The following is a 57,671-nucleotide window of genomic DNA, read 5'->3' on the forward strand; positions in this document are numbered from 1 at the left end:
TATCTTTGTAGATAATTAAAGGTATATTGGAGTATGAAATAGGTTTGAAGTATTTTTTCTGATACAATAATGCAACATCGATTCCGCGTTTATCCGGCGAATCAAAATGAATGATTCCGTAATCGAAATTGAGTAATTTGGGTTGTTTGATTAAATCTTCGATTACACCGCGATTTTCTATTTCGGAACCGCCAATTAATGTTGGTGCATTTGGATTTTCGGGTGTTCCGATTTCGGATAAAACTTTTGAAAGGTTTTTTAATTTCTGTTGATATTTTTCTTCTGTCCAATGTTGAGCTCCTGTTGGTGTCCATTCATCATCATTGGTATTAATGTCGTTATTGAAATCAAAAAAGTTTTCGAAATTATAAAATGCGACAGTGTGAATACTGTATTTTTTAGACTGTGCTTGTAAACCTGCAATAGAAAAAAGAAGAAGTAAATAGAAACGGATTTTAAAGCTGTGCATAAATTTCAATAATTAAAAGGCTAAAATTAAACAAATTATTATTTTGTAAGAAATTTCTAATTATTTAGTTTTTTAAAATCTCTATATTTGTTTTTCTATTCTATTTACAAGTACAAGAAATTATGAACCACCTCCTATCTCAAAATATAAAGAAACACTTTACCCGCTATAAATTCGTATTTCTTATTTTTGCCTTACAATCATTCACCTGTCAATCTCAACAAAACATGATAACACCACCTTATTTAAAAAAAGGCGATACTGTAGCACTTTTGGCAACTGCCAGAAAAAATATCGATGACAATCTAAAACCTACTATTGATTTATTGCACAGCTGGGGTTTAGAAGCTGTTATTGGAACCACAATCGGATTGGATGTTAACCAATTAGCCGGAACTGATGAACAACGTGCAGCCGATTTTCAACACCAATTAGATAACCCAAATATTAAAGCAATCTGGTGTGTTCGTGGTGGTTATGGTACGGTAAGAATGGTCGATTTACTTGATTTCACCAAATTCAAAAAACACCCAAAATGGGTCATTGGTTTTAGTGATGTGACCGTGTTGCACAATCATTTAAATACAATGGGATACAAATCAATTCACGGTACAATGCCAGTCAGTGTAGCCCGAAATACTCCGGAAGCGATCAATTCGCTGAAAGCAAGTTTATTTGGAGAGCCTTTGTCCTATACTGTTGCGCCTGATCCGATGAACCGTTTCGGGAAAGCAACTGGCGAATTAGTGGGCGGAAATTTATCTATTTTGTATAGTTTATTAGGGTCACCATCGGCTATTGATTGCAAGGATAAAATTTTATTCATCGAAGATTTAGACGAATATCTTTATCATATTGATCGTATGATGATGAATCTGCGACGCAATGGCTGTATTGAAAACCTAAAGGGAATTGTTATTGGTGCCATGACCAGCATGAAAGATAACGAAGTGCCTTGGGGAAAAAATGCCCTGGAAATTATTGACGATGTTACCAAAAAATACAATATTCCGGTGATTTTTAATTTCCCAGCCGGTCATATCAGAGACAATAGAGCGCTTATTATGGGAAATACAGTTACTATTGATGTAAATGCAACTGGAAGCACAGTTGTTTTTCAAAAATAATATACTGCCTATTATTTTCTGAGTTAAGAAAAAATACCACGATATATCAAACAAAGACGCAAAGTCGCAAAGTCTAGAAACCTATACTTTGCGACTTTGCGTCTTTGCGTGCAATTTTAAATTTAAAAATCTAAATTCTATACCTCAATAAGCTGTAAATCAAACTTATAACTCTAATTTATAACTTAAAAAAATGGCTGAACACAACGAACTCGGAAAAAAAGGCGAAGAACTTGCCGTAGAATTTCTCCAGCAAAATGGTTATGAAATTCTGGATCGAAATTGGGTTTTTCAGAAGGCTGAAATTGATATTATTGCACAAAAAGATAATTTTCTGGCGATAATTGAAGTGAAAACTCGGTCTAGTTTAGATTTTGGTTCGCCACAGGATTTTGTAAAGCCTAAAAAAATTCAATTATTGACAAAAGCAGTAAATGCCTACATAAACTATAGGGAAAAGGATTTTGAACATGATTTTGATGTTCGGTTTGACATTATTGCCATCTTAAAAACAGGCGAAACATTTGCAATTGAACATCTTACTGATGCTTTTTATCACTTTTAACATAATTTTCTTTTGTTATAATTGTAACAAATTGTTTTTTTATTTATCTTTGTCAAGATTTTTAACATCACTATTAACTAAACCAACACAGATTAAGTTACAAAAAAAAAAGAAAAATTATGAAAACTGTTTCTTCAATTGTAGAAAATTACATCAAAACAAAACCTTTTTTATTAAATGCGTTATCGCTTGGAATCATCAATCTAACTTCTCTTTCACGGAACATTATGACCGAATTGGAAAGTGAATTTGGAAAAGAAGTAAAACAAGGCGCTGTTGTAATGTCGCTTAAACGACTCACTGAAGAATTAGATTTTAAACTGAATCATAAAATCAATAAAGTCATCAAGAACATTGGTGAAATTACGGTTCGATCTGAGTTGACGGATTACACTTTTGCAGCTTCAGAAACCGTTTTAAACAAACAAGCCGATTTAATTTCAGATATTAATGCTTTATCAGATATTTTTTATACCTCATCTCGTGGCGTAAACGAAACTAACATTGTGGTGAGCAGTAGTGTTAATCATTTGGTTGAGAAACACTTTATGAGAGAAAAATTAATTCAGAAATTAGATAATCTTGCTTCAATCACAGTAAAATTACCAAAAGAAAACATCGTAGTTCCGGGGATTTATTACTTCATTTTTCAACGTTTGGCCTGGGAAGGAATTATTATCAATGAGGTAATTTCAACTTCAAATGAATTTACTATTTTGGTAGGAGAAGATCAGGTTGATGTTGCTTTTAAAGTGATTAAAGATCTGAAAAACTAAATTTCGAATCAACAGAATTTTTATCATACAATCCTTTTGTCTTTTCAAAACAAGACAAAAGGGTTTTTTATTTTATTAAATTTCTAAACCATACCCAATAATGACATGAAAAAGCCATAATCGACGCGATATTTTACTGGGTTTACAATGTCAATATTGATGGTTTTAGATGTAATGCTGCGGATTTAGTTCCGATGAATTTCTGGTCGCAGGCCATTACCGAAATCCGAAAAATCAAAAACCAAAAAATGATTTTAATAACCAAGGGGACAAGAGCCAATCATTATGATGCTGGTTTCGATTATACCTTTGGCTTTGCCTATCTTGATGCCTTAAAAAAGTTTTTTCAGAAGTGCTGCCTGCTTCTAATTTATAGCAAACATCAAAAATAAAGCTGTTAAATATACCGCGTCTACCGCATTGGCAAATACAACCTGGACAAATGCATTAACAGGAAATCCGGTTACAATTGGTACCGAAATAAGTCTAAATGCGTACCAATATTTAATCCTGAAAAAGTAATTAATGCCTTTAATAAATTAGATTTGCAAAAAACTAAATAACATGAATTTTCAATCCAAAAAAATGCATTCTCAAATTCGTTTGGGCAAAAAAATCGCGCTCTTACTTTTTGTGTGCGCAAACTCTGTCTGGATTCAGGCGCAGGAAATAAATTCTCCTGACAAAAATCTCTCTTTAAAATTTGAATTGAAAGAAGGCGGAATTCCATCTTATCAATTATCATATAAACAAAAAGCAGTTATTAAGCCGAGTTCTTTAGGTTTAGAACTTCAAAATTTGCCTTCATTCATGGATGGTTTTACGATAACAAATACCGCACAATCTTCGGTTGATGAAAATTGGAATCCGGTTTTAGGCGAAGAAAAAACAATCCGCAATCATTACAACGAATTGGTTGTCACTTTAGCGCAGGCGAAAAACAACAACCGTTACATTCGAATCCGTTTCCGTTTATTCAATGACGGATTAGGTTTTAGATATGAATTTCCAAAGCAAAATGATTTAAGTTATTTTGTAATTAAGGAAGAGCGTTCCGAATTTAATTTGGCTGGAAATCATAAAATTTTCTGGATTCCGGGAGATTATGATACCAACGAATATGCTTACACCACTTCGAAAATTTCTGAGATTCCTTCGTTGATGAAAAAAGCGACTATCGAAATCAATTCACAATGGCCAATAAAAGAACTTTCTGTTCAAACGCCATCAATGATGAAATCTGATGATGGTTTATACATCAATATACACGAAGCGGGTTTAATCAATTATCCGGCAATGTATCTTGAAGTTGATGCCGTAAACAATAAAATGCGCAGTCATTTGGCACCAGATGCCGTTGGCGCAAAAGGTTATATTCAGACCGACGCACAATCACCTTGGAGAACAATTGTGGTTAGCGATAAAGCAACTGAAATCCTGGCTTCAAAATTAATTCTGAACCTTAACGAACCTACAAGTTACAAAGATGTTTCATGGATTAAACCAGTAAAATATATCGGAATTTGGTGGGAATATTTTGTTGCTGGAAAAAGTACGTGGGCTTTCGGAAAAGAAAACAATGTAAAGTTGACTGATGATTTCACTAAGCTTACGCCGAATGGAAAACACGGAGCGACAACAGAACGCGCCAAAGAATATATTGATTTTGCATCTAAAAATGGTTTCGACGCCATTCTGATCGAAGGATGGAACATTGGCTGGGAAGACTGGATCAACAACTGGAAAGAAGAAGTTTTTGATTATGTTACCGCTTACCCAGATTTTGATGTAAAAGCAGTTCATGAATATGCAGCTTCAAAAGGAGTAAAAATTATCATGCACCACGAAACTTCGGGATCTGCAACTAATTATGAGCGTCGTTTAGATCGTGCATTTCAATTTATGAATGACAACGGTTACGATGCTGTAAAAACTGGTTATGTTGGGAAAATTATTCCGCGTGGCGAACATCATGACGGACAATGGATGGTGAATCATTATATTAACGTAGCCAAACGTGCAGCCGATTATAAAATTATGATTGACAGTCACGAAGCGGTTCGTCCAACGGGTTTAAACAGAACTTTCCCAAACTGGATTGCACAGGAATCTGCTCGCGGAACTGAGTTTGAATCAATGGGAGGATTAGCGCCGGATCATACGACGATTTTGCCTTTTACAAGATTAATGGGAGGCCCAATGGATTATACGCCGGGGATTTTCCAAACTGATCTTTCGTATTACGGAACTGGAAGTACGCAACGTGTAAATACTACTTTGGTAAAACAATTGGCGTATTATGTAACCATGTACAGTCCGTTGCAAATGGCAGCTGATATTCCGGGGAATTACGAACGTTTTCCAGATGCTTTCCAATTTATTAAAGATGTTGCTGTCGATTGGGATAACAGTTATATTCTTGAAGCTGAACCTGGAGATTACATCACAATTGCACGTAAAGCAAAAGGAAAAGACGCTTGGTTCGTTGGTGGAATTACCGATGAAAATGCAAGAACGGCAAACATCACTTTTGATTATCTGCCTGCAGGCAAAAAATTCATCGCTACTATTTATGCTGATGCAAAAGAAGCCAACTGGAATGTAAATCCGCAAAAATATACGGTGACTAAAGTTGTTATAACTTCAAAAACAGTTTTAAAACAATACTTGGCTCCGGGTGGTGGAGTTGCAATTAGTATCAAAGAAGGAAATGCAACAGAATTAAAGGGATTGAAAAAGATATAATTTTTTCGCCACGAATTGCACGAATTAGCACGAATTAATTTTTAAAAGTAAATGCCGGATGAAAAATTTCATCCGGCATTTTTATTATTTTTTGGCACAAATCTACACGAATTAAATTCGGTTTGCTTCATGAAAAAATTTGTGAAAATTCGTGACTCGAGTGATAGCGAACAGGCGAAGCAAATTCGTGGCAACTTTTTCTTTTACTCACCCAACATCTCCATTAATTCCAAAGCTCGTTTAGTAGACTTTACATTCTCAAAAGTCAATAAAAGACGTAAACCATTTGGTGTTTGCTTTTCTTTCATTTGGCAAAGTGCGCTATATTTTTGAACAAATTGTAACACCTTTCTAAACTTAGAAGATTGGTAATAATCAGATTGCTGATCCGAAACAAAATAACCAATCATTTTGCCTTTCTTCATCACAAGTTTTTCGATTCCAATGTTGGTTGCGATCCATTTGATGCGAATGCTGTTCATCAAAGCATTGGCGCGCGGAGGCATTGGCCCAAAACGGTCTATTAATTTGTTTTGAAAGATAACAAGCTCTTCTTCATTTTTTACAGAACCCAACTCGTTGTATAAACTCAAACGTTCGGTAACATTATTGATATATTCATCAGAAAACAACAACTCAAAATCGGTATCGATTTGCAAATCTTTTACGTATTCTTTCGTTTCAATATCGTTCTCTTCCGGATATAAATCTTTGAACTCGTTTTCCTTCAGTTCTTCGATCGCTTCATTCATGATTTTTTGGTACGTATCAAAACCAATTTCGTTAATGAAACCACTTTGTTCTCCACCTAATAAATCTCCGGCGCCACGGATTTCGAGATCTTTCATGGCAATGTTGAAACCGCTTCCGAGTTCGCTGAATTGCTCCAAAGCCTGAATACGTTTTCTGGCATCTTCGGTCATAGAAGAATATGGCGGACAGATGAAATAACAGAACGCTTTTTTGTTGCTTCGCCCTACTCGACCACGCATTTGATGCAGATCTGACAATCCGAAATTATTGGCGTTGTTGATGAAAATCGTGTTAGCATTTGGCACATCCAAACCACTTTCGATAATTGTAGTTGCCACCAAAACATCAAAATCCCCGTTCATGAAACCTAACATCAACTCTTCAAGTTTAGCGCCTTCCATTTGTCCGTGACCAATTCCGACTCTGGCATTTGGTACCAAACGCTGAATCATTCCGGCCACCTCTTTAATATTTTCAATTCGGTTATTGATGAAGAAAACCTGTCCGTTTCGCTGAATTTCATACGAAATCGCATCACGGATAATCTCTTCATTAAAACCAACCACATTTGTTTCAATCGGATAACGATTTGGCGGAGGCGTTGTAATTACGGATAAATCGCGTGCCGCCATCAATGAAAACTGAAGTGTTCTCGGAATTGGGGTTGCGGTTAATGTCAGGGTATCAACATTCGCGGCAATTGTTTTTAATTTATCTTTTACGTTTACACCAAACTTTTGTTCTTCGTCGACAATCAATAAACCAAGGTCTTTAAAAACCACATTTTTATTTACTAATTGATGTGTTCCGATGACGATATCCAGTTTTCCTTCGGCTAAATCTTTTAAGGTTTGTGCTTTTTGTTTGGCTGTTCTGAATCGGTTTAAATAACCAATTGAAACCGGCATATCTTTTAATCTTTCGGTAAAAGTTCTATAATGCTGGTACGCTAAAATCGTTGTCGGCACTAAAATTGCTACTTGTTTACTATTATCAACCGCTTTAAAAGCAGCACGAATCGCAACTTCCGTTTTTCCGAAACCTACGTCACCGCAAACCAAACGATCCATAGGGCGATCGCTTTCCATGTCGGCTTTTACTTCCTGCGTCGATTTAGTCTGATCCGGTGTATCTTCATAAATAAACGAACTTTCTAATTCATTTTGCAAATAACTGTCCGGCGCAAACTGAAACCCTTTTTCTAACCTTCGCTTTGCGTACAACTGAATCAAATTGAAGGCAATATGTTTAACACGCGCTTTGGTTTTTTGTTTTAAAACTTTCCAGGCGTTTGATCCTAATTTATAAATTTTGGGAGGAGTACCGTCTTTTCCATTGTATTTGGAGATTTTATGAAGTGAGTGAATGCTCACATAAACGATATCATTATCGGCATAAACCAATTTTATGGCTTCCTGCGTTTTTCCTTCGACCTGAATTTTCTGCAATCCGCCAAACTTCCCAATTCCGTGATCGATATGCGTTACATAATCGCCCACCGAAAGTGCGGTCAATTCTTTCAGCGTAATATTCTGCTTTTTCGAATAGCCGTTTTTGATGTTGAATTTATGATAACGTTCAAAAATCTGGTGATCAGTATAGGCTGTAATTTGATTTTCTTCGTCAATAAAACCTTGGTACAATGGCAAAACAACGGTATGATATTGTTTTCGGATATTCTCTGAATTGGCTTCGTCCAAAGTTTCAAAAATATCATGAAAACGTTTTGCCTGCGTTTCATTTGAACAAAACAGATAATTTTTATAACCGTTAAAATGATTGTCGCTTAAATTGTTCAAAAGCAAATCAAATTGTTTATTGAAAGAAGGCTGCGGCTGAAAATGAAATTCGAAATTTTTCGTCGTTTTAAAAATTGGTTTTGAAGCCAATTCTACAATTGAAAAATCCAACGCACGTTTAATAAACGAACTCTGATTTAAGAATAATTGTTCTGGCGTGGCGTGTTTTATTTCTCCCGAAAGTTTCTCAAAAGCTTCTTCGGCCCTTGCGAATTGTTTGTCTAACTGACTAAAAAGTCCGTCGGTATTTTGAATGAAAATGACTGTTTTCTCTGCAATATAATCTAAGAAACTTTCACGGTTCTCCTGAAATATCTTGTTTTCGACATTCGGAATGATCGTGATTTTTTTATGGGTTTCTACAGATAATTGTGTTTCAACATCAAAGCTTCGGATGCTGTCCACTTCGTTTCCAAAAAACTCAATTCTGTACGGATGATCGTTTGAAAATGAAAACACATCGACGATTCCCCCACGAACTGAAAACTCTCCGGGTTCTGTAATAAAATCAACTCTTTTAAATTCGTATTCAAACAAAACTTCGTTGATAAAATCAATTGAAATTTTATCGTTCAAAGCGACTTTCAAAGTGTTTTTATCGAGTTGTTTTCTAGTTACAACTTTTTCAAAAAGCGCTTCCGGATAGGTAACAATTACAGCTGGTTTTTTTCGGGAATTGATTCGGTTTAAAACCTCAGCACGAAGCAAAACGTTGGCATTATCTGTTTCATCAATTTGATACGGACGGCGAAATGACGCCGGATAAAACAATACATCCTGCTCGCCAATCATTTGCTCCAGATCGTTCAAATAATAAGCAGCTTCTTCTTTATTGTCTAAAACAACTAAAAATGGCAATTCGGTCTTTTTGAAAACAGCCCGAATAATAAATGAAACTGCTGATCCCAACAAACCGCTAAGATGCATTTTTACCTGATTTTGCTCTAGTAATTGTGTGGCAATCTGCTCTGTTTTAGGCAGATTGTCATATGTTGTATATAAGGCGTTTTTACTCAACTTTTGGTAAATTTGGGTCGATTGGCGGCACTGGTCCTGAATTTGGAATCGCGCGCGCTGTATCTAACATTCTTAAAAAATCTTCTTCACCTTCTTCTTTTGGAATCTTGCTTTTCTCTACAATTTTATCCATTTGTCTTTCTAATGAAACTAATTCCTTGTTGATTTCTCCAATCAAAAAAGTCACTTTTTCATCTGGAATTGTACTCAAATGAATAAACAAATCCATCATTTTGATCTTAGTGATCAAAATTGAAATTCGACTTCTTATTTGAGGCTGATTAAATTCTACAGGAATATTGTTGTTCAGTGCAATGGCTTTTTTTGAAATTGCGGTTGATTTTTTTTGAAATGCTCCGATTGTCTTTCTTGGTTTTTCTCCAAGTTCTTTCAAAAAATCACGCCACTCATTCCATGAATTCACATTTTTTTCTGAAACTTCATTGATTGGTTCGTCTATAAAAACCCAGCCTTTATTGATATTATTGAAGATTTTTTCGTTCTTTTTAGCTTCTTTTTCTCGTTCGGCAAGACGTTTTTCATTTTCATTTTGACACGAATTCAGCACAAAAATCAAAAGTAAAAAAAGAGATATTTTATATTTCATTTGGAAAAACATTAAGCTACAAAGTTACAAAGTAAATTTACAAATACGAATTCTGATTTTCTGCTAAAGATTCTATAAATCAAGGTTATTTTTTAGCCACAGATTATAAGATTAACACAGATTCTTTTTAAAACAAGACAGTAATAAATCCTTATATAATCTTTTAATCAGTGGCAAACACTTTTAAAACACAAGGCTTCTCAAAGAGAATAATCCAAAAAACGAACTTCATTATTGTAAATTTTACAATTTGATCTACGAAAAAGCAAAATTATTTGCGAAAACGTTATATTTGCATAGCTAAAAAAACTACAAATGAATCCAAAAATCTTGATCATCGGTGCTTGCGGTCAAATTGGGACAGAATTAACCCAGAAATTACGTCAGCTATATGGAACAGAAAATGTTATTGCTTCTGATATTCGAAAATTAAATACTGATGTTGTTAATTCGGGACCATTTGAAGTAGTAAATGCTTTAGATTTTAACCAAATCGAGCATCTCGTCGAAATACATCAAATTACCGATATTTATCTGATGGCAGCACTTTTATCTGCTACAGCCGAAAAAAATCCCGCATTTGCCTGGGATCTGAATATGAATTCATTATTTCACGTATTGAATCTGGCGAAAGCCAAAAAAATAAAAAAGGTTTTCTGGCCTTCAAGTATTGCCGTTTTTGGACCAACAACTCCCAAAGAAAACACACCGCAATATACCATCATGGAACCTTCGACAGTTTATGGAATTAGTAAACAAGCTGGTGAAAGATGGTGTGAATATTACCATAATATTTACGGTGTTGATGTTCGAAGCATCCGTTATCCTGGTTTAATTAGCTGGTCGACTCCTCCGGGCGGCGGAACTACTGATTATGCAGTTGATATTTTCTATAAGGCTATAGCTGATAAAAAATACGAGTGTTTTTTATCATCGGAAACTAAAATGCCGATGATGTATATGGATGATGCGATAAATGCAACCATTAATATCATGAAGGCACCTGCTGAAAAAATCAAGATACATTCTTCATACAATTTGGCCGCAATGAGTTTTACACCAACTGAAATTGCTGCCGAAATTAAAAAACATATTCCGGAATTCGAGATTACTTACAATCCTGATTTCCGTCAGAAAATTGCAGACAGCTGGCCTGCCAGTATTGACGATTCATCTGCAAGACAAGATTGGGACTGGAAACATACTTTTGACCTTGAAAGTATGACTAAAGATATGTTGGAGCATTTGGGATAAAAGACTACAATTCTAAGTTTTTGGTTTGAAAATTCGTTACTTTTGGTGTTATCATTAATTGAATATCAGTAAGTTAATGTTATAATTTTCAAACCAAAAACCATATGAAAAAACTCATTATCCTTTATTTTACATTCCTTCTGGCACTTTCTAGCTGCAACAAAAAAGACAGTACCGATGCTTCTTCCGGATCCGGAGATGAAGCTTTTCTAAAATTATCTGAAAAATATATTACCGAAAGCCTTGAATTTAGTCCTCAATTTGGAGTTTATTTAGGACTGCACGAGTATGACGGAAAATTAGGTCCTTTAAGCAAAAAGGATCTTGAAAAACGACTTACTTCACTTAAAAAATTTGATCAGGAATTTTCTTCAATTGATTCTTCTTCGTTAAGCAAAAAAGTATATTACGATTGGAAAATCATTAAATCAAGTGTAAAAAACGACATATATACATTTGAAGATCGAAAATCCTACACTAAAAACCCAATGGTATATGCGGGAGCGATTGACGTTAACATTTATATCCAGCGTAATTTTGCCCCAATCGAACAACAAATAAAATCGATCATTTCGATTGAAAAATCTGCTCCGGAGTATTTTAAAAATGCAAAAGCAAATTTAGAAGATTCATTGGCTTTACCACATATTCAGCTGGCTATTGACATTGCAAAAGGCTCTGCATCATTTTTAGGAAATGATCTTTTGGTGGCTTTAAAAGATGTAAAAAATGACAGCCTGATGAAAGCTTTTAATGAAGCCAATAAAAATGCAATTGCTGCTATTAATGATTATGCTTCTTATTTGGAAAAAGAAAAACTGCCAAAAGCCGATAACGACTACGCCATTGGAGTTGAGAATTATAAAAAAATGCTGCTGTATCAGGAAGAAATCAAATTATCTCCAGATGAAATTTTGGCTATTGGTCTGAAAGAATTAAAGAAAGAACAGGAATCTTTTAATAAGGCTGCAAAAATCATCAACCCAAATAAAAAACCGGTTGATGTTTATAATGACATGCAAAAGGAACATCCTACGGCTGCAGATTTGATTCCGCATGCGAAAAAGAATATCGAAGCAATCCGTCAATATTTAATTGATCATAAAATTGTGACGATGCCTTCGGAAGTGCGTGTTAAAATTCAGGAAACTCCTGCTTATGCAAGATCTACAAGTACGGCTTCAATGGATTCTCCGGGCCCTTTTGAAACGAAAGCGACTCAGGCATTTTATTATATTACGCCGGTAGATCCAAAATGGACACCAAAACAACAGGAAGACTGGCTTGCTCAATTTAATTTTTACACTACTGATATTGTTTCTATCCACGAAGCGTATCCGGGGCATTACACTCAGTTTTTGCACTCAAATGCTTCTAAAAGTTCTACGATTCAAAAGATTTTTATGAGTTATGCTTTTGTGGAAGGCTGGGCTCATTATACTGAAAAAATGATGATTGATGAAGGATATGGAAACACGGGCGACCCAATAAAAGCAGCCAAATATCGTTTGGCACAATCTGGAGATGCGCTTTTGCGTATATGCCGTTTATGTGTTTCGATCAAAACGCATTGCCACGGAATGAAGGTTGATGAAGCCACGAAGTTCTTTATGGATAATTGGTATCAGGGTGATAAGCCTTCACGTCAGGAAGCTATGCGCGGCACTTATGATCCGGGTTATTTATTTTATACTTTAGGAAAACTGCAAATTTTAAAACTTCGTGAAGATTATAAAAAACAGGAAGGAAGCAACTACAGCTTACAAAAATTTAATGACGCAATGCTTGACAACGGTATGCCGCCAATTCAAATTATGAGAGAGATCTTATTGAAAGACGAGAAAACATGGGAGGCAATTTTATAGCTTAAAAATATTTTTTCAGATAAATAAGCCACATGAACTGAATTTACCACAAATTTCACAAATTAACACAAATTAGCGACCACGAAAATAGTGAACTTACGAAGTAAATTAATCTTCTCTAATTTGAGAAAATTTGTGCAATTTGTAGTTAAAAAATTAGAAGTTAAAAGCGAAATTCACTAAAAGGCATCGTTTTAAACTATTTAAATAAAAAAGTCCCGTTTATTAATTTAAACGGGACTTTTATTATTTTTCAATTGTGATTTTTTTAACTCTTAAATAAAACATAAGAAATTACTCATATATGATAAATACTTTTTCTTTGTTCTTTCATTTAAAGAAAATCTTATTTATGCGTATCTATTTTATTTTTATCGTATTCTGCTGTACCTCTTTCTTTTATGCTCAATCTCAAAATAATATTATAGCAAATGATAGTTTAAAAGCTCAGCCTATCGATCCCTTAAGACCTGCAAAAGCAGGTTTTTATTCTGCAATTTTGCCAGGCTTGGGACAGGTTTACAATAAAAAATATTGGAAAGTTCCTTTGGTTTATGGCGCAATTGGTACAAGTATTTATTTTTATGTTGATAGTAGAAAACAGTACAACATTTACAGAAATGAATATAAAAGCAGACTTGCAGGAGGTCAAAATAATTCAGAATATTTGGCTCGATTAAGTGATTCTCAATTAATTTCTGCTCAAAAACAATTCAAACGAAATGGTGATTTGTCTTTATTATTTGCTCTGGGATTCTATGTTTTAAATATTATTGATGCAAATGTCGATGCGGCTCTATCACAATTTAATGTAAGCAATCAATTAGCATTTAAACCGACAATAAATATTAATGAGATAGCTCCAAGTAAAAATGTTGGTTTGAGTTGTGTCTATTCCTTTTAAAAAAACAAAAAAGCCCTTAAAAATTATTTTTAAGGGCTTTTTACTATAAAGTTATTTTTGAATTATTTCACTTCAAAAACATTATTTGCAGCTTTAACATCAGCCATTAATCCGCTTTGATCTATGATGATTTTTTTGATTGCAGTTTTGTTTTTGTCAATTGTAAAACTATAATTTGACATTGCCCATGCCCAGTCATCCAAAACTGTTCTTTTTACGTTTGGATTTGGATTTGGTTTAATGAAATTCATCATTCTTAATGGAATGTAGAAACTTTCAGAAGTTCCGTCAGTGTATTCCACAGTCAAATCAATTGGCATTGGCATTCTTCCGATTCTCTCTAAAGTTACGGTTGTTTTTCCTGCGTTATCAGCTACATCTTTAATTCCGTAATCGATTGTGTTCGCTGTTTCTGTCCAATCTACTAAATACCAATCCAATTCAGCTCCTGAAACTCTCTCTGCTGTTCTTTTGATATCATTTGGAGAAGGATGCTTGAATTTAAAATCATTGTAATATCTTTTTAACGTAGCATCTAAATTTTCCTGACCAATTACATACACTAATTGTGATAAAAAGATACTTCCTTTTACATATGCTGAAATGCTGTAAGGTCTGTTTTCGTCGTAACGATCACCATGAGTCGATTGTGGTTGTTCTTTCCCAGAATTTACTAAACTATAATAAGCTGCATAATTTCCTTTGAAAGGATTAGCCTCTTTTTTATCTCCTTTTAATTCATTCAAAGCACTGTCTTCGATGTAAGTCGTAAAACCTTCGTCCATCCATGGGTGTTTTGACTCGTTTGAAGCCAAAATATGCTGAAACCAAGAGTGCCCTAATTCGTGAGTTGCAGTTCCTAAAATTCCTTCAAGAGTTCCGCTTCCTAACATTAATGTACACATCGCATACTCCATTCCTCCATCTCCACCTTGAATAAATGAATATTGTTTATACGGATAAACTCCAACTTCATGGTTGTAATAATCCATAACTTTAACCATTAGAGGCTCTAACTTTTTCCAGTTTTCAGTTGTTTTTGGATCATTTTTGTAGAAGAAATGCAAATCAACATCATTTGGTCCTTTTACAATATCGTGGGTATATGCTTTATCTGCAGCCCAGGTAAAATCGTGAACATTTGGCGCAATAAAATGCCATGTTAACGTTTTTGCTTTTTTAGGATAAACAACCGTTACGCCTGCATCTTCATATCCATGACCAATTGAATTTTTATCCTGCAAATATCCTGTACCTCCAATAGTGTACTCTTTATCGATTGTAAGTTTTACATCAAAATTACCCCAAACACCGTGAAATTCTCTTGCGATATAAGGATCTGCATGCCATCCTTCGAAATCAAATTCGGCTAATTTTGGATACCATTGCGACATCGATAATTCAACTCCTTCTTTATTATTTCTTCCAGAACGACGAATTTGAACCGGAACTTGTCCTTCAAAATCTAAAGTAAAAGTTGTTTTAGAATTTGGCAAAATTGGTTTAGCCAAAGTTACCTCCAAAATAGTTGATGAAGTTCTTGTTTGTGCCGTTACGCCATCTTGTTTAAAATTACTGATCTTTAAAAATCCAATTTCATTTGGTTTCAACGTTTCAATTCGGCTTTGTTTTACTTCTTTTCCATCAGCATCTTTTACTTTGTTTACCATTCTTCCATCAGGATCTTTGATAGAATGTAAACGTGCATCCATTTCACTTCCTGGCTGAAAGGCATTTGGAAATAAATGATAGAATACTTTTTTTAAAGTATCAGGAGAATTATTGGTATAAACCAATTCTTGCTTTCCTTTATATTGATAGTTTTTTACATCCATCGACACCTCCATTTTGTAATCGACATGTTGTTGCCAATATGGGGCGTTCTGTGCAAATGCTGAGTTTAAACCAAAACTCAAAAAAGAAAGTAAAATAATTTTTCGCATCATAGTTTTAATAAAAATGGAAGAGCTGCAACTCTTCCATTGGATTAGTATTTAATATTTTATTATTTTTTAGACATTTTTTCGGCCATCAATAAAGCATTATAAGCATTGACCATTTTAGCTGTTTTTGATGATTCAGCCGATGACACCGCCACTGCTTCCTGATCTGGATTAGGATTTTCACCCAAAACTACCTTCGCAGGAAGTGCAACCCCGGAATCCATCAGAATTTGTTTTACCTGAGATGCTTTTAGTTTTGGATAATAAGAACGAATTAATGCAGCAACTCCCGCAGCATTTGGAGATGCCATTGAAGTTCCCTGTAAATATTTGTATTTGTTGTTTGGAACCGTTGCATAAATTTCTTCTCCCGGAGCAAAAACATCCACATTAATTTTTCCGAAGTTTGAAAATCCAGCTACTACATGTTCTCCGTACTCTTTGTTAATTGCACCAATTGTAATAACGTTATTCGTATATTCTTTAATGTTGTCCTCAGAATCGTTTGGATAATTGATGTTTTTTGTCTCATCAATATTGTAACCATCGTTACCAGCAGCATGCACAATTAATACATCTTTTTTAGCAGCATATTTTATTGCATCATAAACCCATTGTTTATGCGGAGAAAAACTTTTACCAAAACTTCCGTTAATTACTTTTGCGCCATTATCAACTGCATAACGAATTGCAAGTGCAATATCTTTATCATATTCGTCTCCATCCGGCACAGCACGAACCGTTAAAATTTCGACATTATTAGAAATTCCGTCTCCACCTAAATTATTACCGCGAACTTGTGCAATAATTCCGGCCACGTGTGTTCCGTGAAGTGCTTCTTCTTTTTCCGGACCAAAAACAATATTATTCCCATAATGGTTGTCTTTGATATCTTCAGGATTATCGCCTACGGCTTTTCTTCCGTCAAATTCTTTATTTAAATTGTAATTTAACTCATTGTAAACCTGATCACTATATTCTTTCAATTCGGCTTCCGGGTCAAAAGTTGGTCCTGCATTAGTAAAAATCTGAGTCATGATCATTTTACTTCTCTCAACTTTAGGATCTGTAGAAGTAATCGTGCTTAAATCTTCAAGTTTATAAGTTGTTTTGTTTAATTGTTTTTTAATAGTATTATGAACTTCTAATAAAAAATCTACTTGTTGCTTATCTTTTAAAGCCTTCTCATATTTCTCATTATATTGTGCTAAAGCATTTTTATATTCAGCCGAACCGTTATCTCCTTTTTTGACAACACGGGTCAATTCAAGATTTTCGTGTACCGCATTTCCAAGGAAATTCCAGCCATGTACATCATCAATAAAACCATTTTTATCGTCATCGATTCCGTTTCCGGGAATTTCTTTTGGATTTGTCCAGATCATTCCTTTTAGGTCTTCGTGCTCAATATCAACACCAGAATCAACAATTCCTACAATTACTTTTTTCCCGGTTTTTCCTTGTAATAATTCGGCGTAAGCCTTATCAACACTCATTCCAGGAATAGAGTCTTTTAATAAATCCAGATGACTCCATCTTTTTAATTCGTTTTCTGTAACCGGAGCTTTTTTGACAATTGCCAAAGGTGCAATAATAGGTGTTTTTGCAGCTGAAGCCTGTGCGTGTAAGGTAGCACTACAACCTGCTAAAACAATTAATGCAAAAGCAGAGAAACAATTAGATTTTATATGACTCATGTATTTTATAATAAAAGTTAAAGATGGGCCTAAATTATGATTTTTTGTTACAAAAAACTAACCCTTAACACTGTGTTATGATTTTTTTGTTGTGATTTAAGAAATTTAGAAAAAAGAGTGAATTACATCTTAACAGCCTCGCAACTATTTCTTATTAAAATTACGCTCTTAAACTTTTTTGAATATTTCTTCACGCAGGAAAAGAATCAAAAAGTAAAATCCCTTTACGTCTTTCCGTAAAAAAATTTATAAAAAAATTCGTATTATTACGCTTCCAAATTTTAAACCCAATCTATGAAAACAAAACTACTTTTCTTATTTTTATTGCTTTCTTTACCATCGTTTTCCCAAACCAACCTGGTGCCAAATGGTGATTTCGAAAACTGGTCTGCCTCATCACAACCAATTAGCTGGTTTCGCGATTTTAACGGTTTACTTTATCAAAGTTCATCAGCTCAAAGCGGTGCATCAAGTACCAGTATGGAGTTGACCGGCGCAAACAAAACATCGAGCTTCATGAACAGCACTGTTTTTCCTGTGGAAACCGGAAAAACATATCGCGTAACTTTATACCACAAAGTTGAAACCGGAACATTTACTTCTCTTGAATTGAGGTTAACGCATAATATTTTTAAAGACGTATTAATAAAAAAAACAGATGCTACTTTTTCTACATCTGAATGGAGAAAAATTGAATTTGATTACACATCAACAGTTGATGAAAATATTGAGGTAGCTATTTGGGCATACGGAACACCTAATGGCAGAATTTTATTAGATAATGTTTCAGTGATAGATGTAACAGCACCTGTTCTGCAATATACTGCAATTCCAGACCCTAATTTTGAAAAAAAATTAATTGCTCTTGGTCTCGATTCAGGAACTGTAGACGGAAAAGTACTGACATCAAATATTCAGTCAGAAACAAGTCTTGATGTCTCCCAATCAAATATTTCAGATTTAACAGGGATTCAGGACTTTACTTCTTTAACAGATTTAAACTGCTCTACTAATGCCTTAACAAGTATAAATGTATCTTCTAATGTAAAACTGGAAAATTTACAAGTCGCAAAAAATAAATTGACGGATTTAAACATTTCTACAAACATTTTATTGAAGTATTTATATTGCTCTAATAATCTTTTAACAAGTATAGATGTATCTTCTAATGTAAAACTAGAAAGTTTACTGATTGCAAACAATCAATTGGCGAGTTTAAACGTTTCTACAAATATCTTATTGAAGTATTTATATTGTGCGATTAATAAATTGACAAGCCTTGACGTATCACCTTTAGTTTCTTTAATAGAATTAGATTGCGGCGTTAATAAACTAACTACACTAAATGTTGATACTAACATTTCATTACAAGACTTACGATGTCCTACAAATCAACTAACCAGCATCAATGTTTCAAAAAACACAAAATTGTACAATTTTTTTTGTCACCAAAACTTGATTTCTAACGTAAATCTTTCAAGCAATCCTTTGCTTGACGGTTTCATATGTTACGAAAATAAATTAACTTCTCTTGATGTATCAAACAACACAAAGTTAACAATGCTGGATTGTTTTGACAATAAAATTACATCATTAGACATTTCAAAAAACCCTTTAATATATGAATTAGCCTGCGAAAACAATCAATTAACTTATTTGAATTTAAAAAACGGAAACAATACTATTTTACGTTTGGCTTTTTCAAAATTTGTAAATAATCCGGCTTTAACTTGTATTCTAGTTGATGATGTTGCTTACTCAAATACAAATTGGAGCGGCATTAAAGATACAACTGCCAATTTTAATAATGAGTGTTTTTCATATACTGCGATTCCGGATATTAACTTCGAAAACAAATTAATAGAATTAGGAATTGACTCAGGAACTCCCGATGGAAAAGTACTAACATCAAAAATTGATTCTATTAAAGAAATCGATCTTTTCAGCAGCAACATTACCAATTTGACAGGAATAGAAGATTTTAAAGCTTTGACACGTTTAAGCTGTATTTGGAACAAATTGACAACCATCGATCTATCTAAAAACGTAAATTTAACCTATTTAGATGCTACCAATAATAAACTAACGACAATGGATTTTTCCAATAATCCTTTGCTTGAAAATATCATATTATCAAATAACAGCTTAACAAGTATAAATGTTACAAATAACCTTAATTTAAAATATTTAACTTGCTTTTCAAATCAATTACCCAATATTGATGTTACAAACAACAAATTATTAGGTTTGTTGATGTGCTCTTCTAACCTGCTAACCAGCTTAGATGTTTCTCAAAACCCTTCACTATATGCTATAATTTGTTCTGACAACAAGTTACTTTCAAATGTGAATTTACAAAATGGCAGAAATAGCTTTTTCCTGCCATCAAGTATTAATTTAACCAATAATCCATCATTAAGTTGTATTTTGGTTGACAATGCTTTATCTGCTAATACAAATTGGGCAAAATGCAAAGATGCATCCGCCTCTTATACTACGGTAGATTGCTCGCAAGCTACTGCCATTCCCGACCCCGTATTTGAAGATAAATTAATCGCCTTGAATATTGATAAAGATGGTAAAAATGGATCTGTTTTAAATAGTAGTATATCAGCAATCATTTCTTTAGATGTTTCTTCAACTAGTATTAAAGACTTAACAGGAATAAAAGGTTTCACAAATTTAAATACTCTAAATTGTTCTGGAAATTTATTATCTGTTTTAGACCTTTCTCAAAATACAAATCTAAATCTTGTGAATTGCAGTAACAATACTTTAGTTGGTTTAAATTTAAAGAATGGAAATAATATTAATTTTGATCTCAATTCTAACTTTACTTCCAATCCTAATTTAACTTGCATTTTAGTCGATGATGATGTGTATACTACCGCAAATTGGACAACACTTAAAGACAATACTGCAAATTATAATGTAGATTGTAATGCATATACTTTAATTCCAGATCCTAATTTTGAAGATAAATTAATTGCATTAGATATTGACAAAGATGGTAAAAATGGAAAAGTTAAAACTGAGAGCATCAATCAAATTACATTTTTAGATGTTGCTAATAGCAATATTTCAGATTTAACAGGGTTAGAGAATTTTGAATCATTGATATACTTTTTCTGTGACCATAACAAAATCAAAAATATTGATTTCAGTAAAAACCTAATGCTTGAAAACATTGGCGTATTAGACAATAGCTTAACAAGCATAGACGTAAGAATAAATACCAAACTTCATACTCTGGAACTTTCAAAGAATCAAATAACATCTGTAAATTTATCTCAAAATATAAATCTTAAAAGACTAGGCTTTGAGAATAACAAACTAACAGAAATAGATCTTACAAATAATAAAGAATTATGGTTTATAAGTGGTTTTGGGAATCAATTAACGAGCTTGGATTTATCTCAAAATAAAAAGATAGAAGTTGTAAATGTGGACAATAATCTACTCAAAACTATAAATTTACAAAACGGAAATAATGAAAATTTTTTATTAGCAACAAATCCAACGGGTAAAAAAAACACGTCTATAGTTACTGTATTCACTAGCTTTTTAAATAATCCTAGTTTAACCTGTATTCAAGTAGACAATGTTGAATATTCGAATATGAAGTGGTCAAATATTAAAGATGCTTCAGCAACTTATGTATCAACTTGTAAACAATTGGGTCTTGAAGATTCTGTTTTTGATAAAGTTGTTATGTATCCAAATCCAACCAAGGGAGAAGTAAACATCAATAATATAGCTCTTGATAAAGTAACGGTTTACAATTCAACAGGACAATTGGTAAAATCATATTCTTTGAATTCAGGTGATACCAGCAATAAATTAGATTTGTCTGGGTTAACAAGAGGAATCTATTACTTGTACTTAATTAATCAGGACGCTGCATCAGCTAAGAAAATTATAGTTGAATAAATAAACTTTCATCAATATAAAATCCCATTTTCAACGTAATGAAAATGGGATTTTTTTATGAATATGCTTTTTATAAAATATTATTCTTAACTTAGTTTTCAGGCTGATAACCATCAAAATAAAGACAGCAAATGAATAAAGTTATTTTTTTGATTTTCATTTTATTTTTCTTCAGGATCAGCGCGCAAACGTCTGATACTTTAGTGAAAAAAAATAGCGATGTAAAAATTAAAGATTTAAAAATAACCCAAGAACAATGGACGGATACTTTAGTCTTAAAAAATAATGATGTTATAATTGGCGAAATAAAATCACTGAATAAAGGAGTTGTTCAAATTGAAACAGATTACAGCAAATCTGACTTCAAACTGGAATGGAAACAGGTAAAATATATTTCTTCGAGCAGAACACATATTATAAATTTGTCTTCGGGAGTTTTATTGAACGGTATTCTATCAAAAGGAGCAAGTCCGGACAAATGCAAAATCACAAATATCGAAACTGATACCCAAACCGAAGTAAACCTTAATAATATAGTGTATATAAAACCTGTTGATGATAGCTTTTGGGACAGACTCGATGCCGGTTTTGATGTTGGAATAAAACTAACCAAATCCCAAAACCTACAGCAATTAACCATAAATGCAAACTTAGGATACACCGCAAAAAGATGGTATGCAACCGGCACCTACAAACGAATGCAATCGACTCAGGACGATAGCGAACCAATTCGAAGAATTGATACGGATTTAAGTTATGTACACTTACTCCCTCGGGATTATTTCATTCCTTTATCAGTAACCACCTTGTCAAATACAGAACAGGATATTGAATTGAGGGTTATTTCAAAAGCAGGGTACGGAAAATATATCATTCACGGCAACACAAAATATTGGGGTCTTGCGACAGGTTTATCCTTCAATCACGAACGTTATTTAAATACAAGCGAACCAACAAAAAGTTTGGAGCTTTTTCTTGGCACCGATTTGAATTTATATGATATTGGCGATTTTAGTATTCAGTCCAAAGTAACTTTTTATCCGAGTATAACAGAAAGCAAAAGGATTCGTACAGATTTTAATCTTGATACCAAATATGATTTGCCTTTTGATTTTTTCATCAAGCTTTCATTCGTTTATAATTACGACAACAAACCTCAAAATAGCGCCTCAAAAGACGATTATGTTTTTCAAACTTCATTCGGATGGAAATTAGATTAAACCGAATAGTCAAAAGTCAAAAGTTTAAAAGTCAAAGGCTTGTCAATATTGATTTTGCTCACTTTTTGAGTACACCTTAAGGGTGAAAATAAAAATGAGCGAAAGTCAATAAGTACAGGACTTTAAAAACTTTATGACATTTGACTTGCGACTTTAGCCTCTAAAATACTTCTTCGCAAGTAAAAACTTCTTTTAAGCGAACTCCTTTTTCAGTATGTTCAACCGTTATAATTTGATTGTGTGCATCATGCTCCAGAAACAAAAAGTAATTTTTATCTGCGGCAGCGTTTAATAATTTAGCTTTTTCAGGCATTGTCAAAAGTGGCCGCGTGTCATAGCCCATTACATAAGGAAGCGGAATATGTCCGGCTGTCGCCAAAAGATCGGCGCAAAAAACAATCGTTTTATCTTTATATTGAATGTGCGGAATCATTTGTTTTTCGGTATGGCCGTCAACATAATAAATTCCAAAATTCATTTCTTCAGAAAAACCAAAATCAGCATCCGGACGTTTTATAAAATAAAGTTGTCCACTTTCCTGCATCGGTAAAATATTCTCAGTCAAAAAAGAAGCTTTTTCTCGCTGATTAGGCTTCGTAGCCCATTCCCAATGATTTTCATTAGTCCAATATTTCGCATTTTTAAACGCAGGCTCGTATCCTGTTTTATCTGAATTCCATTGTACACTTCCACCACAGTGGTCAAAATGCAGATGCGTCATAAATACATCGGTAATATCATTTCGCTGAAAACCATATTTTGCCAATGATTTGTCAAGTGAATGGGATCCCCAAAGCGAATAATATCCAAAAAACTTCTCAGATTGCTTGTCTCCCATTCCGGTGTCGATCAAAATCAGGCGATTTCCATCTTCAATAAGCAAACAACGCGCTGCAATATCAATTAAATTATTGGCATCTGCCGGATTGGTTTTGTTCCAAATTGTTTTCGGTACAACGCCAAACATAGCACCACCGTCTAACTTAAAATTTCCTGATTCTATTGGGTAAAGCTTCATAAGAGTAAATTTCTAAATAGGAAAACAAAGCTAGGAAATCCAATTTCGTTATGCTAGAAATTTAGCTGTAAAATACTTAGAAATAGAAAGCGATAAAATTATAAGTGCCAATTTCACGCAAAGTCGCAAAGTCGCAACGAAATTGAATTCAAAACTTTGACTTCACGTCTTTGCATGACATTATTTGTCTAAAATATTGATATTTTTTAATTTTTAATTCCTGATTTTTAACTCTTACTCAAGTGTAATAGAAGTACTTCCCATGATTTCCTGTTTGTCGAAGAAGTTGACAAAATAAGTTCCTTTTGGAAAATGACTTTCGTCAGCATTTAAAATACCATAAACATTTGCAGGTTTTCCCTGAAAATCAGTTGCTACAATAAAGCTGTAAACCAAAGCCTTATTGTTTCCGAATTCCACTATTTTATCTTCACCCAAAACATTATTTTTTTGATCTAAAACCTGCACATAAAAAATTTTCTTTCCGGTTTTTGCTATCGAATTTCCATTAACAGAAAAACTTACCTTAAGCTTTTGCGCATTTTTTGCTTTGTATGTTTCTAATTCTTTTCCTGATTTTTTTTCACGAAGTGCCACTACTTTAAAATTGTTCGCTGTCAACTTTGAAGCATCCTTTAAAGTCGATTCCAATTTCTTTTGCTTGGAAACTAAAGTATCATTTTCGGTCTTTTGTTTATACATAACCACATTCTGATTCTCAATTTCTGACAGCAAATTTTTGTTTTGATATTTCAGTTTTTTAACTTCGAGCACACTCGAATTTAAAGAATTCCGAAGATCTGAAAGCTGCTTACGGTATAAAATGATTTGTTCTATTGAAGGGTTTTTTGATGCCTTTATGATCTCCATCAAATTTTCAATATTCTTTTTTTCAAATTCCAATTGTTCTGACAATGTGGTTTTTTCCAAAATTGCAGCATCGTACGCAACTTTCAAGGTATTTAAAGAATCTAATATTTCTTTTTGAACCATTGCATGCTTACTCAAAATAAACAACTCTTCTTTTTTATCTGTTAAGGTTTTGGATGAATCAGAAACAATACCTGATTCATTACCAAAAATATATAATGTAGCACCTAATCCAAAAACAAATAATATTGCAAAAAGTGCTTTTATCGAATATTTTCTACCAAGCTGTGTCATAATTAATCTAAATTTTACGCAAAAATAATACTATTTTAATAGTCAAAATACGTATAAATACGGTATTTTAACTATTTTCCAGTATTGTTGTCAATTAAATAGTAAAAAAGACAAATGGTAAACTTTTCTAATTTTTTATTAAAAAAACAATTTTTGCCAAAGTCAAATCACCCATTCCCAAAAACAAAATAACTTCTCTCTATTTTAACATTTGTTATAATAATGTGAACCGTTATGGAAAAAGGTTTTTAAGTCGTATCTTTGCAGACAATTTCATTTGAACATTGAAACACAGCACTTTAAAAATGTAATACTTTCATTACTATTTTATAATCTGAATTAAAAATGAAAGAAAAAAAACAAATACTATAAACAATGATAAAAGTTTCTGATACAGCCAAAAAGAAAATCATCGACCTGATGAGTGATGATGGTTTTGATGCCGCACATGACTACGTACGTGTAGGTGTGAAAAGTGGCGGATGCTCTGGTTTGTCATATGATTTAAAATTTGATAAAACCAAAGGCGAAGACGATAAAATATTTGTAGACAACGACATAACAATTGCAGTTGAAAAAAAATCATTTCTATATTTAGCTGGAACAATTCTGGAATTTTCTGGAGGTCTAAACGGAAAAGGATTTGTATTCAATAATCCAAATGCAAGCAGAACTTGTGGTTGCGGAGAATCATTTTCTCTTTAAAATAATTAAATGATTGCAAAATTTAAAGATTTAAAAATTACAGAAGTGGTTTTATTTAAATCCTTCAATTTTGAAATCTTTCAATAAAAAAACAATGAGCAAATACACAGAAGACGATTTAAAAATCGAACTCGAAACTAAAGAATACGAATACGGGTTTTACACCGATATCGAATCGGAGACGTTCCCTATTGGCTTAAACGAAGATATCGTAAGAGCTATTTCTCTTAAAAAAGAAGAGCCGGAATGGATGACCGAATGGCGCATTGAGGCTTTTCGTGCCTGGAAGGAAATGATCGAGCCGGAATGGGCAAACGTTCATTACCAAAAACCAGATTTCCAAGCCATTTCTTATTATTCAGCTCCAAAACAAGTAGATCCAACTAAAACTTTGGACGATGTTGATCCGGAACTTTTAGAAATGTACAAAAAGTTAGGAATCTCTGTCGATGAACAAAAAATGATGAACAATGTCGCTATGGATATTGTGGTCGATTCTGTTTCTGTAGCTACTACTTTCAAGAAAACATTAGGAGAAAAAGGAATTATTTTCTGCCCGATTTCTGAAGCTATTAAAGAGCATCCGGAATTAGTGAAAAAATATTTAGGAACTGTTGTACCTCAAAAAGACAACTTCTACGCAGCATTAAACTCAGCAGTTTTCTCTGACGGAAGTTTCTGTTATATTCCAAAAGGTGTTCGTTGTCCAATGGAACTTTCAACGTATTTCAGAATCAATCAGGCAGGAACAGGACAATTCGAAAGAACACTTGTTATTGCTGATGCAGGAAGTTACGTATCCTACCTTGAAGGCTGTACAGCTCCAAGTCGTGACGAAAATCAATTGCACGCTGCGGTGGTTGAATTAATCGCTTTGGATGATGCAGAAATTAAATATTCTACCGTTCAAAACTGGTTTCCTGGAAACAAAGAAGGAAAAGGTGGAGTTTACAACTTTGTAACCAAAAGAGGTTTATGCGAAACAAACGCTAAAATTTCATGGACACAAGTTGAAACAGGTTCTGCTGTAACCTGGAAATATCCTTCTTGTGTATTAAAAGGAGATAATTCGGTAGGAGAATTTTATTCTATTGCCGTTACCAATAATTACCAACAAGCAGATACCGGAACTAAAATGATCCATTTAGGTAAAAACACTAAATCGACTATTATTTCTAAAGGTATTTCGGCTGGTAAATCGCAAAACAGTTACCGTGGATTAGTGCAAATTAGCCCTAGAGCTGAGAATGCAAGAAACTTTTCACAATGCGATTCTCTTTTAATGGGTAACAATTGCGGAGCTCATACTTTCCCTTATATCGAAAGTAAAAATCCATCGGCTAAAATCGAGCACGAAGCAACTACAAGTAAAATTGGAGAAGATCAGGTTTTTTATTGCAACCAAAGAGGTATCCCGACTGAAAAAGCGATTGCCTTAATTGTAAATGGTTTCAGTAAAGATGTATTGAACAAATTACCAATGGAATTTGCTGTTGAAGCTCAAAAATTATTAGAGATTTCTTTAGAAGGATCTGTAGGTTAATTACAAAATGGAAGGTAAAAAAGTAATCATTTTAGGTTCATCACGAAAAAACGGAAACACAACAAAAATTGTAGACGAGATTTCTAAAGAAACCGGAATAGATGTAATTAATTTGAGTGATTATAATATTTCGTATTATGATTATGAAAGCAAAAACAGAGAAGATGATTTTCTTCCCTTAATAAGAAGAATACTTGAACAGTACGACACTTTAATTTTTGCAACGCCCATATATTGGTATAATATGAGTGGGATTATGAAGGTTTTCTTTGATCGTTTTTCGGATTTAATCCGAATTGAAAAAGAAACCGGACGAAAGCTTAGAGGAAAGAAAATTGGTGTGATATCAAATTCACACGACAACGAAATTGAAGAGAGTTTTTACATTCCGTTCAAAAAATCTGCCGATTATTTAGGCATGGAATATTTAGGACACGCGCATTTTAATGCCAACATCCTAAACCAAACAACAAAAATAGAATTGACATTTATATAAAAATAAAAAAAACAATGTTATCAATAAAAAACCTTCACGCCGGAATTGGTGATAAAGAAATCCTTAAAGGAATTAATATAGAAGTTAAAGCTGGCGAAGTACACGCTATCATGGGACCAAACGGTTCTGGAAAAAGTACACTTTCTGCTGTTATCGCAGGAAACGAAAACTACGAAGTTACTGACGGACAAGTTTTCCTTGATGGAGAAGATCTTGCTGATCTGGCTCCTGAAGAAAGAGCACACAAAGGAGTTTTCCTTTCGTTTCAATATCCTGTAGAAATTCCTGGAGTTAGCGTAACTAACTTTATGAAAACTGCCATCAATGAAACTCGTAAAGCAAACGGTCAGGAAGAAATGCCGGCTAACGAAATGCTAAAAGTAATTCGTGAGAAATCTGAATTATTAGAAATCGATCGTAAATTTTTATCTCGTTCTTTAAACGAAGGTTTTTCAGGAGGAGAGAAAAAAAGAAACGAGATTTTTCAAATGGCAATGTTAGAACCAAAATTGGCCATCCTTGACGAAACCGATTCTGGTCTTGATATCGATGCTTTAAGAATTGTGGCTAACGGAGTTAACAAATTGAAAAGCGAGAAAAACGCAATTATCGTGATCACACACTACCAACGTTTGTTAGATTATATCGTTCCGGATTTTGTTCACGTTCTTTACAACGGAAGGATTGTAAAATCAGGAGGAAAAGAATTGGCTTACGAATTGGAAGAAAAAGGATACGACTGGATTAAAGCGGAGAACTAGTCAGTCTGAAAGTCTAAAGTCATAAAGTCAAAAGTAAAGCATGAGTAAATTTAAATCTTTTGAAGAAATAAATTCCTGGCAGAAATCTAGAATCTTCAATAAGAAAATATATCTGGCAACCGAAAATTCTAATTTTAAAAAAGACTTTGATTTCGTTAGACAAATAAGACGCGCATCACTTTCTATATCATCAAATATTGCAGAAGGCTTTGAAAGAAATACAGATAAAGAGTTTGTTTATTTTTTATATGTAGCCAAAGCATCTGCAGGAGAAGTTAGATCTCAATTATATTTAGCTTTTGATTTAGAATATATTATAAAAGAAGAATTTGAAATGCTTTTAGATTCGGTAACTGAAATATCGAAATTATTAAGCGGTTTCATTAAATATTTGAGTCAAAAGTCATAAAGTCACAAGTCATAAAGTATTTACTTTGGCTTTAATTTTTGAAATTTGACAAAAGTAGTCGGTAATCCTGAGTCTTTCGACTTTCGACTTTCGACTTTAAGACTAAAAAAGAACAATGGATTTAAAAGAAAAATTAGTATCGTCTTTTATGGCTTTTGAAGAGCGTGTCGATGTACATTCAGATTTGCATGACATTCGCACAAATGCCTTAAAAAACTTCGAAAATAAAGGTTTCCCAACCAAAAAAGAAGAAGCCTGGAAATATACATCGCTAAATGCCATCTTAAAAAATGACTTTACCGTTTTTCCAAAGCAGGAGAATGCAATCGAATTTAACCACGTAAAAAAATACTTTTTACACGAAATTGACACTTATAAATTGGTGTTTATCGATGGGGTTTTCAGCTCGCATTTGTCTTCTACAACACATGACGGAATCGATGTTTGCTTAATGTCTTCGGCATTGACCAAACCAAAATATAAAATGGTTATCGATAAATACTTCAACCAAATTGCAAGCAAAGACGAAAGTTTGACTTCGTTGAATACTGCCTTTGCAAGTGAAGGAGCTTTTATCAATATTCCGCAAAAGAAAGTGGCTGACAAACCTATTGAGATCATGTATTTCTCAACAGGAAACGAATCTGCTTTATTAGTTCAGCCAAGAAATTTGATTATTGTAGGTGAAAATTCACATGTTCAAATTATCGAGCGTCACCAAAGTTTGAATGAAAATCCGGTTCTAACCAATTCGGTTACTGAGATTTTTGCTCAAAAACGTGCGATTGTAGATCACTACAAAATTCAAAATGACAATCTTGAAGCGAATTTAATTGATAATACGTATGTTTCACAACAACAAGAAAGTCATGTTTATGTACATACTTTTTCTTTTGGAGGAAATCTAACGCGTAACAATTTGAACTTTTACCATTTTGGGGAAAGATTGACAAGTACGCTAAACGGAATCACAATCATTGGCGAAAAACAACACGTTGATCATTATACTTTGGTAAACCACGCAACACCAAATTGCGAAAGTTTCCAGGATTATAAAGGAATTTTCTCTGATCGTTCGACCGGAGTTTTCAACGGAAAAGTTTTGGTAGAAAAAGAAGCTCAAAAAACAAATGCTTTCCAAAAAAGCAACAACATTTTATTGAGTGACAAAGCAACTATCAATGCAAAACCACAATTAGAAATTTTTGCTGATGACGTAAAATGTTCTCACGGTTGTACTGTCGGACAATTAGACGAAACTGCAATGTTCTACATGCAATCACGTGGTATTCCTAAAAAAGAAGCTAAAGCTTTATTGATGTACGCATTCTCAAATGCCGTTATCGAAAGCATCAAAATACCGGAATTAAAACAACGAATTACTAAAATCATTGCCATGAAATTGGGCGTGAATTTAGGATTTGATTTGTAGAAAATTTTATTCTTTAAAAAATAAAAACCGATAAGTTATTAAAGCTTATCGGTTTTTTTATGCTTTCCTGCAAGGTTTCCAAAACCTTGTAGGTATCGAAACGCAAACATAATACCTACAAGGTTTTGGAAACCTTGCAGGAATAAAACAATCTACTTCTTCACACTATCAATTATCCCCTTCAAAAACCCATTAAAATCAAATCCAGGCTCTTCTTCCTTCACTCCCATTCTCACTATTACCATATCTAAAGATGGGATAATCGCCACCATTTGTCCTTGGTAACCACTGCAATAAAACATATCACGAGGCACATCCGGGAATTTTCCTCCGGCGTTTAACCAAAACTGCGCTCCATATTTCCCTTCAGAAGTATTTGTTGGTGTTGCAGTATATTTCACCCAGCTTTCATCTAAGATTTGTTCTCCGTTCCAGTTTCCTTTATGCAGGTATAACAATCCAAATTTTGACCAGTCTCTTGGTGTTGCCCATCCGTATGATGAACCTACAAAAGTTCCGGACATATCTTGTTCCACAATCATCGAATTCATTCCGATTTTGTCAATTAAAGCGCCGTACCAAAAATCAAGATATTCTTGTTGTGTTTTAAACTGGCTTCTTAAAATTCGGGATAATAAATTAGTTGTTCCTGAAGAGTAATTCCAATGTGTGTTAGGTTTAAATTGTGCTGGTTTATCCAATTGCACTTTCCCCATATCTTCGGCCTGAAAAAGCATCTTTGTCGCATCGCAAATTTTGGTATAATTCTCTTCCCATTCCAAACCGGAATTCATATGAAGTAAATCGTTAATCGTGATAATCTTGCGATCATCTTTTTGCCATTCTGCAATTGGAGCGGCTTTATAAATATCAATTTTTCCTTGTTTGGCTAAAACTCCAAAAGCCGAACTTGTAATGCTTTTTGTCATCGACCAACCTAAAATTTTACTGTCTTTATTAAAACCGGTATCGTATTTTTCTGCTATCAATTTATCTTTATATATAACTACAACGGCACGTGTTCTCTTTGCTTTTCCTCCATTTTTATCGAAAGAATTATCAACGGCACTTTTCAATTTTGCATAATCAATATTAGAAAACAATGTATCTTTTGGCGCATTATTCCCGTAAGGAAAAGGAAGATTGTTAACTAATTTTGTTCTTTTTGGAAGCAAATATGGTTTCGAAACATCAAAATCATCATCAATCAAAGTTGCGCCTAAACCTTCTCTGTAAATCGCTTTTCTTTCTTTTAAACCATAAACCGAAGCCGTTGCAAACTTACCAGACTCATCAATGGAATTTTTAGCCAAATCAATCATATTGATATCATTGTCCGTTTTCTGAATCAGGTCCAAAGATCGATTATCCATAAAATGACCAGAAGCCACACTTTTGGCTGAGAAACCGGAAATCAAGTCCAACTTCGGATAAGTGGTGAATCCGAAATACAAAAAGGCAAGAACCAAAACAAGCGCAAGTACTTTGAGAAATTTTTTCATAATGACGTTAGCTATTTTTAATGCAATATAATTAATTTATGATCACGATATTATGATCGAATTTAGATTTCCATTTCATATAATTTATAAAATCAAATCTAATTTTACGGAATCGACATTTAAACCTCTCGCTGATGGCGTCATAAAAGGAAATTATAGTTTTGATGAAGAAACCAATTTAGTTTTAGTACTTTTGTAGATAGAATTTTTCTAAATAAGACATGCTAGATATCCAAAAAATAAGAGCTGAATTTCCAATACTTTCACAAAAAGTAAACGGAAAACCATTGGTATATTTCGATAACGGAGCGACTTCGCAAAAGCCACAAATTGTGATCGATGCTGAAGTGAAATATTATCAGGAAATAAACGCCAATATTCATAGAGGTGTTCACACTTTAAGTCAATTAGCTACTGATGCTTACGAAATTTCTCGTGGCAAAGTACAGCAACATATTAATGCAAAATTTGCTCACGAAGTACTTTTTACTTCAGGAACAACACACGGAATTAATTTAGTTACAAACGGTTTTGCATCTATTTTAAAACCGGGCGACGAAGTAATTGTTTCTTCTTTAGAGCATCATAGTAATATTGTGCCGTGGCAAATGTTATGCGAAAAAACCGGAGCAACTTTAAAGGTAATTCCGATGAACGAAGATGGCGAATTGATTCTGGAAGCTTTTGATGCTTTGTTATCAGAAAAAACCAAAGTCGTTACCGTAAATCATATTTCGAACGCATTGGGAATCATCAATCCGATAAAATATATTATTGATAAAGCACACGCTGTTGGAGCTGCAGTTTTAATTGATGGCGCACAGGCTGTTCCGCATTTAAAACCAGACGTTCAGGAGTTAAATTGTGATTTCTACGCTTTTTCCGGACATAAAATGTGCGGTCCAACCGGAACCGGAATTCTATACGGAAAAGAAGCATGGCTAAATAAACTTCCTCCTTATCAGGGTGGTGGAGAGATGATCAAAGAAGTGACGTTCGAGAAAACAACTTATGCTGATCTTCCTCACAAATTTGAAGCCGGAACGCCTAATATCGCAGGCGGAATTGTTTTGGGAACTGCTATTGATTATTTGAACAATATAGGTTTTGACAATATTCAACAATATGAACACGAATTATTAGATCACGCTACAAAACGTTTACTAGAAATTGAAGGTTTACGAATTTACGGAACCGGAAAAAATAAAGCTTCTGTGGTTTCGTTTAATATTGATGGAATTCATCCTTACGACGTTGGCTCAATTATCGACAAATTAGGAATTGCCGTTCGTACCGGACACCATTGTGCTCAACCCATTATGAACTTCTTTTGCATTCCTGGAACCATTCGTGCTTCTTTTTCTTTTTATAATACGAAAGAAGAAATTGATGCCATGGTTGAAGCAGTGAAAAAAGCAAAAACCATGTTAAGCTAAAAAATATTTTATGAAAATAGTATCTTTATTATTACTAGTTATTTGTATCGGAACAGGCTGTTCAAGCCAAAAAAAAACTGATATGACAGGAACTCAGATTGAATACACTGCCATGTCTAGAGGTCTCTACAAAAGAATTGTTGTTCAGGATCAAAAAGTTTCAGTAACCAACGGAAGAGATACAGAAGCAATTGTAAGTGAAATAGATAATGCAAAGTGGAATAAAATTGTATCCGAATTTGAAAAAATAAATTTAGATAGTCTTTCTGCTTTAAAAGCACCAACCGAAAAACGTTTTTATGATGGTGCCGCAATTGGAAATTTAAAAATAATTCAGAATCCAAAAACGTACGAAACAGCAGGTTTCGACAATGGTTTTCCTCCAAAGGAAATCGAAAAATTAGTAAATTTGCTGACGGATTTTGCTAAAGAATAATTATGACAATAAAAGAAATACAAAACGAGATAATAGACGAATTCTCAATGTTTGACGACTGGATGCAACGTTACGAATACATCATCGAATTAGGAAAAAGTCTTCCGTTAATCAAAGAAGAATACAAAACCGACGAGAATTTAATCAAAGGTTGTCAATCAAAAGTTTGGCTGCAAGGTGAACAACAAGACGACAAAATTGTCTTTACTGCGGATAGTGATGCGATTTTAACCAAGGGAATAATCGCAATTTTAATCCGTGCATTCTCCAATCAAAAAGCAGAAGATATCATAAATGCCGATACTCTATTTATTGACGAAATTGGATTGAAAGAACATTTATCGGCAACACGCGCAAACGGTTTGGTTTCGATGATTAAAAATATCAAAATGTACGCTTTGGCTTTTAATGCTAAAAATAATTAGATGCTAATTTTGAACCATATAAGTTCATGTTAGAAATATAAGCGTTGCGTTTACTAAGCGTTTTAAGTTAAAATATAAGAAGAATTAAAACTAAACTTTTAAATGAACTTATATTACTTATATGGTCGAAAAAACACCAAAAGTAAGTTTTATCTTTCTTTTTTATTTCTTATTATTGCTGAAAAATAGTAATGATAACGAAGAAATATTTGAAAGATTTAATTTATCAAGTTAATGGAGCAGCAATTGAGGTTCATAAAAATATTGGAGCAGGACTTTTAGAAAATATCTATCATCAATGCATGATCAAAGAATTATCTTTAAGAGGAATAAATTTTCAATCTGAGTTAGTGATTCCTGTTGAATACAAAGGCTTAGAATTAGAATCAGATTTGAGATGTGATTTATTCATCGAAAAATGTTTAGTTGTGGAATTAAAAGCAGTAGATCAAATTATACCTGTTCATATTGCTAAATTAATGTCTTATATGAAACTTTTAAAATGCCCACTAGGATTAATGATAAACTTTAACGTTACAAACATTTATCACGAAGGCCAAAAAACATACGTCAACGAATTATATCGCTGGCTCGAAGATTAGAAATTAAATTTAAACCATATAAGTATTATAAGAGATTATTAGCCTTTTGCTTAAATGATCTAAAAAAATTATAAAGTTAGAGAAACAACGCAACGTTTTAAATGAACTTATATCACTTATATGGTGAAAAAAAACAAAAAAATGGAACAAGAAATTGACACAAACGAATTAGGAGAATCAATCGTAAAAGTTTTAAAAGGCATTTACGATCCGGAGATTCCTGTAGATATTTATGAGTTAGGATTGATTTACGATGTAATGGTAAACACAGATTACGAAGTAAAAATCTTAATGACATTAACCTCTCCAAACTGCCCGGTAGCGGAGAGTTTACCAAGAGAAGTAGAAGAAAAAGTAAAAACTATCGAACATATTAAAGATGTAGATGTTGAGATTACTTTCGATCCGCCTTGGACTAAAGATTTAATGAGCGAAGAAGCAAAATTAGAATTAGGAATGCTTTAAATTAGTCATAAAGTCAAAAGTCATAAAGTCCCAAAGAAAAGACATTATGACTTTCGACATTCGACTTTAAGACTTCAACAATGGAAGAAATCATCAATAAAGTTGCCAATAGCGCACTCGAAGTATTTGACCTTGAGGATTATTATCCAAAAGGAATGCGTGTGCAAATTGACATCTCACAATGGCTTTTAGAAGGGTTTTTATTGAAAGAAAAAGACTTTAGAGAGCATCTAAAAAACCATGACTGGTCACAATATCAAGATCAATACGTAGCTGTACATTGCAGTACTGACGCTATCGTTCCGGCTTGGGCTTTAATTTTGGTGAGTGTTCATTTGGCACCTTTTGCCAAAAAAATTGTCAACGGAACTATCGAAGATTTAGATGGAAGTTTATACGAAGAAATCTTAAAAAACATTGATTATTCAGCCTACAAAAACAAACCTGTAATCGTAAAAGGCTGTTCTAAAAAACCGGTCCCAATGCGTGCATACATTTTAGCTACAACGTACTTACAGCCATTTGCAAGAAGTATTATGTACGGAGAAGCCTGTTCTGCAGTACCTTTATATAAAGAAAATAAGAAATAACTTTCTTTTAAATCCCGAACCTTTTAGCGGTTTTTAGTATATTTGTTAATACACTTAAACTAAACAACCATGAGGAAGCTAACGTTATTAATCTTCATTTTAGCGAACTTTACTTTTGTTCAAGCTCAAAATACAGAGAAAGAGTTAATTCAGAATACCGAAAAAGCGGTAACAAAAATAAACGATACTATCGAGGGCGAAGGTTGGAAAAAAAAAGGAACGGTATCTCTTTTATTAAATCAATCAAGTTTTAATAACTGGATTGCCGGAGGTGAAGATAGTTTCTCAGGAACTTTAGGAATCAATTATGATTTCAACTACAAAAAAGGCGACCTTACTTGGGACAACAAAATCTTAGCGTATTACGGACTTTTACAAACTAAAAATGCTGACTTCTCGAAAAAAACAGATGACCGTTTAGAATTCAATTCCATCGTTGGAAAAAAAGCTTTTGGGCAATGGTATTACTCTTATTTCCTGAATTTTAGAACTCAATTTTCAACTGGTTATATTTACGGTCAGGACGCTAACGGAAAAGAAATCAGAACTGAACGTACCAAATTTATGTCTCCGGGGTATCTAACAACTGGTCCTGGTATTTATTGGACAAAAGATGCTAATCTAAAAATAAACTTTGCTCCTTTGACTTCAAAATTTACTTTTGTAGACAATGCTTATACAACGGGAATCGATCAAGCCACTGGCTTACCGTATGTAGATGGAGATTATTTTGGTGTTGACGAAGGCAAAACTATGCGTTACGAATTAGGTTTTTATGCTTCAGTCTATTACAGATTGGCCATTATGACCAACGTAACTGCCGAAAACACACTGAATCTATATTCCAATTATTTAGAAGATCCTCAAAATGTTGATATCGACTACTCGCTAAACATCGTTATGAAAGTCAATAAATTTTTATCGGCTAATTTATCATTTCAGGCCATTTATGACGACAATGCCTATCAAGGACTTCAAACCAGAGAAGTATTTGGTTTAGGGCTTAATTTCGGATTCTAATCTGGAAAACCTTATAATATTTTACCACAAAGAGCGCAAAGATTTTTTGCAGACTTAACTTTATAAACGCAAAGTTCGCAAACCCTGATGTAGAATTAGCTTTGCGAACTTTGCGTTTTATAATACTTTAGGGTAAAAGTATTTGCGCTCTTTGCGGTTAAAAAAATCTTATTCTTCTTCTTTTTCGATTGCATCTTTATAATCCGGATACAAAAACTTATTATACGGGAATCTGGTAATATGAATCTGACGAACTGCTTCGTAAACCCTTTCTCTAAATTCCTCAAAATTTTCTTTATTCGTAGCCGAAATAAACAATGCATTATCTTCACCTAAACGATGCATCCAGGTTGTTTTCCACTCTTCAAGCGTATAATGTCTTGGCGTTTTTTCGGTCATCAAATCATCTTCATCAATCGTCAAATGTTTGTAGGCATCAATTTTATTAAAAACCATGATAACCGGTTTTTCATGCGCTTTAATATCCTGTAAAGTTTGATTTACAGATTCGATATGATCTTCAAAATCAGGATGCGAAATATCTACAATGTGTAATAACAAATCGGCTTCGCGAACCTCATCAAGCGTACTTTTAAAAGAATCTACCAATTGAGTTGGCAATTTTCTAATAAAACCTACGGTATCAGAAAGCAAAAAAGGAAGGTTTTTAATTACCACTTTTCGAACCGTTGTATCTAAAGTTGCGAATAATTTATTCTCAACAAAAACATCACTTTTACCAACTGCATTCATCAAAGTCGATTTTCCAACATTGGTATAGCCCACCAAAGCCACACGAACCATTGCGCCGCGATTGCTTCGTTGAACTCCCATTTGCTTATCGATTGTTTTGATTTTATCTTTCAATAACGAGATTCTGTCACGTACAATACGTCTGTCCGTTTCAATCTCCGTTTCTCCGGGACCACGCATACCAATACCCCCTTTTTGACGCTCAAGGTGTGTCCATAAACCAGAAAGTCTTGGCAATAAATAGATGCATTGCGCCAATTCAACCTGCGTTCTTGCATAAGAACTTTCAGCTCTTTGTGCAAAAATATCCAGAATCAAATTGGTTCTGTCCAGGATTTTACAATCTATAATTTTCGAGATGTTTTTTTGCTGTGAAGGCGACAATTCATCATCAAAAATTAAAGTCGATATATCGTTTTCTTTTACAAAAAGATTGATTTCTTCAATTTTTCCCGTACCCATAAAAGTCTTCGGATTCGGGCGTTCCATTTTTTGCGAAAAACGCTTAATAACTTCACCGCCAGCAGTAAACGTCAAAAACTCTAATTCGTCAAGATATTCGTTTAGTTTCTCTTCACTTTGGTTTTGAGTCACAATACCAACAATGGCAGTTCTTTCAAAATTTATAACTTCTTTATCTAACATAGCTTTGAATAAGTTGCAAATTTAATGATTTGTGAGCTACTAACGCTTATAGAATTTTGTTTTTAAGTTCTATTTAAGAAATTCTCATTATCTCATAAAAAAACCATTTAGAAATCGAATTTAATTTCTAAATGGTCTACTATGTTTTTTGTTACAGGGTCAACAATCAACAAAAAAACTTTATTCGTAAATAAAAGTTTTTTCTGTTTTCACGATTCCGTTTTCCTCAAGTTGAGAACATGAAATCGGGAAATTTAGTTTGTTGTATTTGTATTTTCTCGTCACACCCACATATACAGTAGAAGACGGAATAAAATTCAATTCGTTGTTATACGATATTGCTTCAAAACTAAATTCATCTTCGTGATAAGAGATCAAAGGAACGATTACCTTGTAATTATCCCCAAACAAATTTTGAACGATTAATGATTCTACCGATTTTTTGTCATCAAAAGTATAGGTTTTAGAGATTTTATCGCCCACTAATCCTTTATGTTTGATCACATTATCATTTGTATAAACATATTCTATTTTACCAATAATCTGTTTATTTCTATCGCGCATTGTACGTCTTGCAATTAGGCCATTTTCAGTAACATATTCAATATCCTCATAAGGACTCAAATGACTGTTACTCTTTTTCGTAATCGCTTTTATTCTTGCGCCTTCATACGTAAACGATACTGTTTTCGTAACATATTCATTTCCTTCCTGATATTTTTTAGTGAATTTGGTAATGTTCAAATCCGCATCGTAAACATAATTCGCCACTTCTTTCCAGTCGCTTCCAACTTTTTCTTTCACGGTCATATCCAATAATCCGCTTTTATTATAGAAAAATTTCTGAATAACATCCGAAGTAGTGATCGATTGTATTTTTCCGTCGTGAAACAACACGGTTTTGTTTACAATTTCACCATCTTTAAAATTCTGATAGTTTGTTTTTACAATGTTAATTTGTTTTAATCTTACGGGTGCAGTATCATCCTGGCTATGCACTAAGCATGGAAAAACCATCATCATAATGGCAATAAAGTAGGTTTTCATGTGGTATTTGTATTGATTTGGGAAGACCAAAATACAAAATTCCTTTAAATTTTAACAATTTGAAGTTCAAAAACTATGCATTATTACATTATCATCTAAAAATGAATGGTTTAATTTTAGTTTTAAAAAATTGAAACTTATTTTTCTCCAAAAATTTTAATGTCATCCACCATAAAAGCACCGTTAAGTGTTTTATCTTTTCCTGAGCCAATATATTTAAATGCTATAAAAATATTTCCTGAGTAGGCCGACAAATCAACTCCGCCAGAACTTATAAATTCTCGAGAAGGAGTTGCCAGAGAAGGAAATTTTGCCGTTAATTTTGTCCATTTTGCTTTAGTCACATTAGAACCGTCAAAATTTGTTGACACATAAATTTCTAGCGCATTTAATGGAGAATCAACTTTTAAATCGTGTTGGGCACTTCTAAAAGATAACACAGCATTTTTATAATCAGCCATATTAATTTTAGGCGAAACCAGCCAGGCGATATTTTCTGCAGCAGTTGTACTTGTTGTATTAAATTCGGCATAACCATTGCCTCCATAGACCATGCTTTTCCATAATTTAGTGGCTTTTTCAACAATATTACTCCATCCAGGAAGCATAAAATTGACATTGTTTTTTACTGATTGAAAATCTTCTGCAAAAAACGGCACATTTCTTTTTCTATCAAGCACAACATCTTTTTCTGACCTTACCATCATTTGGTAATCAGATCCAAATTTTGTTATTATTCCTCTTATTGTGCCACTTCCTTCAGGCACAGGCTGATTTGCGAAAGCGGCATAACTACTAGTTCTAAAAATAATCTGATTACCTGTTTTATCACGAAGACTCCAATTCGTTGAGCCTCCGACATTATTTGTTTCTTCAAAATAATGACGGCCTAAGGCAGATTCTGTAAATTCAACATCCTTAAGCGCTATCAAGGTATTTAATTTACTATCATCTAATGCCTCTTCTATAGAAAATGACTTGACCAATTGTTTTTCGTCAATTACAGTGCAGGAAGCACTCAAAACATTTTTGTAATCATTTTGAGAAATTCTGCCTATTGTTGGTTCACCGGCATTACTTACATACAAACTTCCAATTCGCATTCCACCATAAAACAAATCGGTAAATTGGTTTTTAAGTTTTATATAAACTTTATTTCCAACGCGATAATCTATATAGGTATTAGAAGCATCAATAGGCACACTGAAACCTGTAGCCGGATTGTCTTCCGATGGCAAAGTCTGAAATGTAATAGTCTTAAAAAAATTACCATCTTCATCACTCGATATTACATAGGCCTCGATAATATCGTCATAAACATACTGTTTAGCAACATTCCCTGACAGTTCATGAATTTTTTCGACGGTTTTATTCGTTACTAAATTAGGTTGCGAACATTCTAATTCAGGAAGTGCAACTTCGTTATTACAGCTACAAAAAGTCAAAAATGTTAGTGATAAAAATGAACTCAAAAATCTATTTTTCATGTTTTTTGATGTTTTTTTTTTAAAAGAATTTAAATCGGTTCAATTTTATAATCCGATTGTAAGATTTACAAAATAAGTCCTCCCGTATCCGTAATAATATTTTGGTCCAAATGAAGGTGTTCCGCTGGATAAATCCTGATTAAGTGACCTATAATTAGCATTTCGTGCCTGCTCAAATCCGCCAGTTTTGTAAACCTTATCCAGCACATTATTTACACTTGCAAAAAGCCCGATATATTTACCATAAATGCGCCATGATTTACCACCGCTAATATTCAACAACATAAGAGGATCAAATTTTTCCTGTTTCAGCAATTCGGCTCCACGCTCACGTGTTGCTTCCGGAAAAGTAAAACCATTATCGGGGTTAATATAAAATTGTGACGTTCGCGCAATAGGTGAAACATCAATGTAATTTCCTGCCAGATAATTGATATTTGAAGCCAGCCACCAAAACTTAGGATCTCGATATTCTAATCCCAGAGAATAAGCTTGCTGTGGCGTTCCAGCTTGTTTATAGTTTTTAAGAAGCGCTTTGCCAAAATTAAAATTAGCCTGAGTTCCTTTTGCAATATTTGCATCGTTGGTTATGGAAACATTGGGATTACTATCGTATTTATAGTTACCATAAGCTGCGGCCATTGTAGTTTTGAATGTCGATGAAAGTTGATATTCAAAACTTAATTCTGCTCCAATATTCTTCTTGTTTAAATGTGTCAAAGTTTGGCTCACAAAAGCATCCGTCGCATCATAACCCGCACCATTATCAAAGATTCCTTCGGCGTAAAAAAAAGATGTTTTTGTACTGTTTTTAATCAACGTATAATATCCGGTCAGCCTCATTTTAAGTTTAGGTGAATGATAAACGTAATTTACTTCGGCACTGCTGAGATTCTCACTTTCTAATCCGTCAACAATTGAATTATTTAAACGGGAATTAGAAAAAACATTCCGAAGTGACGGTGCTCTGGTTAAATGTGAACCATTAAAGAACAAAGATTGCCTGCCTGAAATTTTATAAGCGAAACCTCCTTTGAAACCAAAATTCTCAAAATTTAGTTTTTCACTTTTACCCAAAGAAGTGTTTGCATAAAGTCCATTTTGATATAATCCTTCTCTTTGATAATCTGAGATTGAGAAAGTTTGCGACAGATAAAAATCCGTTTTTTTATAGGAGAACCGAAACTGAGTAAAGGCATCAATTGTATTGGCTAAAAAATTATAATTGTATCCATAAACATCCCCTTCTTTCACTTTTCGATTTGGTTTTTGCAAATCCGATTGAGATTGATCACCTTTATAAAATGCATCAATATCTTCGAAATATTCTCCTGCGAGCAAATCTAAAAGACACTGAAAATTATGCGATTTAAGGTTTCGAAAAGTCAGACCTCCATCAAAAAAAATATTGGTTGTTAGCTGCGCATTCAGGTTTGTATTTACTGCAAAAGTTTTATCATCCATTCGATCTTCATATAAAACATACCTACTTTGCGCCGGCTCTGAATTTGTAATTGATTTCTGATTTGCTTTGTACAATGACTTCCAATCTATTTGAAGATTTTCCAGAAATGAGACTTTACTTTTTTCGGCATTTTCATAATCCGGAGTAAATTCCCCCGAAAATTCTCCTTGATCTTTTGCGTAAAGCGAGCTGAAATAACTCGGTAATTTCCGGTAATAAGTTGGATCCGGACTGTTGGCTTTTTGATAATCGATATTACTATTCCCTACTTTTCCAAATTGATACATGACGCTTGAATTCAGATTGGCAGTTTCATTTATTTTAAAATAATGATTAAACATCAACAATGGTTCTTCGACATTTTTAACCCTTGCATTTCGCTTTTCTCCATTTTGCCAACCCCAATACGGATTGTACTTTTCACTCGTTAATTGCGTAACTTCAGCTGTGTTTGCTGCATTTTTCCCTCGTGAATTTGGCGTATAAAATCCCGTAAAATTAATAGCATTTTTGTCGTTTAATTTCTTCTCAATACTAGCAAAAAAAGATTCAGCTTTGAAATTCGTCCCTTCAAAATATCCTTCTTCTGACCAGCGTTTTCCTGCTGAAATAACATACGCCCAACCCGATTTGTTACTACCAGAAGCATACGATCCAACGACGCGCCAATTATAATTTGTGTTACTTCCTGAAAAAGTTAATTGAGTACCTTTTCTGTAGATAGATGCCCGTGTTGAAATTTGTTGTGTTCCTAAAATGCCTCCAAAAGTATAATTTGAAATTGCTGCTCCAACCGAAAATTCCTGATTTCGGAGGACATTATTCAAACCTCCCCAATTATTCCACTGTGGCCTTCCATCATAAATTTTATTCATTAGCATGCCGTTGAGCATCATCGTCCCGTTTTCACTGTCAAGGCCACGAATTCGAAATCGGGCCTGACCCCAATTAAAAGCCGAAGCCTGCATGAAAGCATCTTTTGAAGATTGTAATAGACCTGAAGTTGTTTCGGAAGAACTATTGTCATCGGATAAATCAGTTTCTAATAAGGTAATTAAAGTTCCCGGAATCTCATCAGAAAAATTATCTTCCAATTGTAATATTCCGAGATTAACTTTAAATCCAAAATTCGATTCTAATTTTAATAACAAATCTTTATAGCCGTGACTATGAAGCAAAAGCAATTGCTCTTCTTTTATTGTCGAGTGCAGTTCAAATCTTCCGCTTTTTGAAGTGAGTTGTGTTATTGAAGAATTCTGAATAGAGACCACTACGTTCTCTATAGGATTTTGCGTTTTGGCATCAATTACGATTCCAAAGAAGATGGTTTCCTCCTGTGCGAAGGCATGAATAAAAGGCAATAAAATAAAAAAGACCAAGTACTTTTTTCTCATCAAAAATTCCAATTTACTTTGAAAATAACTTTAGGATATTAATCCTATTCAAAAGATAAAATTGGTTTTTGGAAGATTCCCGCTTTTTATTATAAGCTGAAATTCAAATGTAGATAAAACATTTAATAAAATAAATAAATTCCTACTAATGTTTTGGTTGAAATTTGAAATTAATTAAGTAGATTTGCCATTTTTTATTTTTTTTAAGCACTACGTTTTAAACTGTCGTTCTAATTTTAGAGACCATAAAAGCAATCAGAACACCAAATATTCCGATAAAAGCAAAAGAAAATTGAAGTCCGAAATTTTCAGCAATGTGTCCAATTACTGGCGGTCCCATTAAAAACCCAAGAAAACTTACACTCGATACAATCGTCAACGCTTCTCCCGGAGGAACTGTTGGATTTTTTCCTGCCATACTGTAAACTGTTGGAACGATTGTCGCAACTCCCAAACCAACGGCCATAAAAGCAATTGTACACGGAATAATATAAGGAAGAAAAACAGCCGTAAAAAGTCCGGCCGAAATCATAACTCCACTGATTTGCATAACGCGTTCACGACCAAATTTATTAATTAGTCCATCTCCTAAAAATCTTCCGCTGGCCATCATAATCATAAATGAGGTGTACCCTAAAATCACCAAAGGTCCTGGCGCTTTTACGATATCTTTAAAATAAACACCGCTCCAGTCAAACATTACGCCTTCACTCGCCATACTGCAAAAACCAATTACTCCAAGCCAAATTAAAGCACTGTCTGGTTTTACAAATAATTTTTTCTTTTCGGAGGATTTATGCTGCATTTTTTCTTTGGCTTTGACCAAAAATTTAAAATTAAAAACAATCATAAGTAGTACCACAGCCCCAACAATTAAGAAATGATAAAACGGTGTGAGATTTAATGCTAACATTCCTAAACCAACTAAAGCTCCTGTGAATCCAGCGAAACTCCACATTCCGTGAAATGATGACATTATTGTTTTTTTGAAAAGTACTTCGGTATAAACGCCTTGTGTGTTTACGGCAATGTTAGCTAAATTTCCAAATAGACCAAACATAAATAAACCAAGCGATAATTGTAATGCCGTCGTTGCCAAACCTAAATTGGCAAGGCATAAAACGTACATTACAAGAGAGAAAATTAATATGCGGTGACTGCCAAATTTGGTGACCATTTTTCCTGAAAAAGGCATAATGACCAATTGCCCCATTGGCAGGGCAAAAAGTATCGAACCCAAATCGCCTTCTGTCAAATGCAAAGCAGTTTTGATATCTGGAATTCGACTCGCCCAGGTTGCAAAACTTAAACCCATTCCGAAATAAAACATTCCAACTGCAAAACGAATTCGGTTTAAATAAGAAGCTTTTGCTTCTCTATAGACTTTCTTGATTTTTCCTTTGGTTTGAAAAAGTGATAATGGATTGAAGTTTATCAAAATGATGGATTTTTGGATTGGTAGTATAAAAATACAAAAAATGTACTTTACACACTAGCGAAGACTAGCAGTTCCTCAATTTATAACGTTATATGTTTATAATTTTTTTTAAGAATCAAAGGTTCTGATGAACAAAGGGACAAAGGTTCTCTATCTATACACAAAAAAAAGACGCACTGCTGTGCGTCTCTACGATATTATAAATGTGAAAATCCAAAAAAAATAATTTACAAATCAATTGCTTTTCGTTGCACGTTACTTGCGATCGCGGCTTCAATAATCTGCATTACTTTTACGCCGTCTTGTGCGGTAACGGGTTCTGGTTTGTTGTTTGCAATAGATTCATAAACACCATCAAAAAAGGAGAAATAGTTTCCTTGTAATGTTGGTATTTTTTCTCTGATTACCTCACCATTGATTTCCGTATGTAGAAGTCCCTGCAATGTTTCAGATTCGGTTCCCCAAGTATCCAGATTCGGTTTTTTACCAATTTTCAATTCATCTTCCTGGACATCACCACGAGGTTTTAAGAAAGATCCTTTTTTACCGTGAATGGTGTAAGCCGGATTAGCTTCTCTCACAAAAAAACCTGCTTTCAAACGCACTCTGAAATCATCATAAATCAATAACAAATCGATCCAGTCATCTACTAAAGAGTTTTCTCTGGTATAACGAATATCTCCAAAAACCGACTTTGGCGAACCAAACAGGGAAACCGCCTGATCTATTAAATGCGGCCCTAAATCTTTCAGGATTCCGGCACCATCATTTACGGTTTCTTTATGTGCTTTTGGGCTTAATAATGGGTTGTATCTGTCAAAATGAAATTCGGCTTCGACCAAATCTCCTAAAACTCCTTCCTTAATTATCTTCTGAATCGTTTTAAAATCACTGTCCCATCTTCTGTTTTGGAAAACGGCTAATTTTAATCCGCTTTCTTTGGCGATTTTAGCTAATTCTTCGGCCTCAGCCACCGTGGTAGTAAAGGCTTTTTCAACAACGGCATGTTTCCCGGCCAAAAGCACTTTTTTAGCGTATTCATAATGTGTTCCAACCGGTGTATTTACGATAACCAAATCGACATCATCTGCTAATAACTCATCGATTGATGCATAACTTTTAACGTACGGATAATCTTCCTGAATCAATTTTTTGCTTCTTTCCCAGGAACCTAATAATTCAAATCCGGGATGAATATCTAAAAATGGAGCGTGAAAAACTTTTCCCGACATTCCGTATGATAATAGTGCTGTTTTTATTTTTTGCATTGTTTATGGTATTTGTTTTTTGCCACAGATTCTATTGATTAAAATGATTTTTTTGCCACGAATTCCACTAATTTTCGCTAATTTTAATTCCGTTTGAACTCAATTTAATTCGTGAAATTCGTGGCAATTTTTTTTTTAAAATCTTTTTAATCTGTGAAATCTGTGGCTAAATAAATTTTTAATTTTTAGCGCGTTCGTATTGTTTTGGCCATTGAATATCTTCATTTAAATCTTTAGCAAAATCTAACGGCAAGTTTGGATTTCTAAGCGATTCTCTGGCGAATAAAACCAAATCAGCCTGATTGTTTTTTAGAATATCCTCCGCTTGTACGGCGTGTGTAATTAAACCAACAGCTCCGGTTAAAATATTGGCTTCTTTTTTAATTTTTTCTGCGAATGGAACCTGATAATTTGGATGTAACGGAATTTGCTGATATGAAACCAATCCGCCTGAAGAAACATCAATTAAATCAACTCCTTTTTCTTTTAATATTGCCGAAAGCTGTACAGATTCTTCGGGATTCCATCCACCTTCTGCCCAGTCTGTTGCAGAAATTCGGACGAATAAAGGCAAATTCGAAGGCCATTCTGACTGAACCGCTTCTACAATTTCTAAAGTCAATCGGATTCTGTTTTCGAAACTTCCTCCGTATACATCGGTTCTGTTATTTGTTAAAGGAGAAAGAAACTGATGCAACAAATAACCATGAGCACCATGAATTTCTAAAACCTGATAACCTGCTTCAGCGGCTCTTTTAGTTGCCGATTTAAAATCAGAAACTACTTTTTGGATTCCGTTTTTATCTAAAGCTGTGGGAAGAAAAGGTTCATCATCATGATACGGAATCGCACTTGAAGAAACCGTTTGCCATCCGCCCTGACCTAAATCTAACTTTTTATTGCCTTCCCAAGGAGCAGAAACACTTGCTTTTCGGCCTGCATGCGCCAATTGAATTCCGGGAATTGAATTTTGTGAAACGATAAATTCGTTAATACTTTTCAATTTCTGAATGTGTTCATCTTTCCAAATTCCTAAATCGGAAGGAGAAATTCTGGCTTCCGGAGAAACTGCTGTTGCTTCCTGAATAATCAATCCTACACCTCCGCTGGCACGGCTTCCTAAATGAACCAGATGCCAATCGTTTGCAAATCCGTCAATTGCCGAATATTGACACATGGGAGAAATTACGATTCTGTTTTTTAAAGTGATTTTTTTTATGGTAAGTGGAGAAAATAATAATGAAGCCATATTTATGTAACTTTTAATGGTTTTTAGCTACCAATTAAGTACGATAGCGTATAAAAAAGTAAAGTTACAGCATCTTGTTAAATCTAGAAATCTAAATGTTTATTAATTAACAAACATTTAAAACCTTATGTATTATATTGCACTATCAAATTAAAATAGAAACGTTACTTTTGTGCGTTAAATTACGAACTAAAAATACAAAATGGATATAGTTATCAAACTCTCTCAATTTCTATTGAGTTTATCTTTACTTATTATTCTTCACGAATTAGGACATTTTATTCCTGCTAAATTATTTAAAACCAGAGTCGAAAAATTTTACTTGTTTTTTGATGTTAAATATTCACTGTTAAAAAAGAAAATTGGCGAAACAGAATACGGAATTGGTTGGTTACCACTTGGAGGTTATGTGAAAATTTCCGGGATGATCGACGAAAGTATGGACAAAGAACAAATGGCACTTCCGCCTCAACCGTGGGAATTCCGTTCTAAACCAGCCTGGCAACGTTTGATTATTATGTTGGGTGGTGTTACGGTAAACTTTATATTGGCTTTTATTATCTATATCGGAATGGCTTTTGCTTACGGTGAGACATATGTAGCAAATTCTGATTTAAAAGATGGCGTATGGATAACGAATCCTGCAATTGAGAATATAGGAATTCTAACAGGCGATAAAATAATCTCTATCGACGGTCAGAAAATCGAGAATTTTGACGATGACACCAATATGAAAGTGATCATGGCTAAAGAAGTTGTGATTGAAAGAAACGGAAAGCAGCAAACTATCAAAATACCAACAGATTTCGTTGATAAGCTATCAAAACATGAAAAAGGGTTATTGATCAGTCCTAGAATGCCTTTTGTTGTTGGAGGTCTGGACGAAAGTTCTAAAAATACTTCTCTGAAACCAAAAGATTTATTTGTGACATTAAATGGTCAGGAAGCAAAATATTATGATCAGGTAAAAAGGATATTAGATGCTAACAAAGGAAAAACCATTCCTGCAGTTGTTTTGCGTGATTTAAAACAAACTACAATTAGTGTTACAGTTTCTAAGGCAGGAAAACTTGGAGTTATTCCTGGTAGTTTAGATATAAAATCATTAGAAAAATTAGGCTACTATAAAATCAGTACTAAAGAATATAGTTTTGCTGAATCTATTCCGGTTGGACTTACAAAAGGAAAAAACCAATTAGTAGGTTACGGAAAACAATTGAAAATGATTTTTAATCCGGAAACAAAAGCGTACAAACAAGTAGGTGGTTTTGCAGCGATTTTTAACATTTTTCCGAGTTCTTGGAGCTGGGAAACGTTCTGGTCCATCACGGCTTTATTGTCAATTATGCTTGGAGTAATGAATTTATTGCCAATTCCGGCGCTTGATGGTGGTCATGTGATGTTTTTATTATACGAAATAATTAGTGGTAAAAAACCAAGCGATAAATTCCTTGAAAACGCCCAAATGGTTGGTTTCGTTCTACTTATAGCACTGCTTTTATTTGCTAACGGAAACGATATTTACAAGGCGATTGTCAAGTAGAAAAAATAATTAATAAAAAGAGTTAAAATATTTTTGGTAAATTAAAAAATCAACTATATTTGCACTCGCTAAAAAGAGCAACAACTTCCTCCTTAGCTCAGTTGGTTAGAGCATCTGACTGTTAATCAGAGGGTCCTTGGTTCGAGCCCAAGAGGGGGAGCAACTTTTTTTAGCAAACATATTTACCTTTAAGGTGATTCCTCCTTAGCTCAGTTGGTTAGAGCATCTGACTGTTAATCAGAGGGTCCTTGGTTCGAGCCCAAGAGGGGGAGCTTAAAAAAAGACTATCATTTTCATGATAGTCTTTTTTTTGCTTATAGAATACGTGGAACTACTCTTTCGCAATTTTATCTGCATTTTTACTTTCAAATACTATCATCATTTCAGCGGCCTTTTCTTTTTGGCCGGTTTCTTTTAATGCTTGAGCATATCTATAGTAATAGGAAGCTTCTAAATCTGGAGACATGTCAACCAACTGTGCGTAATATTTTGCCGCATCAGCCATTTCACCATCAAAATAGTGTTTATCTGCCACCTTTTTAAGCATTTCAGGTGAAGTATAACCTTTGTCTACAACCTTCATATAAGTGTCCGTAAGATAAACTGTGAGATATTTTGGTTCTTGTGTCGGAGCAATTACCTCAACTTTAACCGGATCAATAGTTGCCGCTCCTTCTTTTATCGTTTGAGACGACATCGCAATTTGCTGTGTTGGCTTAACTTTTACTTTTCTATATTTTGGAGTTACAGTTCTGGTATTGTTTGGCCCAAGATCATACGTGCTCACCATATCTAATTTTGAAACTTCATATTTAGTAACCCTTCTTCCAAAGGTCATATTAATTGTTTCTTCAACGTAATAAGATTCTATGACAAGATCACTATCCGAATTGGTGTCAGTAGCCGACAATTGTGCATTTGCTATTGCTTTATTGACAGGAGTGGCTCGCTGTGCAAAACAGCTAAAAGAAAAAACACATGCAATTATTATAAAAGATGCGTAAGTTTTCATGATGTGTAGATTAAATATTGTTTAAAGTTAGTTATACTTCCTTTTTTTATTTTATTATTCCTATAAACAACCTTAAAAAACGTTAAAGTGCTGTTTTTTAATCATAAACAAACATTAAACTGCTCGAAAAATGTAAATTTGAAGTGATCTGATTTTGTTTTATTATCTATTTAATCGAAAAAAATTATAATTTTTAAACCGTAAAAAAAGCGCCACAATTTATTGCAGCGCTTTTTTATTTTCGAGATGCCGAAAAACCTAAACTCCTAATTTCTTAGCAATTTCTGTTGGAATTCCGCCTTTGTTTACTAACAAAGAAACAAGAAACCTTTGTAGTCGTTTGTTTCTTCCCACGAATATTTTAGTTTTGATATGATTATCGCATCCAGTTGCTGCCGAAGACGATATAATACGCCCATTCTTCCGGACCTTTTGCGACATCTATACCCATTCTGAGTTTAAATTTACGTGCCAGCAAATACCTGAAGCCAGAGCCATAACTATAAACCACAGGTTTGGCAAAAGCCTGATCCCAATCATTAAAAGCACTTGCCAAACCGCCATAAGCCATGAGACTCCATCTTCTGTACAAATCCCATCTAAATTCGGTTTCGGTAACGATACTTGTTTTTCCCATGTATCTCGCGGCTGGAATCCCTCTCATATTTATTGCGGGCAAAAGATAAAATGGCGGACTTCCTAATGCTTGTTCTCCTTCAATTCTTAATCCGCCAATTAATTTTTTTGATAACGGATAGTAACCAATTGCGGATAAATTGATCCGCCAGGAATTATAATCACTACCAATAGCTTTATCTGACCAGAAAAAATCTGATTGTACGCGGATTCCTTTATCGGGCGTAAAAATATTGTCTCGACCATCAAACTGAACGGCAGCCCCCAATTGACTTACTAAACTTTTATAATCTTTCGGCTTGACAAAAGATGGCGGAAGATTTACATCTAAATCCGGTAAATTAATATCAGAATTCAATAAAAGATATTGCGGTCCTGCACTCCATTTTGCATTTTTAAACTGTTTTAGCCATTGCGTATAGAATATAGCGGTTTTAAAATTGAGCTTAAATTCTTTGTCATTACCATTAGGCATATTTTCATAAAAAGACAAATTCATATTGCCATACGCAGCAAATACACGATACAAAATCTTTGGTTTTATTAAAGTACTGGAACGAAACGCTCCTGCCAGCCAGCTTTTGTTTCCAGTGTACATTCCGATTCCTCCCGTAATATCCGGATTTATAAATCGTTTTGTACCATCCTCCTCAATTACCGGTTCATGTTTTTTAAGAAAAATAGGCGCAACAGCCACTCCAATTCCTCCCAGAGCAGGCTCGGTAACAATTGTCGGAATCACAAGAAAACCGTGTGCATAAATGATATAATCGCTTAGATCGACTGCGCCGTCTATAGAATCTTTTAAACTAATATGTTGTTTTTGTCCCATCATCATATTGAATGACAAAAGAAAAAAAACATTTACGAGAACAAACTTCCGGAAGAATTTTGCATTTTTCATATTAGCATGTTAATATTAGGTACTTAAACCAACTGCGTTTACTTCTTAAAATCAAATCTCTTACTATTCTTTCTTTAAACTAAAGATATATAAGCCCATCGCTCCCAAAATATGACCTCCTTTCAGTTGCGCCTTTACGGCAAAAAAACCAAAAAGAAAAACCAAGGTTTAGATTGATTTTATTGCGTGTTGTGGTTTAAATTTCGTTCGCATAAATTATGTTTTAGAATTAAAATGACCCAGCAACCATCTTTTAAACTTTAATACTCAGTTTGAAGATTGTTTCAAATAATAAGCATTCGCTTTTTCCGAACTGATTCTGATTACTTTGAAATATTCAGAAGGCGATTTTCCGGTATGTTTCAAAAAAGCCCTAAAACAGGTTGTTCTGGATTTAAAACCCGAGCCCCAGGCCATTCCTTCAAGAGATAAATCTTTCCATTCCGGATCGTTTATTTTTTCCTTGAAATATTCAATTCGCTTCAGGTTTACATAGTCCTGAAAATGAAGGTTAAATTCTGAATTGATTAAATTTGAAAGATGATGTACAGATATTCCTGTTTCTTCAGCAATATCGCGAATCACTAAATCTTTCTTTAGAAAAAGTTTTTTTGTAGCAAAGATGCTTTCTAATTTGGCGAGATATAATTGTTTTTTTTCTTTCGTTAATTCCTTTACTAACGGCAGACTTTTTGTTTCATTTGATTTGATGACAATCAGATGACGTTCTTTCTCATCAAAATTAATATTCTCATTTACCACATCTACTTCCACTATTTCGTTGTTTTCATTTTCATCGTAGAAAATATGCGGCTTAAAATAAAGCCATCCAACTGTAAAGACAAGCACTGAGGAAATCAGGATATAACATGAAAAGTCGATACTATCAACCGGGTTCACTAAAAAATAATGCACAAAAAGCGTCGAAAACAAAAACAAAATCATCAAATTATAAAGACGTATCCAGCTTAAAACTTTGATTCTGTTAAATTGATTTATGTTGAATTTTTTCAAATCATAATTCAAAATCATCATCGTTTGACAAAAAGCATACAACAGCCAGATCGTAAGACTCAGCATTGAAAATGGACTTTTTATTTTAGCTGAAAGATAATTAACAATCTGAAAATCAACATTATTACTGACCCATATAATTAAAGTTAAACTAAAATAAAAGATAAAGGGTATAAAATGTATCCAATCGTATTTTCTGAAAATCTTTTCGGAAAACAAAATACTTCTTACATATAAAAAAGCGGAAGGCGCTACTAAAAACATGAAGGACTTTGTAATCATGAACAGATTTGGAAAAGGCTTAAAAGTATTAGCCGATAAATAGAAATTATAAAAACTAACAACAGCCAGACTGAACAGGAAAAGTCCCAAAAAGAAACTTCTAGAATAGTTTTTTTTCGAAAACAGGACCATAAATGATGTCGCAAAACCAACTATCGAAGCTATAAAAAAGAAAAGAGAAAGTACTATATCGAGCATGGTTTCCGGCTTAAATTTTTAAAAGGTATTTAGTATTCTTTCAAAAAAAATTAAAAGAAGAGACATGGGGTCATTGAAAAGGCAATACTTATTTGTCAAAAAACAAATAAGTATATTGCCTTATACACTAAATTTTAAGCTATTTTTTGGCTAATCCCGGAGGGAAACCTTCTAATATTTTTTTGATTGCACCCTTGATAAACTCTTCCGGATTGTCAGGTTTACTATCAATTTCGGCATTACCAATTCCTTGCCAAACCAGTTTATCAGTTTTAGTCGATACAATATCAATTATCAACGAGCCATCAACATAATCGTAAGTATTAAATGTTGTTGAACCGCTCATCATGCCTCCGCCGCCCCAATATCCGTACGGACGATACATACCACCATAACCGTAATAATTTGAGTTAGCCGTAACCTGGGTTTTATTTTTTAAAATTGAAACAGCATTTACTTTCAGATCAGGATTGCTGGTTGTTTCTGTAAAACCTTTAGCCGTCATTTCGGCACGAATTGCTTTCGCTACACGATCAACATTTAATTGGTTTACCTGACCTTCCTGTGCTCGTAAATCATAGATCGTAAAAGTTTTAAATTCGCTGAAATTAACACCGTGGTCATAATCATTTGTAACTTTTACTGTTGGAGAACAGCTGTAAAGTAATCCCAACAAGAAAAATGGGATTATGCGAAGATTCTTTCTTTTAATATTCATTTTGTGGTATTTAAATTAATGTATAAATTAGTTTAACTTGAAAGTATTAAAATCTTGACTAAATCTGGGAGGAACGAAAAACAACATTCAACAGATGTTAATGTAGCACAAACTACTATAAAACAATCTATTACTATACACTCAAAGATAAATTATTTTCTTTAATAAACATAGCAGACTGGCTAAATTTCTTACTTATTTAAAGTAAACAACGACATAACTATCCTGACCATCTTTGAAATTGGCTGGCAATAAAAATTGTTATAGATAAGGTATTTTTGACCATCTATAGTTTTTATTTTAGTAGACTTCTGCCGAAACAGGTAATCTCCCGTCTTTAACTGCTTCGAGCATTTTCGTGTAATCTGCTTCATTTTGATCTGCATACGACATGGAAAATTTGGCGATTGCATTGGCAAATTCATTACTGTTTCCAATATATCCCGACAATACTGACGGATCGCCGGTTCGTGCATGCGCTCTTGCCAACGCCCATCCGCAGGCTTTTGCGTAATCGGCTATGTTTTTTGCTTTCATGATTTCCAGAATCGGTTTTACTTTGGCATCGCGAAGCTGTCGGATATAGAAAAATTTATTCTGATCATCATTTGTCCATCCTAAAAACATATCCGAAGCGGATTGCATTAGTTTTTGTCCCATCACAATGCGTTCTCCCTGATGTTCATATTTGCTTTTCGTTTTCAGATGGGCTTCTAAAACACTTTTTCGTGCTTCCTTAAATTGTAAAAAATGGGTTCCCCCGTTGCCGACATGAGTAGACTGATTCCGCAGATTGTGCCTACGCTTCCTACGCCTACAACCTTTACAGCCAAATCATGCAAAGTATATCTGCTTAATAATACTTGCCTGTCGTCCGGCAAAGACTCGATATAGCGTTTATGAACCGTCTCCATTTCACGCAAAATTCGTATTCCTTCTTCTCCTGTCGGATGAAAAATCAAAGGCGGATCATCTTTTATTCTTTCACGCGAACCATCGAGATACGTCATTTTTGCAAACTCTTTTTATATTTTCCTAATTAATTATCTGAGAAGACTTTCTTCCAATCATCTTTCATGCTGATGACGTGATATTTGTATTTTGCGGCAGTATTTAAAGACAAATTATCTTTTTCCTGATAATTGTATTCTCTGATAGAATCATTGTGATTTACGAGCATTTGAAAAGAAGGATATTTACTTCCTGAAGAATATCTAAGCATGGCAAGATCGCCAGCTCCGCCTTCGTTTCCGCAGGCAAAAACAGGTCTTTGTCCAATATGAAGTTGTATCCCAACTGGTTTTCCTACCTTATCATCTAAAAGATCTAAAGCAGGCTCTCTTTTGATACTATTAGTTGCGTCATCAAAAGAGTATTTAAAAGAAGTTCCAACAACTTGGTCTTTTGGGATTCCGTAGAAATCTGCTGAAATTGCTCTAACTAATTCAACCGTCCCACCAGTAACAATGAAAGTTTTGAAACCATTTGCACGCAAATAATTTAAAAGCTCCAATTGAGGCTGGTATCTGATTTGTTTTAGAGGAACATTTTTACCAGGATATTGGGCTCCCGCAAAAAACTCTTTTGTAGATGCTTCAAACTCATCTTCGGTCATACCGGTATGGGTTGCGGCAACTAATTCGATTAGTGCTTTATCGCCACCTTTTTCGAAGAAAGTTTTATCTTTTTCGATAATGGCTTTAAAAGGTTGTTTTTGTGCCAAAGCAGGATTTGCCTCTACCATTTTTTTAACTCTGTAGAAAGCGAATAATTCCTGAACATAAGGTTTTTCAGCCCAAAGCGTTCCGTCATTATCAAAAGTGGCAATTCTGCTTTCAACCGGAATAAAATCAGGACTTCCTTCTTTTGTTACTTTAGAAACATAATCGATGATTTCTTTTTTCAACGCTCCATCATTCCAGCTTGGCAGCGGATCACCACTTGTTGCAACAGTTGAAGTACTGTCTTTGGAACCTGCAGTTGTAACAGCATCTGTTTTTTTACAAGAAATCAACAATAATAAAAATAGGGGCAACATATATATTTTCTTATACATAATGATACTATTTTAATGAAAGAAACAGGACTGTTTTAAATCCTGTTTCTTTAAAGGTTAATTATTTTTTCTTTTTTGCATCTTCTGCTTCATCCTCTTTTAACTTAGGAAGAACATTTTTCTCAATATATTTCTGTGCTTTAATATCTTTCATTGCCTCTTCCATAATGGTATAAGCTGAGAAGCTTGGCGGAATTGATCTTGGAGGATAATCTTTAAATGTTTCTGCAAATACAACTACATCTTGTATTGCACCATACATAAGCTGAACGTGATTCAATTGCCACTCCCAAAAACTATTCGAAGTGATATCGGCTCTTTCAAAAGGATCTTGGTACAAATTGAATATTTTTTGTAAACGTAGTTTTGTAAATGGTTCTGCCCAAACTCCCATTGTACCTTCCAGACGTTGTTCTGCAAAAACATATTTATAATCACCTTCTCTCAAACCAACTAATAAGCCATCATCATCTGTATAGAAGAATTTATCTCTGGCACTTTTTGGGGTCGTGCCACGTAAAAAATTACTTTGATCAAAACCATCTAAATGCACTTTATAATTTTTTCCGTTGGCAGTATACCCTTTTAAAAGTTTGTTTATTAAATCAGGTTCACCAGCAATTGACGCTAAAGTTGGCATCCAATCGTTATGGCTCATCAATTCAGTTGTTACAGTTCCCGGTTTAATTACACCAGGCCAGCGTACAATACAAGGTACACGGAAAGCTCCTTCCCAATTGGTATTTTTCTCTGAACGGTAAGGTGTCATTGCAGCATCTGGCCATGTATTCATGTGAGGGCCGTTGTCTGTAGAATAAATTACAATAGTATTGTCAGCGATCCCTAAATCATCTAATGCTTTTAAAATACTTCCTATAGTTTCATCATGTTCGATCATACCATCGATATATTCACTATCTCCGTGCGTATATCTTCCTCTATGTTCTGGTCTTACGTGTGTACGAAGGTGCATACGGGTAGCATTGAACCAACAGAAAAATGGTTTTCCTGCTGCATTTTGTCTTTTGATAAAATCAATAGCTGCTGCAGAAGTTTCGTCATCTATTGTTTCCATTCTCTTTTTAGTAAGAGGGCCTGTATCTTCGATTCTTTGTTTTCCAACTCTTCCAAATCGAGGATCTGTGGTTGCATCATCTGAACTTGTTGCTGCACATTTTAAAACTCCTCTAGGGCCAAATTTTTTCAAGTATTCCGGATCTTTAGGATAATCAGGCAATTCTGGTTCTTCTTCCGCATTTAAGTGGTACAGATTTCCGAAAAATTCATCAAAACCATTTACCGTCGGTAAACTTTCATTACGGTCACCCACGTGATTTTTACCAAATTGTCCTGTTACATAACCCAAATTTTTCATGATTCCGCCAATTGAAGGATCCAATTGACTCATACCCATTGGAGCTCCCGGGAAACCTACTTTTGTAAGACCGGTTCTAAGTCCATGTTGTCCTGTTAATAAGGCAGCACGCCCTGCAGTACAGCTTTGTTCTCCATAATAATGCAAAAAACGCATTCCTTCGTTTGCCAGACGATCAATGTTAGGAGTTGTATAACCCATTACTCCATCGCTATAAGCACTAATATTAGTAGTTCCAATGTCATCACCCCAAAGAATTAAAACATTGAGCTTTTTTTTGTCCTGAGCTTGCGCCTGTATGGTGAAGCACCCTAATGCAAAAAGCATTATTGCATTTTTAAAAACACATTTAAGTCTAACTTGTTTCATGGTAATAAATTTTGTTAATAATTCCTTTATATAAATGGTATGTATAAAATCAAAAAAGTCTTATTCTTTATTTTGGATAAAACATTCAACTCTTTAATCTGGAATGTTTCAAATTTTTTTACTGAAGTATTTCGGGCGAATGT

General features: G+C 34.0%; 45 protein-coding genes, 2 tRNA genes and 1 pseudogene (1 of these 48 cut by a window edge). 26 read left to right on the plus strand and 22 right to left on the minus strand.

Going from position 1 to position 57,671, the window contains the following annotated elements:
• Nucleotides 1-469: the start of an endonuclease/exonuclease/phosphatase family protein gene (locus J2X17_RS01940; RefSeq protein WP_310294163.1), read on the minus strand. 632 nt of this gene lie to the left of the window's left edge; only the first 469 of its 1,101 coding nucleotides appear in the window; the start codon lies at nt 467-469; its stop codon lies beyond the left edge, outside the window.
• A gap of 227 nt (nt 470-696) precedes the next feature.
• Here J2X17_RS01940 and J2X17_RS01945 point away from each other — a divergent pair, with 227 nt between their 5' ends.
• The 5 genes from J2X17_RS01945 to J2X17_RS01965 all read left to right on the plus strand — a co-directional run bounded on the left by J2X17_RS01945 (nt 697) and on the right by J2X17_RS01965 (nt 5,682).
• Complete coding sequence (locus tag J2X17_RS01945) at nt 697-1,596, plus strand: S66 peptidase family protein (RefSeq protein ID WP_310294164.1); 900 nt, start codon at nt 697-699, stop codon at nt 1,594-1,596.
• A 193-nt stretch (nt 1,597-1,789) separates the two neighbouring features.
• Nucleotides 1,790-2,161: a YraN family protein gene (locus J2X17_RS01950; protein ID WP_310294165.1), complete on the plus strand. Its 372-nt coding sequence runs from the start codon at nt 1,790-1,792 to the stop codon at nt 2,159-2,161.
• Between the two features lie 119 nt (nt 2,162-2,280).
• Nucleotides 2,281-2,937 (plus strand): hypothetical protein, encoded by a 657-nt coding sequence (locus tag J2X17_RS01955; protein ID WP_008466087.1) that lies wholly within the window; start codon nt 2,281-2,283, stop codon nt 2,935-2,937.
• Nucleotides 2,938-3,185: 248 nt separating this feature from the next.
• Entirely contained in the window at nt 3,186-3,329 is a 144-nt protein-coding gene (locus J2X17_RS01960) for a hypothetical protein (protein WP_310294168.1), read from the plus strand.
• A 193-nt stretch (nt 3,330-3,522) separates the two neighbouring features.
• Nucleotides 3,523-5,682, plus strand: coding sequence for a glycoside hydrolase family 97 protein (locus J2X17_RS01965; RefSeq protein WP_310294170.1), 2,160 nt, complete (start codon nt 3,523-3,525; stop codon nt 5,680-5,682).
• A 203-nt stretch (nt 5,683-5,885) separates the two neighbouring features.
• Here J2X17_RS01965 and mfd read toward each other — a convergent pair whose 3' ends face one another.
• Nucleotides 5,886-9,251 (minus strand): transcription-repair coupling factor, encoded by a 3,366-nt coding sequence (mfd, locus tag J2X17_RS01970; protein ID WP_310294172.1) that lies wholly within the window; start codon nt 9,249-9,251, stop codon nt 5,886-5,888.
• The gene (locus tag J2X17_RS01975) at nt 9,244-9,858 is read right to left on the minus strand and encodes a hypothetical protein (protein ID WP_310294174.1); all 615 of its coding nucleotides are present in this window, start codon (nt 9,856-9,858) and stop codon (nt 9,244-9,246) included. Before J2X17_RS01975 ends, mfd begins: the two co-directional genes overlap by 8 nt.
• Nucleotides 9,859-10,173: 315 nt before the next feature.
• Between J2X17_RS01975 and J2X17_RS01980 the strand changes: the two genes are divergently transcribed.
• From J2X17_RS01980 to J2X17_RS01990, 3 genes are all read left to right on the plus strand, one after another.
• Nucleotides 10,174-11,112, plus strand: coding sequence for an L-threonine 3-dehydrogenase (locus J2X17_RS01980; RefSeq protein WP_310294175.1), 939 nt, complete (start codon nt 10,174-10,176; stop codon nt 11,110-11,112).
• Between the two features lie 104 nt (nt 11,113-11,216).
• Nucleotides 11,217-12,977: a DUF885 domain-containing protein gene (locus J2X17_RS01985; RefSeq protein ID WP_310294176.1), complete on the plus strand. Its 1,761-nt coding sequence runs from the start codon at nt 11,217-11,219 to the stop codon at nt 12,975-12,977.
• Between the two features lie 352 nt (nt 12,978-13,329).
• Nucleotides 13,330-13,881: a DUF5683 domain-containing protein gene (locus tag J2X17_RS01990; protein ID WP_310294178.1), complete on the plus strand. Its 552-nt coding sequence runs from the start codon at nt 13,330-13,332 to the stop codon at nt 13,879-13,881.
• 62 nt (nt 13,882-13,943) lie between these two features.
• Here the strand turns inward: J2X17_RS01990 and J2X17_RS01995 are convergent, their stop codons facing one another.
• Nucleotides 13,944-15,824 carry a M1 family metallopeptidase gene (locus J2X17_RS01995; RefSeq protein WP_310294683.1) on the minus strand — a complete coding sequence of 627 codons (1,881 nt, stop codon included), beginning with the start codon at nt 15,822-15,824 and terminating at the stop codon, nt 13,944-13,946.
• 62 nt (nt 15,825-15,886) lie between these two features.
• Nucleotides 15,887-17,521: a S8 family peptidase gene (locus J2X17_RS02000; protein WP_310294181.1), complete on the minus strand. Its 1,635-nt coding sequence runs from the start codon at nt 17,519-17,521 to the stop codon at nt 15,887-15,889.
• A 294-nt stretch (nt 17,522-17,815) separates the two neighbouring features.
• On the opposite strand from J2X17_RS02000, the gene J2X17_RS02005 reads away from it, so the two are divergent.
• The gene (locus J2X17_RS02005) at nt 17,816-21,451 is read left to right on the plus strand and encodes a T9SS type A sorting domain-containing protein (RefSeq protein WP_310294183.1); all 3,636 of its coding nucleotides are present in this window, start codon (nt 17,816-17,818) and stop codon (nt 21,449-21,451) included.
• Nucleotides 21,452-21,582: 131 nt separating this feature from the next.
• A complete protein-coding gene (locus J2X17_RS02010) occupies nt 21,583-22,671 on the plus strand; it encodes a DUF481 domain-containing protein (RefSeq protein WP_310294184.1) in 1,089 nt (362 codons plus the stop codon).
• Nucleotides 22,672-22,831: 160 nt separating this feature from the next.
• Here J2X17_RS02010 and J2X17_RS02015 read toward each other — a convergent pair whose 3' ends face one another.
• Both J2X17_RS02015 and J2X17_RS02020 read right to left on the minus strand, forming a co-directional pair.
• The gene (locus J2X17_RS02015; RefSeq protein WP_310294186.1) at nt 22,832-23,689 is read right to left on the minus strand and encodes an MBL fold metallo-hydrolase; all 858 of its coding nucleotides are present in this window, start codon (nt 23,687-23,689) and stop codon (nt 22,832-22,834) included.
• 234 nt (nt 23,690-23,923) lie between these two features.
• A complete protein-coding gene (locus J2X17_RS02020) occupies nt 23,924-24,853 on the minus strand; it encodes a hypothetical protein (protein ID WP_310294188.1) in 930 nt (309 codons plus the stop codon).
• Nucleotides 24,854-25,228: 375 nt separating this feature from the next.
• Here J2X17_RS02020 and J2X17_RS02025 point away from each other — a divergent pair, with 375 nt between their 5' ends.
• The 6 genes from J2X17_RS02025 to sufD all read left to right on the plus strand — a co-directional run bounded on the left by J2X17_RS02025 (nt 25,229) and on the right by sufD (nt 30,199).
• Complete coding sequence (locus J2X17_RS02025; RefSeq protein ID WP_026982558.1) at nt 25,229-25,558, plus strand: HesB/IscA family protein; 330 nt, start codon at nt 25,229-25,231, stop codon at nt 25,556-25,558.
• 94 nt (nt 25,559-25,652) lie between these two features.
• A complete protein-coding gene (gene sufB / locus J2X17_RS02030; protein WP_194656275.1) occupies nt 25,653-27,101 on the plus strand; it encodes a Fe-S cluster assembly protein SufB in 1,449 nt (482 codons plus the stop codon).
• 7 nt (nt 27,102-27,108) lie between these two features.
• Nucleotides 27,109-27,597 (plus strand): flavodoxin family protein, encoded by a 489-nt coding sequence (locus J2X17_RS02035; RefSeq protein ID WP_310294193.1) that lies wholly within the window; start codon nt 27,109-27,111, stop codon nt 27,595-27,597.
• A 14-nt stretch (nt 27,598-27,611) separates the two neighbouring features.
• On the plus strand, nt 27,612-28,358 hold the full coding sequence (gene sufC / locus J2X17_RS02040; RefSeq protein ID WP_056189584.1) for a Fe-S cluster assembly ATPase SufC: 747 nt from the start codon (nt 27,612-27,614) through the stop codon (nt 28,356-28,358).
• Nucleotides 28,359-28,398: 40 nt separating this feature from the next.
• On the plus strand, nt 28,399-28,767 hold the full coding sequence (locus J2X17_RS02045; protein WP_310294196.1) for a four helix bundle protein: 369 nt from the start codon (nt 28,399-28,401) through the stop codon (nt 28,765-28,767).
• A gap of 115 nt (nt 28,768-28,882) precedes the next feature.
• Nucleotides 28,883-30,199 carry a Fe-S cluster assembly protein SufD gene (sufD, locus tag J2X17_RS02050; protein WP_133523559.1) on the plus strand — a complete coding sequence of 439 codons (1,317 nt, stop codon included), beginning with the start codon at nt 28,883-28,885 and terminating at the stop codon, nt 30,197-30,199.
• Between the two features lie 152 nt (nt 30,200-30,351).
• On the opposite strand, the gene J2X17_RS02055 is transcribed toward sufD, so the two are convergent.
• Nucleotides 30,352-31,701, minus strand: a complete 1,350-nt coding sequence (locus J2X17_RS02055; protein ID WP_310294198.1) for a serine hydrolase domain-containing protein — start codon at nt 31,699-31,701, stop codon at nt 30,352-30,354.
• Nucleotides 31,702-31,922: 221 nt separating this feature from the next.
• On the opposite strand from J2X17_RS02055, the gene J2X17_RS02060 reads away from it, so the two are divergent.
• The 7 genes from J2X17_RS02060 to J2X17_RS02090 all read left to right on the plus strand — a co-directional run bounded on the left by J2X17_RS02060 (nt 31,923) and on the right by J2X17_RS02090 (nt 36,675).
• Nucleotides 31,923-33,137 carry an aminotransferase class V-fold PLP-dependent enzyme gene (locus J2X17_RS02060; protein ID WP_310294200.1) on the plus strand — a complete coding sequence of 405 codons (1,215 nt, stop codon included), beginning with the start codon at nt 31,923-31,925 and terminating at the stop codon, nt 33,135-33,137.
• A gap of 10 nt (nt 33,138-33,147) precedes the next feature.
• On the plus strand, nt 33,148-33,573 hold the full coding sequence (locus J2X17_RS02065; protein ID WP_310294202.1) for a hypothetical protein: 426 nt from the start codon (nt 33,148-33,150) through the stop codon (nt 33,571-33,573).
• Nucleotides 33,574-33,575: 2 nt separating this feature from the next.
• A complete protein-coding gene (locus J2X17_RS02070; protein ID WP_310294204.1) occupies nt 33,576-33,998 on the plus strand; it encodes a SufE family protein in 423 nt (140 codons plus the stop codon).
• 191 nt (nt 33,999-34,189) lie between these two features.
• Nucleotides 34,190-34,600, plus strand: coding sequence for a GxxExxY protein (locus J2X17_RS02075; RefSeq protein WP_310294206.1), 411 nt, complete (start codon nt 34,190-34,192; stop codon nt 34,598-34,600).
• Nucleotides 34,601-34,741: 141 nt separating this feature from the next.
• Nucleotides 34,742-35,065 carry an SUF system Fe-S cluster assembly protein gene (locus J2X17_RS02080; RefSeq protein WP_041519984.1) on the plus strand — a complete coding sequence of 108 codons (324 nt, stop codon included), beginning with the start codon at nt 34,742-34,744 and terminating at the stop codon, nt 35,063-35,065.
• An 80-nt stretch (nt 35,066-35,145) separates the two neighbouring features.
• Nucleotides 35,146-35,655, plus strand: coding sequence for a DUF2480 family protein (locus tag J2X17_RS02085; protein ID WP_310294209.1), 510 nt, complete (start codon nt 35,146-35,148; stop codon nt 35,653-35,655).
• 69 nt (nt 35,656-35,724) lie between these two features.
• Nucleotides 35,725-36,675, plus strand: coding sequence for a DUF3078 domain-containing protein (locus J2X17_RS02090; protein ID WP_310294211.1), 951 nt, complete (start codon nt 35,725-35,727; stop codon nt 36,673-36,675).
• A gap of 168 nt (nt 36,676-36,843) precedes the next feature.
• Here the strand turns inward: J2X17_RS02090 and hflX are convergent, their stop codons facing one another.
• The 7 genes from hflX to J2X17_RS02125 all read right to left on the minus strand — a co-directional run bounded on the left by hflX (nt 36,844) and on the right by J2X17_RS02125 (nt 47,421).
• The gene (hflX, locus tag J2X17_RS02095) at nt 36,844-38,073 is read right to left on the minus strand and encodes a GTPase HflX (protein WP_310294214.1); all 1,230 of its coding nucleotides are present in this window, start codon (nt 38,071-38,073) and stop codon (nt 36,844-36,846) included.
• A 180-nt stretch (nt 38,074-38,253) separates the two neighbouring features.
• Nucleotides 38,254-39,120, minus strand: a complete 867-nt coding sequence (locus J2X17_RS02100; RefSeq protein ID WP_310294216.1) for a hypothetical protein — start codon at nt 39,118-39,120, stop codon at nt 38,254-38,256.
• 137 nt (nt 39,121-39,257) lie between these two features.
• Nucleotides 39,258-40,607 carry a DUF5689 domain-containing protein gene (locus J2X17_RS02105; RefSeq protein ID WP_310294219.1) on the minus strand — a complete coding sequence of 450 codons (1,350 nt, stop codon included), beginning with the start codon at nt 40,605-40,607 and terminating at the stop codon, nt 39,258-39,260.
• Nucleotides 40,608-40,652: 45 nt separating this feature from the next.
• Nucleotides 40,653-43,466, minus strand: coding sequence for a TonB-dependent receptor (locus J2X17_RS02110; RefSeq protein ID WP_310294221.1), 2,814 nt, complete (start codon nt 43,464-43,466; stop codon nt 40,653-40,655).
• 217 nt (nt 43,467-43,683) lie between these two features.
• The gene (locus J2X17_RS02115) at nt 43,684-44,904 is read right to left on the minus strand and encodes an MFS transporter (RefSeq protein WP_310294223.1); all 1,221 of its coding nucleotides are present in this window, start codon (nt 44,902-44,904) and stop codon (nt 43,684-43,686) included.
• 227 nt (nt 44,905-45,131) lie between these two features.
• A complete protein-coding gene (locus J2X17_RS02120; RefSeq protein WP_310294225.1) occupies nt 45,132-46,172 on the minus strand; it encodes a Gfo/Idh/MocA family oxidoreductase in 1,041 nt (346 codons plus the stop codon).
• Between the two features lie 178 nt (nt 46,173-46,350).
• Nucleotides 46,351-47,421 carry an NADH:flavin oxidoreductase/NADH oxidase gene (locus J2X17_RS02125; protein ID WP_310294227.1) on the minus strand — a complete coding sequence of 357 codons (1,071 nt, stop codon included), beginning with the start codon at nt 47,419-47,421 and terminating at the stop codon, nt 46,351-46,353.
• Between the two features lie 202 nt (nt 47,422-47,623).
• Between J2X17_RS02125 and rseP the strand changes: the two genes are divergently transcribed.
• The 3 genes from rseP (at nt 47,624) to J2X17_RS02140 (ending at nt 49,236) form a co-directional block, all read left to right on the plus strand.
• Nucleotides 47,624-48,964: an RIP metalloprotease RseP gene (gene rseP / locus J2X17_RS02130; protein ID WP_310294230.1), complete on the plus strand. Its 1,341-nt coding sequence runs from the start codon at nt 47,624-47,626 to the stop codon at nt 48,962-48,964.
• Nucleotides 48,965-49,050: 86 nt separating this feature from the next.
• Nucleotides 49,051-49,124: transfer RNA gene (locus J2X17_RS02135), tRNA-Asn, on the plus strand.
• Nucleotides 49,125-49,162: 38 nt separating this feature from the next.
• Nucleotides 49,163-49,236, plus strand: a tRNA-Asn gene (locus J2X17_RS02140).
• 59 nt (nt 49,237-49,295) lie between these two features.
• Here the strand turns inward: J2X17_RS02140 and J2X17_RS02145 are convergent.
• The 7 genes and pseudogenes from J2X17_RS02145 to J2X17_RS02175 form a co-directional block, all read right to left on the minus strand.
• The gene (locus tag J2X17_RS02145; protein ID WP_310294232.1) at nt 49,296-49,976 is read right to left on the minus strand and encodes a tetratricopeptide repeat protein; all 681 of its coding nucleotides are present in this window, start codon (nt 49,974-49,976) and stop codon (nt 49,296-49,298) included.
• 376 nt (nt 49,977-50,352) lie between these two features.
• Nucleotides 50,353-51,516 (minus strand): BamA/TamA family outer membrane protein, encoded by a 1,164-nt coding sequence (locus J2X17_RS02150; RefSeq protein WP_310294233.1) that lies wholly within the window; start codon nt 51,514-51,516, stop codon nt 50,353-50,355.
• A gap of 267 nt (nt 51,517-51,783) precedes the next feature.
• Nucleotides 51,784-52,812: a helix-turn-helix domain-containing protein gene (locus J2X17_RS02155; RefSeq protein WP_310294234.1), complete on the minus strand. Its 1,029-nt coding sequence runs from the start codon at nt 52,810-52,812 to the stop codon at nt 51,784-51,786.
• A 337-nt stretch (nt 52,813-53,149) separates the two neighbouring features.
• The gene (locus J2X17_RS02160; RefSeq protein WP_310294235.1) at nt 53,150-53,728 is read right to left on the minus strand and encodes a DUF4136 domain-containing protein; all 579 of its coding nucleotides are present in this window, start codon (nt 53,726-53,728) and stop codon (nt 53,150-53,152) included.
• 300 nt (nt 53,729-54,028) lie between these two features.
• Nucleotides 54,029-54,738: pseudogene (locus tag J2X17_RS02165) on the minus strand (DUF2252 family protein).
• A 29-nt stretch (nt 54,739-54,767) separates the two neighbouring features.
• On the minus strand, nt 54,768-55,784 hold the full coding sequence (locus J2X17_RS02170; protein ID WP_310294236.1) for an HAD family hydrolase: 1,017 nt from the start codon (nt 55,782-55,784) through the stop codon (nt 54,768-54,770).
• Nucleotides 55,785-55,845: 61 nt separating this feature from the next.
• Complete coding sequence (locus tag J2X17_RS02175) at nt 55,846-57,528, minus strand: arylsulfatase (protein WP_310294238.1); 1,683 nt, start codon at nt 57,526-57,528, stop codon at nt 55,846-55,848.
• Nucleotides 57,529-57,671 lie beyond the last annotated feature (143 nt).

Origin of the sequence: Flavobacterium aquidurense (assembly GCF_031458035.1) — a bacterium.
In the GTDB taxonomy this organism is placed as follows: domain Bacteria; phylum Bacteroidota; class Bacteroidia; order Flavobacteriales; family Flavobacteriaceae; genus Flavobacterium; species Flavobacterium aquidurense_C.

What these genes read in the sequence shown, in the direction of transcription:
- J2X17_RS01980 (WP_310294175.1), top strand. Translation starts at nt 10,174, where the DNA reads ATGAATCCAAAAATCTTGATCATCGGTGCTTGCGGTCAAATTGGGACA.
- J2X17_RS02055 (WP_310294198.1), bottom strand. Translation starts at nt 31,701, where the DNA reads ATGAAAAAATTTCTCAAAGTACTTGCGCTTGTTTTGGTTCTTGCCTTT.
- J2X17_RS01995 (WP_310294683.1), bottom strand. Translation starts at nt 15,824, where the DNA reads ATGCGAAAAATTATTTTACTTTCTTTTTTGAGTTTTGGTTTAAACTCA.
- J2X17_RS02080 (WP_041519984.1), top strand. Translation starts at nt 34,742, where the DNA reads ATGGAACAAGAAATTGACACAAACGAATTAGGAGAATCAATCGTAAAA.
- J2X17_RS02145 (WP_310294232.1), bottom strand. Translation starts at nt 49,976, where the DNA reads ATGAAAACTTACGCATCTTTTATAATAATTGCATGTGTTTTTTCTTTT.
- J2X17_RS02175 (WP_310294238.1), bottom strand. Translation starts at nt 57,528, where the DNA reads ATGAAACAAGTTAGACTTAAATGTGTTTTTAAAAATGCAATAATGCTT.
- J2X17_RS01950 (WP_310294165.1), top strand. Translation starts at nt 1,790, where the DNA reads ATGGCTGAACACAACGAACTCGGAAAAAAAGGCGAAGAACTTGCCGTA.
- J2X17_RS02065 (WP_310294202.1), top strand. Translation starts at nt 33,148, where the DNA reads ATGAAAATAGTATCTTTATTATTACTAGTTATTTGTATCGGAACAGGC.
- J2X17_RS02105 (WP_310294219.1), bottom strand. Translation starts at nt 40,607, where the DNA reads ATGAAAAATAGATTTTTGAGTTCATTTTTATCACTAACATTTTTGACT.
- J2X17_RS01975 (WP_310294174.1), bottom strand. Translation starts at nt 9,858, where the DNA reads ATGAAATATAAAATATCTCTTTTTTTACTTTTGATTTTTGTGCTGAAT.
- J2X17_RS02000 (WP_310294181.1), bottom strand. Translation starts at nt 17,521, where the DNA reads ATGAGTCATATAAAATCTAATTGTTTCTCTGCTTTTGCATTAATTGTT.
- J2X17_RS02110 (WP_310294221.1), bottom strand. Translation starts at nt 43,466, where the DNA reads ATGAGAAAAAAGTACTTGGTCTTTTTTATTTTATTGCCTTTTATTCAT.
- J2X17_RS01985 (WP_310294176.1), top strand. Translation starts at nt 11,217, where the DNA reads ATGAAAAAACTCATTATCCTTTATTTTACATTCCTTCTGGCACTTTCT.
- sufC (WP_056189584.1), top strand. Translation starts at nt 27,612, where the DNA reads ATGTTATCAATAAAAAACCTTCACGCCGGAATTGGTGATAAAGAAATC.
- J2X17_RS01945 (WP_310294164.1), top strand. Translation starts at nt 697, where the DNA reads ATGATAACACCACCTTATTTAAAAAAAGGCGATACTGTAGCACTTTTG.
- J2X17_RS02045 (WP_310294196.1), top strand. Translation starts at nt 28,399, where the DNA reads ATGAGTAAATTTAAATCTTTTGAAGAAATAAATTCCTGGCAGAAATCT.
- J2X17_RS02070 (WP_310294204.1), top strand. Translation starts at nt 33,576, where the DNA reads ATGACAATAAAAGAAATACAAAACGAGATAATAGACGAATTCTCAATG.
- J2X17_RS02150 (WP_310294233.1), bottom strand. Translation starts at nt 51,516, where the DNA reads ATGAAAAATGCAAAATTCTTCCGGAAGTTTGTTCTCGTAAATGTTTTT.
- sufD (WP_133523559.1), top strand. Translation starts at nt 28,883, where the DNA reads ATGGATTTAAAAGAAAAATTAGTATCGTCTTTTATGGCTTTTGAAGAG.
- J2X17_RS02015 (WP_310294186.1), bottom strand. Translation starts at nt 23,689, where the DNA reads ATGAAGCTTTACCCAATAGAATCAGGAAATTTTAAGTTAGACGGTGGT.
- J2X17_RS02005 (WP_310294183.1), top strand. Translation starts at nt 17,816, where the DNA reads ATGAAAACAAAACTACTTTTCTTATTTTTATTGCTTTCTTTACCATCG.
- J2X17_RS02100 (WP_310294216.1), bottom strand. Translation starts at nt 39,120, where the DNA reads ATGAAAACCTACTTTATTGCCATTATGATGATGGTTTTTCCATGCTTA.
- J2X17_RS02090 (WP_310294211.1), top strand. Translation starts at nt 35,725, where the DNA reads ATGAGGAAGCTAACGTTATTAATCTTCATTTTAGCGAACTTTACTTTT.
- rseP (WP_310294230.1), top strand. Translation starts at nt 47,624, where the DNA reads ATGGATATAGTTATCAAACTCTCTCAATTTCTATTGAGTTTATCTTTA.
- J2X17_RS02010 (WP_310294184.1), top strand. Translation starts at nt 21,583, where the DNA reads ATGAATAAAGTTATTTTTTTGATTTTCATTTTATTTTTCTTCAGGATC.
- J2X17_RS02060 (WP_310294200.1), top strand. Translation starts at nt 31,923, where the DNA reads ATGCTAGATATCCAAAAAATAAGAGCTGAATTTCCAATACTTTCACAA.
- J2X17_RS01955 (WP_008466087.1), top strand. Translation starts at nt 2,281, where the DNA reads ATGAAAACTGTTTCTTCAATTGTAGAAAATTACATCAAAACAAAACCT.
- sufB (WP_194656275.1), top strand. Translation starts at nt 25,653, where the DNA reads ATGAGCAAATACACAGAAGACGATTTAAAAATCGAACTCGAAACTAAA.
- J2X17_RS02020 (WP_310294188.1), bottom strand. Translation starts at nt 24,853, where the DNA reads ATGACACAGCTTGGTAGAAAATATTCGATAAAAGCACTTTTTGCAATA.
- J2X17_RS01990 (WP_310294178.1), top strand. Translation starts at nt 13,330, where the DNA reads ATGCGTATCTATTTTATTTTTATCGTATTCTGCTGTACCTCTTTCTTT.
- J2X17_RS02160 (WP_310294235.1), bottom strand. Translation starts at nt 53,728, where the DNA reads ATGAATATTAAAAGAAAGAATCTTCGCATAATCCCATTTTTCTTGTTG.
- hflX (WP_310294214.1), bottom strand. Translation starts at nt 38,073, where the DNA reads ATGTTAGATAAAGAAGTTATAAATTTTGAAAGAACTGCCATTGTTGGT.
- J2X17_RS02120 (WP_310294225.1), bottom strand. Translation starts at nt 46,172, where the DNA reads ATGCAAAAAATAAAAACAGCACTATTATCATACGGAATGTCGGGAAAA.
- J2X17_RS02035 (WP_310294193.1), top strand. Translation starts at nt 27,109, where the DNA reads ATGGAAGGTAAAAAAGTAATCATTTTAGGTTCATCACGAAAAAACGGA.
- J2X17_RS01965 (WP_310294170.1), top strand. Translation starts at nt 3,523, where the DNA reads ATGCATTCTCAAATTCGTTTGGGCAAAAAAATCGCGCTCTTACTTTTT.
- J2X17_RS02085 (WP_310294209.1), top strand. Translation starts at nt 35,146, where the DNA reads ATGGAAGAAATCATCAATAAAGTTGCCAATAGCGCACTCGAAGTATTT.
- J2X17_RS01960 (WP_310294168.1), top strand. Translation starts at nt 3,186, where the DNA reads ATGATTTTAATAACCAAGGGGACAAGAGCCAATCATTATGATGCTGGT.
- J2X17_RS02170 (WP_310294236.1), bottom strand. Translation starts at nt 55,784, where the DNA reads ATGTATAAGAAAATATATATGTTGCCCCTATTTTTATTATTGTTGATT.
- J2X17_RS02125 (WP_310294227.1), bottom strand. Translation starts at nt 47,421, where the DNA reads ATGGCTTCATTATTATTTTCTCCACTTACCATAAAAAAAATCACTTTA.
- J2X17_RS02025 (WP_026982558.1), top strand. Translation starts at nt 25,229, where the DNA reads ATGATAAAAGTTTCTGATACAGCCAAAAAGAAAATCATCGACCTGATG.
- J2X17_RS02155 (WP_310294234.1), bottom strand. Translation starts at nt 52,812, where the DNA reads ATGATTACAAAGTCCTTCATGTTTTTAGTAGCGCCTTCCGCTTTTTTA.
- J2X17_RS02075 (WP_310294206.1), top strand. Translation starts at nt 34,190, where the DNA reads ATGATAACGAAGAAATATTTGAAAGATTTAATTTATCAAGTTAATGGA.